The 57,671-nt window shown below is 68.3% G+C and carries 43 protein-coding genes (1 of these 43 cut by a window edge); 10 read left to right on the top strand and 33 right to left on the bottom strand.

Annotated elements, in window-relative coordinates; genetic code table 11:
- The 6 genes from ACZ7KI_RS13055 to ACZ7KI_RS13030 form a co-directional block, all read right to left on the bottom strand.
- Positions 1 to 1,780 carry the 5' portion of a cation-translocating P-type ATPase gene (locus ACZ7KI_RS13055; protein WP_470273348.1) on the bottom strand. The gene continues 767 nt to the left of window position 1, outside the view, so 1,780 of the gene's 2,547 nt are visible here — the first part of the coding sequence; it begins with the start codon at positions 1,778 to 1,780; its stop codon lies off the left edge, out of view.
- 94 nt (positions 1,781 to 1,874) lie between these two features.
- Entirely contained in the window at positions 1,875 to 2,828 is a 954-nt protein-coding gene (locus ACZ7KI_RS13050; protein ID WP_470273347.1) for an Acg family FMN-binding oxidoreductase, read from the bottom strand.
- A 709-nt stretch (positions 2,829 to 3,537) separates the two neighbouring features.
- Complete coding sequence (locus ACZ7KI_RS13045) at positions 3,538 to 4,629, bottom strand: acetate/propionate family kinase (RefSeq protein WP_470273346.1); 1,092 nt, start codon at positions 4,627 to 4,629, stop codon at positions 3,538 to 3,540.
- Positions 4,626 to 7,016 (bottom strand): phosphoketolase family protein, encoded by a 2,391-nt coding sequence (locus tag ACZ7KI_RS13040; protein ID WP_470273345.1) that lies wholly within the window; start codon positions 7,014 to 7,016, stop codon positions 4,626 to 4,628. Before ACZ7KI_RS13040 ends, ACZ7KI_RS13045 begins: the two co-directional genes overlap by 4 nt.
- Positions 7,013 to 7,912: a universal stress protein gene (locus ACZ7KI_RS13035; protein ID WP_470273344.1), complete on the bottom strand. Its 900-nt coding sequence runs from the start codon at positions 7,910 to 7,912 to the stop codon at positions 7,013 to 7,015. The genes ACZ7KI_RS13040 and ACZ7KI_RS13035 overlap by 4 nt, the downstream gene beginning before the upstream one ends.
- A 44-nt stretch (positions 7,913 to 7,956) precedes the next feature.
- Complete coding sequence (locus tag ACZ7KI_RS13030; protein WP_470273343.1) at positions 7,957 to 8,949, bottom strand: Acg family FMN-binding oxidoreductase; 993 nt, start codon at positions 8,947 to 8,949, stop codon at positions 7,957 to 7,959.
- Positions 8,950 to 9,188: 239 nt separating this feature from the next.
- Here ACZ7KI_RS13030 and ACZ7KI_RS13025 point away from each other — a divergent pair, with 239 nt between their 5' ends.
- Both ACZ7KI_RS13025 and ACZ7KI_RS13020 read left to right on the top strand, forming a co-directional pair.
- Positions 9,189 to 9,767 (top strand): hypothetical protein, encoded by a 579-nt coding sequence (locus ACZ7KI_RS13025; RefSeq protein ID WP_470273342.1) that lies wholly within the window; start codon positions 9,189 to 9,191, stop codon positions 9,765 to 9,767.
- A gap of 99 nt (positions 9,768 to 9,866) precedes the next feature.
- Positions 9,867 to 10,529, top strand: coding sequence for a response regulator transcription factor (locus ACZ7KI_RS13020; protein WP_470273341.1), 663 nt, complete (start codon positions 9,867 to 9,869; stop codon positions 10,527 to 10,529).
- Positions 10,530 to 10,670: 141 nt separating this feature from the next.
- Here ACZ7KI_RS13020 and ACZ7KI_RS13015 read toward each other — a convergent pair whose 3' ends face one another.
- The 6 genes from ACZ7KI_RS13015 to ACZ7KI_RS12990 form a co-directional block, all read right to left on the bottom strand.
- Entirely contained in the window at positions 10,671 to 11,048 is a 378-nt protein-coding gene (locus ACZ7KI_RS13015; protein ID WP_470273340.1) for a hypothetical protein, read from the bottom strand.
- A gap of 308 nt (positions 11,049 to 11,356) precedes the next feature.
- The gene (locus tag ACZ7KI_RS13010; RefSeq protein WP_470273339.1) at positions 11,357 to 12,214 is read right to left on the bottom strand and encodes an LLM class flavin-dependent oxidoreductase; all 858 of its coding nucleotides are present in this window, start codon (positions 12,212 to 12,214) and stop codon (positions 11,357 to 11,359) included.
- 106 nt (positions 12,215 to 12,320) lie between these two features.
- Positions 12,321 to 14,117, bottom strand: coding sequence for an ABC transporter ATP-binding protein (locus tag ACZ7KI_RS13005; RefSeq protein WP_470273338.1), 1,797 nt, complete (start codon positions 14,115 to 14,117; stop codon positions 12,321 to 12,323).
- Positions 14,107 to 15,651 carry an aromatic amino acid lyase gene (locus ACZ7KI_RS13000; protein ID WP_470273337.1) on the bottom strand — a complete coding sequence of 515 codons (1,545 nt, stop codon included), beginning with the start codon at positions 15,649 to 15,651 and terminating at the stop codon, positions 14,107 to 14,109. The genes ACZ7KI_RS13005 and ACZ7KI_RS13000 overlap by 11 nt, the downstream gene beginning before the upstream one ends.
- The gene (locus tag ACZ7KI_RS12995) at positions 15,648 to 16,781 is read right to left on the bottom strand and encodes a class I adenylate-forming enzyme family protein (RefSeq protein ID WP_470273336.1); all 1,134 of its coding nucleotides are present in this window, start codon (positions 16,779 to 16,781) and stop codon (positions 15,648 to 15,650) included. Before ACZ7KI_RS12995 ends, ACZ7KI_RS13000 begins: the two co-directional genes overlap by 4 nt.
- Before the next feature lie 153 nt (positions 16,782 to 16,934).
- Entirely contained in the window at positions 16,935 to 17,465 is a 531-nt protein-coding gene (locus ACZ7KI_RS12990; protein ID WP_470273335.1) for a hypothetical protein, read from the bottom strand.
- Positions 17,466 to 17,576: 111 nt separating this feature from the next.
- Here ACZ7KI_RS12990 and ACZ7KI_RS12985 point away from each other — a divergent pair, with 111 nt between their 5' ends.
- Positions 17,577 to 18,074 carry a PH domain-containing protein gene (locus ACZ7KI_RS12985; RefSeq protein ID WP_470273334.1) on the top strand — a complete coding sequence of 166 codons (498 nt, stop codon included), beginning with the start codon at positions 17,577 to 17,579 and terminating at the stop codon, positions 18,072 to 18,074.
- Here ACZ7KI_RS12985 and rfbA read toward each other — a convergent pair.
- The 4 genes from rfbA to ACZ7KI_RS12965 all read right to left on the bottom strand — a co-directional run bounded on the left by rfbA (position 18,059) and on the right by ACZ7KI_RS12965 (position 22,772).
- Complete coding sequence (gene rfbA, locus ACZ7KI_RS12980; protein ID WP_470273333.1) at positions 18,059 to 18,931, bottom strand: glucose-1-phosphate thymidylyltransferase RfbA; 873 nt, start codon at positions 18,929 to 18,931, stop codon at positions 18,059 to 18,061. The genes ACZ7KI_RS12985 and rfbA overlap by 16 nt on opposite strands.
- 10 nt (positions 18,932 to 18,941) lie before the next feature.
- A complete protein-coding gene (locus ACZ7KI_RS12975) occupies positions 18,942 to 20,459 on the bottom strand; it encodes a tryptophan halogenase family protein (protein WP_470273437.1) in 1,518 nt (505 codons plus the stop codon).
- 113 nt (positions 20,460 to 20,572) lie between these two features.
- Positions 20,573 to 21,802 (bottom strand): methyltransferase domain-containing protein, encoded by a 1,230-nt coding sequence (locus ACZ7KI_RS12970; protein WP_470273332.1) that lies wholly within the window; start codon positions 21,800 to 21,802, stop codon positions 20,573 to 20,575.
- Between the two features lie 94 nt (positions 21,803 to 21,896).
- Positions 21,897 to 22,772, bottom strand: a complete 876-nt coding sequence (locus tag ACZ7KI_RS12965) for a dTDP-4-dehydrorhamnose 3,5-epimerase family protein (RefSeq protein WP_470273331.1) — start codon at positions 22,770 to 22,772, stop codon at positions 21,897 to 21,899.
- A gap of 286 nt (positions 22,773 to 23,058) precedes the next feature.
- Between ACZ7KI_RS12965 and ACZ7KI_RS12960 the strand changes: the two genes are divergently transcribed.
- Positions 23,059 to 24,657, top strand: a complete 1,599-nt coding sequence (locus ACZ7KI_RS12960) for a PH domain-containing protein (RefSeq protein ID WP_470273330.1) — start codon at positions 23,059 to 23,061, stop codon at positions 24,655 to 24,657.
- On the opposite strand, the gene ACZ7KI_RS12955 is transcribed toward ACZ7KI_RS12960, so the two are convergent.
- Positions 24,634 to 25,731 (bottom strand): nucleotide disphospho-sugar-binding domain-containing protein, encoded by a 1,098-nt coding sequence (locus ACZ7KI_RS12955; protein ID WP_470273329.1) that lies wholly within the window; start codon positions 25,729 to 25,731, stop codon positions 24,634 to 24,636. The two genes, ACZ7KI_RS12960 and ACZ7KI_RS12955, sit on opposite strands and share 24 nt — an antisense overlap.
- Before the next feature lie 1,024 nt (positions 25,732 to 26,755).
- On the opposite strand from ACZ7KI_RS12955, the gene ACZ7KI_RS12950 reads away from it, so the two are divergent.
- Positions 26,756 to 27,397, top strand: a complete 642-nt coding sequence (locus tag ACZ7KI_RS12950) for an LmbU family transcriptional regulator (RefSeq protein WP_470273328.1) — start codon at positions 26,756 to 26,758, stop codon at positions 27,395 to 27,397.
- A 65-nt stretch (positions 27,398 to 27,462) separates the two neighbouring features.
- On the opposite strand, the gene ACZ7KI_RS12945 is transcribed toward ACZ7KI_RS12950, so the two are convergent.
- Positions 27,463 to 28,140, bottom strand: coding sequence for a response regulator (locus ACZ7KI_RS12945; RefSeq protein ID WP_470273327.1), 678 nt, complete (start codon positions 28,138 to 28,140; stop codon positions 27,463 to 27,465).
- Positions 28,137 to 29,291 (bottom strand): sensor histidine kinase, encoded by a 1,155-nt coding sequence (locus ACZ7KI_RS12940; RefSeq protein WP_470273326.1) that lies wholly within the window; start codon positions 29,289 to 29,291, stop codon positions 28,137 to 28,139. The genes ACZ7KI_RS12945 and ACZ7KI_RS12940 overlap by 4 nt, the downstream gene beginning before the upstream one ends.
- 160 nt (positions 29,292 to 29,451) lie before the next feature.
- Here ACZ7KI_RS12940 and ACZ7KI_RS12935 point away from each other — a divergent pair, with 160 nt between their 5' ends.
- A complete protein-coding gene (locus tag ACZ7KI_RS12935; protein ID WP_470273325.1) occupies positions 29,452 to 29,652 on the top strand; it encodes a hypothetical protein in 201 nt (66 codons plus the stop codon).
- Positions 29,653 to 29,733: 81 nt separating this feature from the next.
- Here ACZ7KI_RS12935 and ACZ7KI_RS12930 read toward each other — a convergent pair whose 3' ends face one another.
- The 4 genes from ACZ7KI_RS12930 to ACZ7KI_RS12915 are packed head-to-tail and all read right to left on the bottom strand — an operon-like array spanning position 29,734 to position 34,120.
- Complete coding sequence (locus tag ACZ7KI_RS12930) at positions 29,734 to 30,738, bottom strand: methyltransferase domain-containing protein (RefSeq protein WP_470273324.1); 1,005 nt, start codon at positions 30,736 to 30,738, stop codon at positions 29,734 to 29,736.
- Positions 30,739 to 30,760: 22 nt separating this feature from the next.
- A complete protein-coding gene (locus ACZ7KI_RS12925) occupies positions 30,761 to 31,957 on the bottom strand; it encodes a pyridoxal phosphate-dependent aminotransferase (protein ID WP_470273323.1) in 1,197 nt (398 codons plus the stop codon).
- A gap of 31 nt (positions 31,958 to 31,988) precedes the next feature.
- Positions 31,989 to 32,561 (bottom strand): flavin reductase family protein, encoded by a 573-nt coding sequence (locus tag ACZ7KI_RS12920; RefSeq protein WP_470273322.1) that lies wholly within the window; start codon positions 32,559 to 32,561, stop codon positions 31,989 to 31,991.
- A gap of 41 nt (positions 32,562 to 32,602) precedes the next feature.
- The gene (locus tag ACZ7KI_RS12915; protein ID WP_470273437.1) at positions 32,603 to 34,120 is read right to left on the bottom strand and encodes a tryptophan halogenase family protein; all 1,518 of its coding nucleotides are present in this window, start codon (positions 34,118 to 34,120) and stop codon (positions 32,603 to 32,605) included.
- Positions 34,121 to 34,529: 409 nt separating this feature from the next.
- On the opposite strand from ACZ7KI_RS12915, the gene ACZ7KI_RS12910 reads away from it, so the two are divergent.
- Positions 34,530 to 35,606, top strand: a complete 1,077-nt coding sequence (locus ACZ7KI_RS12910; protein WP_470273321.1) for a pyridoxal phosphate-dependent aminotransferase — start codon at positions 34,530 to 34,532, stop codon at positions 35,604 to 35,606.
- A gap of 51 nt (positions 35,607 to 35,657) precedes the next feature.
- On the opposite strand, the gene ACZ7KI_RS12905 is transcribed toward ACZ7KI_RS12910, so the two are convergent.
- Together ACZ7KI_RS12905 and ACZ7KI_RS12900 are read right to left on the bottom strand one after the other, a co-directional pair.
- Positions 35,658 to 36,662: an NAD-dependent epimerase/dehydratase family protein gene (locus tag ACZ7KI_RS12905; protein WP_470273320.1), complete on the bottom strand. Its 1,005-nt coding sequence runs from the start codon at positions 36,660 to 36,662 to the stop codon at positions 35,658 to 35,660.
- 77 nt (positions 36,663 to 36,739) lie between these two features.
- On the bottom strand, positions 36,740 to 37,723 hold the full coding sequence (locus tag ACZ7KI_RS12900) for an aldo/keto reductase (RefSeq protein ID WP_470273436.1): 984 nt from the start codon (positions 37,721 to 37,723) through the stop codon (positions 36,740 to 36,742).
- 250 nt (positions 37,724 to 37,973) lie between these two features.
- Between ACZ7KI_RS12900 and ACZ7KI_RS12895 the strand changes: the two genes are divergently transcribed.
- Both ACZ7KI_RS12895 and ACZ7KI_RS12890 read left to right on the top strand, forming a co-directional pair.
- Complete coding sequence (locus ACZ7KI_RS12895) at positions 37,974 to 39,269, top strand: activator-dependent family glycosyltransferase (RefSeq protein ID WP_470273319.1); 1,296 nt, start codon at positions 37,974 to 37,976, stop codon at positions 39,267 to 39,269.
- A gap of 2 nt (positions 39,270 to 39,271) precedes the next feature.
- Complete coding sequence (locus ACZ7KI_RS12890; RefSeq protein WP_470273318.1) at positions 39,272 to 40,519, top strand: activator-dependent family glycosyltransferase; 1,248 nt, start codon at positions 39,272 to 39,274, stop codon at positions 40,517 to 40,519.
- A gap of 13 nt (positions 40,520 to 40,532) precedes the next feature.
- Here the strand turns inward: ACZ7KI_RS12890 and ACZ7KI_RS12885 are convergent, their stop codons facing one another.
- On the bottom strand, positions 40,533 to 41,249 hold the full coding sequence (locus tag ACZ7KI_RS12885; RefSeq protein ID WP_470273317.1) for a class I SAM-dependent DNA methyltransferase: 717 nt from the start codon (positions 41,247 to 41,249) through the stop codon (positions 40,533 to 40,535).
- 76 nt (positions 41,250 to 41,325) lie between these two features.
- On the opposite strand from ACZ7KI_RS12885, the gene ACZ7KI_RS12880 reads away from it, so the two are divergent.
- Positions 41,326 to 41,574: a hypothetical protein gene (locus ACZ7KI_RS12880; protein ID WP_470273316.1), complete on the top strand. Its 249-nt coding sequence runs from the start codon at positions 41,326 to 41,328 to the stop codon at positions 41,572 to 41,574.
- A 55-nt stretch (positions 41,575 to 41,629) separates the two neighbouring features.
- On the opposite strand, the gene ACZ7KI_RS12875 is transcribed toward ACZ7KI_RS12880, so the two are convergent.
- The 7 genes from ACZ7KI_RS12875 to ACZ7KI_RS12845 form a co-directional block, all read right to left on the bottom strand.
- Complete coding sequence (locus tag ACZ7KI_RS12875) at positions 41,630 to 42,547, bottom strand: ornithine carbamoyltransferase (RefSeq protein ID WP_470273315.1); 918 nt, start codon at positions 42,545 to 42,547, stop codon at positions 41,630 to 41,632.
- A 5-nt stretch (positions 42,548 to 42,552) separates the two neighbouring features.
- The gene (locus ACZ7KI_RS12870) at positions 42,553 to 49,788 is read right to left on the bottom strand and encodes an amino acid adenylation domain-containing protein (RefSeq protein ID WP_470273314.1); all 7,236 of its coding nucleotides are present in this window, start codon (positions 49,786 to 49,788) and stop codon (positions 42,553 to 42,555) included.
- 120 nt (positions 49,789 to 49,908) lie between these two features.
- The gene (locus ACZ7KI_RS12865; RefSeq protein WP_470273313.1) at positions 49,909 to 54,888 is read right to left on the bottom strand and encodes an amino acid adenylation domain-containing protein; all 4,980 of its coding nucleotides are present in this window, start codon (positions 54,886 to 54,888) and stop codon (positions 49,909 to 49,911) included.
- 25 nt (positions 54,889 to 54,913) lie between these two features.
- Positions 54,914 to 55,114, bottom strand: coding sequence for an MbtH family protein (locus ACZ7KI_RS12860; RefSeq protein WP_465506517.1), 201 nt, complete (start codon positions 55,112 to 55,114; stop codon positions 54,914 to 54,916).
- A gap of 10 nt (positions 55,115 to 55,124) precedes the next feature.
- The gene (sbnB, locus tag ACZ7KI_RS12855) at positions 55,125 to 56,123 is read right to left on the bottom strand and encodes a 2,3-diaminopropionate biosynthesis protein SbnB (RefSeq protein WP_470273312.1); all 999 of its coding nucleotides are present in this window, start codon (positions 56,121 to 56,123) and stop codon (positions 55,125 to 55,127) included.
- A complete protein-coding gene (sbnA, locus tag ACZ7KI_RS12850; RefSeq protein WP_470273435.1) occupies positions 56,117 to 57,124 on the bottom strand; it encodes a 2,3-diaminopropionate biosynthesis protein SbnA in 1,008 nt (335 codons plus the stop codon). The genes sbnB and sbnA overlap by 7 nt, the downstream gene beginning before the upstream one ends.
- Before the next feature lie 24 nt (positions 57,125 to 57,148).
- A complete protein-coding gene (locus tag ACZ7KI_RS12845) occupies positions 57,149 to 57,493 on the bottom strand; it encodes a hypothetical protein (RefSeq protein ID WP_470273311.1) in 345 nt (114 codons plus the stop codon).
- Between the last annotated feature and the right edge of the window lie 178 nt (positions 57,494 to 57,671).

The raw sequence follows: 57,671 nt of genomic DNA, 5'->3' as shown, positions 1-57,671 counted from the left end.
CGATGCCGATGTCCGCGGTGCGGAGCGCGGGTCCGTCGTTGACCCCGTCCCCGGTCATGGCCACGACGTGACCGCGGGCCTGCAAGACCTTGGCGATCCGCAGTTTCTCCTCCGGGGCGGCCCTCGCGACGACCACGCCGTCCACGTCGAGCAACTCGCCGAGCTCCGCGTCGTCGGCGGGCAGGTTCTTTCCCTCCACGACAAGCTTTTCGTTTCCCAGCAGGCCGACTTCGGCGGCGATGGCGGCGGCGGTGCCCGGGTGATCGCCGGTGATCATCGCCAGCTTGATCCCCGCCCGGCGGCAAGAGGCGATCGCGGCGCCGACGTCCGACCTCGGCGGATCCTGCAGCCCGACCAGGCCCAGCAGATCCAGATCGCGCTCACCATCCTTTGTGGACGTTTCGCCGCGGCGGCCGATGGCGAGCACCCGCAGGCCCTGCTCGCTCATCGCGGTGACCGCGGCCTGCGCTCCTTCCGGGACTTCCAGGCACAGCGGGAGAACGCTGTCCGGCGCCCCCGATACGTGCACTCCGTCCCGGTCCTTCACCGACGAACGCCGACGGCGAGGATCGAACGGATACCGTTCGATCGGCGGAGGCGGGGCCGGTGCGCCCGCGCGGGCGGCGAGGACGTGCAGAGCCACCTCCATCGGATCGCCGACCGGTTGCCAGTGGCCTGCCTGCTCGACCGCGTGGGCGTCCGGTGAGCATCGCGCCGCCGAGCCGGCGAGGACGGTCGCCGCCGCCAGCGCCTCCGGTGTTCCCGTCAGGTCACCGGAGGGCCGGTATCCCTCCCCGGTCACGGTGACGGTCCCAGCGGGCGTCCACACCCGCACGACCGACATCTCGTTCCTGGTCAGCGTCCCGGTCTTGTCGGTGCAGATGAAGGTCGTCGCGCCCAGGGTTTCGACGGCTTCGAGGCGGCGGACCAATGCCTTGCGTCCGGCCATCTTCTGCGCGGCGCGGGCAAGGGAAAGCGTGACGGTCGGCAGGAGCCCTTCCGGCACGAGCGCGACGGTCACGCCGATCGCGAACAGGAGACTCTCCGTGCCGGTGCGCCCCAACCCCAGCGCGGCGGCGAAGAAGACACAGCCGACCGCGACGGCGACGAGGGCGATGACCCGGACCACCCGGTGGAGCTGCGCGGCCAGCGGGCTCTTGGGGCGGACGGCGTTCGCCGTGACCGCGGAGATCCCGGCCAGTCGCGACCGGGCACCGGTGGCGGTCACCACCGCGGCGGCGTGGCCTTCGGTGACATAGGTCCCGGCGTGCACCGTCCCACCCGGTTCGAACCGGACGGGACGGCTCTCACCGGTCAGCATGGATTCGTCCACCGAAAGCCGCCCGGCCTCGATCAAGCTTCCGTCCGCACAGATCCGGTCCCCGGCTTCGAGCAGCACGACGTCACCTACGACCAGGTCCGCCGCCTCCACCACCTTCGCCCGTCCGTCGCGCCGCACCGTGGCCCGTACCGGCAGCAGGTCGCGCAGCCGTTCGGCCGCGCGGTCCGCGCGGTATTCCTGCGCGAAGGAGAACACCCCGTTCAGCACCACGACCACGGCGATCGCGATGGCGAGGGCGGGCATACCGGCGATCAGCGCCAGCGCCGCGGCCACCCACAGCATGAGTGCGAAGAAATGGACCAGCTGGCCGGCCAGTACGAGAGCCGGGTGCCGCCGTTTCGGAGCGGGCAGGACGTTGGGTCCGTCCCGCCGCAACGCCGTCGCCGCCTCGGCGTCGGTGAGTCCCGCTTTTTCCCGGAGGAGCCCGTTACCCGTCATCGTTTCCCGTCCTCTTGTGCGCGGGCGACGACCGTGGCCTCGTCCGAGTGTCCACGGTCTCGGCGGGTTCGGGTTCGCCGTGCGCGCCCCGTCGTCACGAGGTTTTCTGCCTGACGACCGTCTCGAGTGGACGGCGCGGGGTCGGGACGCCGGGAAAGCCGTGTCCCAGCCGGAAAAGGGTCTGCGGATAGCCTGTCCCGCCGAGCAGCGCGCGTAGTTCCGCACGGGTGGACGCGATTTCCATGGGCTGGGAATAGAACGAGGCGCTCAGTCCCGCGGTGGTCGCGGTGAGCAGCGCGCGTTGCATGGCCCGTCCCGCGCGAAGCTGCGCCGACGGATCGTCCTCGGCGGTCGTCAGTACCGCGACGACCGGATCCTGTTCGAAAGGCCGGGGCGCGTCGCTGTCGTGGAAGTGCCGGACCGGCAGGAGCCCGCCCGCCGAACGCGGGCCACCGGCGAACGCGGGCACCCCGTCGTCCCGGCCATGTCCACGAGTCCACGCCCGGAGCTCTTCGCGGAAGGCGTTGTCCTGGGTCTGCACGTGATCCGCGCGCCGGATCAGAGCCGCGGTCGCCTCCAGTTTGCCCACCTCGTCGACCAGGACCAGCCCCGCCCCGTCGGCGACGGCGGCTCGCCGTACCGCGGTCCGTACTCCCTCCGGCACGGCCTGCTCGGCGAACGGCCGGCGGTTGCTGTAGCGGCGCGGGATCGCGGCGGCGAGGCGCAGTTCCTCGGCGCCGGGCCGATGGCGGCCGACGATCTCGACCCTGGCCAGCAGCGAACGGCGGCCGCGGTCCGGCAGCAACTCGGTCTCCGCGAGCCGTCCGGCGGCCGCGATCGTGAGCTCGATGTTCAGCAACGCGGCACCGCAGGCCAGCCGCGCCTCGCGTCCGTCGGGATCGCACACCCCGAGCAGCCGGTCCCCGTCGAGATGTACCTCGATCACACCCGGCTCCAGCTCGAAGAACCAGGGCTGGGTGTTGTGCGGCGACGGTGCCCGCACCGCAGCCTCCAGCGCGGCGAGTGCCGGGAAGTCGGTGGGTGTCATGGTGCGGCTCCTAGCCGATCGGTGGACGCTTCCAGCCTGTCGCGGGACGGCGCCGGACGGCAGAGCCGTGAGCCCCGGTCATCCGGGACCTTCGGCACCCTCGTGGGGACGGGGAGGGTCCTCGATCCCGGCGAGAGCGGGCTCACGCAAGGGCCCTCACCCGGCTCTTGGCGATCCGAAGGTCGTGCGTGGCTGCCTGATTCCGGGCTGGTCGGCCGCACCCTGAGCGTCCACAAGGGACACCACCGCCGGACGCAATACCCGATGTGAGCACTTCACGTGGGGGTCGCGAGTGTAAATGAGGGTTAATGGGGGGTAAGGCAAAGGTGGCGTGTTGCTTGCGTTATCGGCTCGTGCCGCGGCCTGATGTCCCCAATGCGGCATTGGGGGCGCTGAGCGTCTCCAATGCCGCATTGGGGACATGTCCCGCTCCCGAAGTCTTCACCGAGATGTCGGCAGCGGTGGCTTCGGGAGAACGCGCAGTCGGGGGTGTCGGTCACGACAACTTTGCCTTACCTCTCAATAGAACGACCCAAATCACTCACGACCTCCTCGCGCAACCGCGCAAATGGCCCCAAACCGGGCGCTTTGGTCTCTAAATTGTCCCTTATGGACAGTCAAGAGCCGGGCTGAGTCGGCAGCTATGCGACTTTGCCGGGACCCTGACCCTCAAAGCAGGGAAGGAGGCCTTCACGCGCCTTTACCGGGCTCAGAGCCGCACGGTGGCCAGGACGTCCTCGGCGTCGCGCGCGAGCTCGACATCCTCTCCGGTGTCCAAGGCGAAAGCCGTGACCATCGCTCCTTCGGGACTGACGACCCGATCGCCCTCACCGAGACAGCGCGCGGCATCGACCGCGATCCCCAGCACACCGAGGGATTCCGCCAGCCGCCCGAGCAACTCGGGCTGATGAGCGGTGACCCCGCCGGTGAAGACGATCGCGTCCAGCCGGTCGAGTGCCACGGCCATCGCGCCGATCTCCCGGCGGATGCGATGCAGGTAGACCTCCAACGCCGTCACCGCGTCGGGATCCAGGGTGGCGGCCAGCGTGAGCACCGAACGCAGATCCCCGTCCGTACCGCTCATCCCGGCCAGCCCGGAGTGGCGATAGAGCGTGTCCTCCATCTCCTCGGCCGACATCGGCGCCGTCCGCATGACGTGCAGCAGCAGCCCTGGATCCACCGAACCGGACCTCGTGGCCATGGCCGGCCCTTCCAGCGGCGTGAAGCCCATACTCGTGTCGACACTCCGGCCGTCACGGATCGCGGTCACCGAGACGCCCGCGCCGAGGTGACAGCACACCAACCGGGGTGCGGTGACACCGAGGAGTTCGGCGGTGCGGCGGGCGGCGTGACGGCACGAGAGGCCGTGGAACCCGTACCGCCGCAACCGTCCTTGTCCGGTCCACGCCTTCGGCAACGGATACTTCGCAGCGGCCGCCGGCAACCCGGCGTGGAACGCGGTGTCGAAGGCCGCCACGATCGGAAGCGACGGCCTCAGCCGGATGACCGCCCGTGCCAGCCCGATCGCCCGTGGCTGGTGCAGCGGTGCCAGCGGGACGAGCCGCTCGAGTGCGTCGAGCGCCGAACCGTCGAGCCGTTCCGGGCCGGTCCTCGAGCCACCGTGCACGAAGCGGATGGCGACGGCGTCCACTGTGGACCATCGGTCGAGCGCCTGTGCCACCACCGTGGCGTCGTTTCCGGCGTCCGTCAGCGGCCACGCGGCCCAGCCGACGGGGTTACCGTCGTGCACCAGGGAAACCTTCAGGCTCGACGAGCCGGGATTCAGCGTCAGAACCCTCATCGGTCCTCCCACGCCCAATCGCGGATCTCCGGCAGGTCTTCGCCGTGCTCGACGATCCAGCGCCGGTGCCGTTCCTGTGCCTCGGCCATTCGCTGCCGCACCAGTCCCGAGCCGGTGACCGGGCCGGGCACCCGGTCGATCACGTCGATCACCAGCTGGAAACGGTCCATGCTGTTGAGGACCAGCATGTCGAACGGCGTCGTGGTGGTCCCCTGCTCGATGTAGCCACGCACATGGAGGTTGTGATGGTTCGTGCGCCGGTACGCCAGCCGGTGGATGAGCCACGGATAACCGTGATAGGCGAAGATGACCGGCCGGTCTGCGGTGAACAGGGCGTCGAACTCCCGGTCCCCCATTCCGTGCGGATGTTCCGTGGCAGGCTGGAGCCGCATCAGGTCCACCACGTTCACCACCCGGACCGCGAGCCCCGGCAAGTGCTCGCGGAGCAGTTTCACCGCGGCCAGCACCTCGACGGTCGGGGCGTCGCCGGCACAAGCGAGCACGACGTCCGGTTCCTGTTCCGGGTGCGTACTCGCCCAATCCCAGATCCCGGCACCCCTGGCACAGTGGATCGCGGCTTGTTCGTCGTCGAGCCAGACCGGGCTGTCGTTCTTCCCCGCCACGATGACGTTGACGTAATCACGGCTCCGGAGGCAGTGCTCGGCGACATGCAGCAGGGTGTTCGCGTCCGGCGGCAGGTACACGCGGACGACCTCCGCGCTCTTGTTCGCGACATGGTCGACGAATCCCGGGTCCTGATGGGAGAAACCGTTGTGGTCCTGGCGCCAGACGTGCGACGTCAGCAGGTAGGTCAGTGACGCGACCGGACGACGCCACGGGATGCCCCGATGCACCTTGAGCCATTTGACATGCTGGTTGACCATGGAGTCGACGATGTGCACGAACGCCTCGTAGCACGAGAAAAGCCCGTGCCTGCCCGACAACAGGTAGCCCTCGAGCCAGCCCTGGCACAGGTGTTCCGACAGCACCTCCATCACCCGGCCATCGGCGGCGAGGTTCTCGTCCACGGGTTCGACACCGGCGAGCCACGTCTTGGCGGTCTCCTCGAACACCGCGTCGAGCCGGTTGGACGCCGTCTCGTCGGGACCGAACAACCGGAAGTTCGCCGCACGGCGGTTCAGCGCGAACACGTCACGCAACCACCGGCCGAGTACCCGGGTCGGCTCGGCCACGGCCGCGCCCGGTCGCGCGACCGGCACCGCGTGCGCGGACACCGGCGGCAGGTTCAGCGGCCGCAACACCAGTCCCCCGTTGGCGTGCGGGCTCGAACCCATCCGGCGAGCACCCCGCGGAATGAGGGCGGTGACCTCGGGTGAGGGCCGCCCGTCTTCGTCGAAGAGGGTTTCCGGGCGGTAGGAACGAAGCCACTCCTCCAGCAGCCGCAGATGGTCCGGATTCCCTCTGGCGTTGGTGACCGGTACCTGGTGGGAACGCCAGGTGCCCTCGATCGGCTTTCCGTCCACAAAGGATGGACCCGTCCAGCCCTTGGGGCTGCGCAGGACGATCATCGGCCAGCGTGGCCGTTCCGCCGCCCTGCCCGAGGCACGGGCCCGCACCTGGATGCCTTCGATCTCGTCGAGCGCCCCGTCCAAGGCCGTCGCCATCGCCTGGTGCATGAGTTCCGGATCGGCGCCTTCGACGTAGCGCGGGGCGTATCCGTAGCCGCGCAGCAGTTCATCGAGTTCCGCCTGGGTGATCCTCGACAATACGGTGGGGTTGGCGATCTTGTACCCGTTCAGGTGCAGGATCGGCAGCACCGCACCATCGCGTGCCGGATTCAGGAACTTGCTCGACTGCCAGCTCGCGGCGAGCGGGCCGGTCTCGGCCTCACCGTCGCCGACCACGCAGGCGACGACGAGGTGCGGGTTGTCGAACGCCGCGCCGTACGCGTGGGCGAGGGAGTAACCCAGCTCGCCGCCTTCGTGGATCGACCCGGGCACCTCCGGGGCGACGTGGCTGGGAACCCCGCCGGGGAAGGAAAACTGCCGGAACAGTTTGTGGAGACCCGCCTCGTCGTAGGTGACCGCCGGCCACGCCTCCGAGTAGCTGCCTTCCAGCCAGGTGTGCGCGTACAGCGCGGGACCACCGTGTCCGGGCCCGGTGACGAACATGGCCTGGAGATCGCGGTGCACGATCGCGCGATTCAGGTGCGCGTACAGGAAGTTCAGCCCTGGTGAGGTCCCCCAGTGCCCGAGGAGCCGGGGCTTCACGTGCTCCGGTTTCAACGGCTCGGTCAGCAGGGGGTTGTCCATCAGGTAGATCTGACCGGCGGCGAGGTAGTTCGCCGCCCGCCACTGTGCGTCCACTTGGGACAGTTCCACCGGATTCAGTACGGCGGGACTGGCCGGGGCACCGAGCGCGGTCATCGGGTCTTCCTCGGCCGGACCACCAGCACGGGGCATTCGGCGTGCTGGGTCAGCGCCTGGCTGACCGAGCCGAGCAGCAGCCCGGTGAACCCACCGCGGCCGCGGCTGCCGACCACCACCAGTCGCGCCTTGGCGCTCCACTCCAGCAAGGTGTGGCGGGCCCGGTCGCGGACGAGTACGCGTTCCACGGTGACGTCAGGGTATTTCTCCTGCCAGCCCGCCAGGCGTTCCGCGAGCAGACGGCGTTCGTCGCCCTCGATGTCCTCCCACTGCGCGACCAGCCGTGCCATGCCGTACACGTCGTCGTAGGTGACGTCCGACCACGCGTGCACGGCCACCAGCGGCGCGCTACGCCGCGACGCCTCTTCGAAAGCGGTCTCCACGGCCTGTTCGCTCACCGGGCTCCCGTCGACCCCGACGACCACCGGTCCGACGGCGGGATAGTCCGTGCTGCCCTTCCTTCCCCGCAGCACCACCGTCGGACAGTGGGAATGGGCGATCACGCCCGACGCCGTCGAACCGATCACCATGCCCGAGAAGAAACCTTTGCCCGAGCCGCCGAGCACCACCATCGCCGCCGCCTTCGACGCCTCGATCAAGAACGGTGTCGGCGAGTCGAGGGGCATGGTGGTGTCCACCGGAACACCGGGAGCGGCCGTTTCGGCGTCCGCCACGGCCTCCTCCAGCAACCGCCGCCCTTGGCCGGCGAGATCGTCGAACCACGAAGCGGGCCCGGCGAGCCCGCCGCCGTAGGCCAGCTGCTCCGTTTGGAGAGCGTGCACGATCAACAGCCCCAACCCCCGCTCGGCGGCGAGAGAGGCCGCCCACCGGACGGCCGCCCGTCCGGGTTCGGATCCGTCGGTTCCGACGACGATCTTGTGTCCCGCGGTGTTCATCGGTCCTCCTCCTGATAAGTCACTGGCGTGAAAGCAGGCGCCGGTCAAAACCCGGTGCCGAGAAGTTCGTCGATCGAGCGTCGTGGGGAATGCGGGACGTCACCCGCGGGGTAGCCGAAGCGCATGAGTGCCTGGAGGGCACCGGGTAGTTCCAGGTCTTCGGACAGAGCGGCACGGACCTCCGGCAAATGCAGCGGCTGGGTCAGGACAGACCCGACGAGTCCGTGGTGGACCGCGTCGAGCCAGGTGAGCTGCAGCGCGCGTCCGGTCCGGAGATGGTCGTGCGGGGTATCGCCGTCGGTGGCCAAGGCCAGCAGGGTCTCTTCGGTGAGCCTGCGTTCGAGGACCTCGCGATCGGGCAAGGCCGTCGACTCACGGACCAGCCCCGCCCACGGCAGGGATCCGGCCGAACGCAGGTTCATGGCCAAGCCGGTTCCGTGCATATGTCCTTCGTCGCGAACCGTCCACAGAGCCAGTTCCCGCTGATAGCCGCGGTCATGCTGATAAGCCTCGGCGGCGAACTCCAGCAGGTCGGCGACCCTGGTGAGCTCGATCTCGTCGAGGATCGGCCTGGCTTCGACGCCGTTCGCGGCCGCGGTGTCGCGCAGATCCACGATCTGGTGCCTGGTCAGCGGCCGCCCCGAAAAGCGCCGGCGATGGCTGTGCCGCCGCGGGATCGCGGAGTAACGGTTCAGGTCGACCGCGGCCGGAACCACGGGCCCGCCGGGTTCGACGGCGGCGACGGCCTCGGGCCTGCCGGGCTCGGGAAACTCCACGGTGCGCGTCGCGTGGCCGAGCACCTTGATGGCGAGCTCGAGATTGGCCAGCGCGGCACCGCACGAGATGAGGCGGTCACGGCCGTGCGGGTCGTGCTCCGGAAGTTCCAGCTCCCGGCGTTCGACGAGGACGAGCTTGCCCTCCTCGAAGTTCAGCCGCCATGGCTGGATGTTGTGCACCGATGGCGCGCGCAGCACCGCCCCCGCCAGCACCTCCAGTTCCGCCGGCGACCAGTGCTCCGGAGGCCTTCGTCCGACCATTTCAGTCCTCTCCTGCTACTTCCGCGTTCTCCACGATGTGCCATGGCACCGCGTCGGCGGCAGATTCGGAGGGCTCGGATCACCAGGACCAAATACCCACGACGATGTGACGGCCACGCCGGGCCGGACGCACGGAAAGGACTCCGGTCCGGCCCATCCGGGCCTTTCGGCCCCAGAGCGGCGGCCCCGGTCGTAACAGACTCACCTCAACCGACGAAACGATGAACCGGGAGACGGCCATGGCGACGATCGAACGTGGACAGCGCGAAACCAGCGGTGTCCACCACCACAAGGAAGAAGCACGCCCGGGTCCGGTGAGCCTCGCGGTCCTCCGCATCGCCACCGGTCTGCTGTTCCTGTGGGCGTTCGCGGACAAGACCTTCGGCCTCGGTTACGCGACGACCTCCCGGAACGCCTGGCTCGACGGCGGCTCGCCGACCAAGGGCTTTTTGAGCCGCGTCGACGTCGGCCCGCTCGCCGAAACCCTGCGTTCCTGGGCGGGTACCTGGTGGGCCGATTGGCTGTTCATGGCAGGCCTGTTCGGCATCGGCGTCGCCGTGACCCTCGGCATCGGACTCCGGCTCTCGGCCATCGCCGGCACGCTCATGATGGCGCTCATGTGGGTGGCCGAATGGCCACTCGACCGCACGACCGCGGCAGGCGAGCCGACCATGTCGCCCAACCCGCTCATCGAGTACCACGTCATCTACGCGCTCGTCCTCATCGCGCTCGCCATGACAGCCGCGGGGAAGACCTTCGGCCTCGGTGAGCGCTGGGCACGATTGCCGTTGGTCGAGCACACCAAGTGGCTCCGCTGAGCCCGGTGCGGAAATCAAGTGCGGCGGACGGCACGGGGTGGAACGGACAGGTACCGTCGAAATCCGCGGGCGGGTACCACGAAGTGAGAGGAAGCGGCCATGACGACCAAGGTGTTTCTGGTCGACGACCACGAGATCGTCCGACGAGGACTCGCCGATCTCCTCGGCAGCGAAGCGGACATCACGGTGGCCGGTGAAGCGGCTTCCGTGTCCGAAGCCCTCGCTCGGATTCCGAAGAGCGACGCGGACGTCGCGGTGCTGGACGTCCGGCTCCCCGACGGCAACGGTATCGAACTCTGCCGGGAACTGCTGTCCACCCAACCGAACCTGCGGTGTCTGATGCTCACGTCCTACGCGGACGACGAAGCACTGTTCACCGCGATCATGGCCGGCGCCTCCGGCTTCGTCCTCAAACAGGTACTGGGCAACGACCTGGTATCCGCGATCCGCACCATCGCCTCCGGCGGGTCACTGCTCGACAGCCACACCACCGCCGCGCTGATGAACCGCATCCGCCGCGAACGCGACCGCGACGACCCCACCGCCGGGCTGTCGGAGCAGGAACGCACGGTCTTCGAACTGATCGGCGAAGGCCTCACCAACCGCGAAATCGGCGAACGCATGTTCCTCGCCGAGAAAACCGTGAAAAACTACGTCTCCCGGATTCTCGCCAAACTCGGCCTCCAACGCCGCACACAAGCCGCGGTCCTGGCCACCGAACTCAAGAAGGATTCCGGCCCGTCGCTGTTCGGCGATCGGTAGTGAGGGGAAGGCAAAGGTGGATGTGAGCGGGAATCGAGAGCCGGGCATGTCCCCAATGCGGCATTGGAGACATCAGACCGCCGTTGCCTTACCCCAAATAAGCACGTGTGCCCCTGTCTGAGCACGCGCGTTACACGTGAATCAGGCGAATCGGCTCTCCGCTTGGCTGATCGAGACGTGCCGCAGATCCGGGTCACTCGTGGTGATCCGGCCGCCGGGCGCGCAGTTCGGATAACTGATCGGGCTGGTGTCGATGCCGGCCGACCAGAGACGGCGGCACAGACGCAGGAGATCACCCGCGCTCAATTCGGGGACGCTGCCGCCCGAGTGAACGTTGACGTCGCCGTGTTCGAGCATGAACAGGGTGTCGCCATTGCGCAGCTGCACCCACCCGTGACCCGACCGGTGGGCTTCGCAGCCCACGGCGAGGTAGAACCGCACCGACCGCGGCAGGTGGCCGGTACGGAAACGCCGTATCTCCTGGGAAATCGACAAGTTCGCCAAGTGGGGACTAACCATGATGAGGCTCCTGATAGGACGGGTTCCTGAGGTAACCCGCCACGGTCTGGAGCGGTGAGACGGCCTGGACTTCGAGCCGGTCGGCTGTCGGCGCGAACTTTCGCACCGGTCGCGGAAGAACGCAACCAGCGGTCAGGGGACCACGCGGGGCCCTCTCATCGTCGATGAACAGGAGAATTTCCCCGCGTGTCAAAGTTTTTCTCGAAAGAGACGGGCCTGCGACGGAGCACATAGGACCGATCAGGTCAACCCGATCGTGTCAGCGTTACGCCACGAAACCGAACCCTTCACCAACGCGCGGGCGAAGCTCACCGACCAGGTGTGACGATTTCGGCAAGGCGGGCGATGTCGTCGAGCTCATCGGTGGCCGGATTGAAGATCAGCTCGTCGGCGCCGAGGTCGGCGTAGGCACGTACGGTTTCGCGGATCGCCTCGGGGGTGGTGTTCACCGCGGAGGTGACGACGTCGGCCATGCCCATGGTGCTGTAGTAGTCGTGGACCTTCGCCCGGCCGGTTTCGGGCTCGCCGAGGGCGAAGTACGCGATGGCGACGATCCGCGGCTCGCCCTCGCGACCGGCTTCCCGCCATGCGGCTCGGGCCTGCTCGAACGCCCCGGCGACCATCTCGTGCGGCATCGAGCCGCCGATGTAGCCCTCACCCCACTTCGCCATCCGCGCCAGTGCCGCGGGCGCGAACCCACCGAACAGAAGCGGGACTTCGCGGGTGCCGGGCGGCACGGCGGCGTTGTCCCCACCGCCGACGGGCTCGCCGTTCCACACACTCCGGTAGACGCCGAGGTCGGCATCGATCCGCTTGCCGAGCCCCTTCGGACCGAGTCCGTCGGCGACGAAGTCGTCCGGGCGGCCGCCGATGCCGACGCCGAGAGTGAGACGGCCGCCGGAGACGCCGTCGATCCCGGCGATCTCCTTCGCCAACAGCACGGGCGGCCATACAGTGCCGATCAGGACGTTGCTGAGCAGCCCGATCGTCCTGGTGGCGCCGGCCGCGGCGGCGAGCGCGACGGTGTCCATGACTCCGGGATAGGCGATCCTCCCGACGGTGCCGAGCGACGAGAACCCGGCTTCCTCGGCCTGGGCGGCCCAGGTCGGGAGGGCATCCGGACGCATGTCGCGGACCTGGTTGGGCAAGCCGACGCCGATCTTCATGCGAACCTCTCGAGGAATCGGGAACCTTGCTCCCAAGATCCCGCGAAAGACGGAACCGCGCCACCTTCTCGCCACGACGACGGAACCGTCGCGAGCCAGGCGGCTCTCAGCCGCCGGACAGGGTCGCGGTGGTGACCTCGTTCGTCTCCGGCAGCAGAAGCTGCGTCGCGGCCAGTTCCCGGTAGAGGTCGTCGCCTGCCACGAGTTCCTCGTGCGAACCGGTGGCCCGCACCCGGCCCGCGTCCATCACCACGATGCGATCGGCCCTGGTCACCGTGGACAGTCGATGCGCCACCACCAGCACGGTGAGCTCACCGGCCACCTCCACCACCACCTCGCGCAGCGCGGCCTCGTTCACCGCGTCCAGCTGCGAAGTGGCCTCGTCGAGCAGGAGCAGCCGCGGCTTGCGCAGCAGCGCACGGGAAATGGCGACCCGTTGCCGCTCCCCGCCGGAGAGCGAACTCCCCCGGTGCCCGACGACCGTGTCGATGCCGTCGGGCAAGCGGTCGACGAGCTCGGTCAGCCTGGTGCGCTCGAGCACGGCCCGGATCTCGCTGTCGGGGCACGGTGCCGCCATGCCCATGGTCAGGTTTTCCCGCAGTGTCCCGGCCAGGACCGGTGCGTCCTGCTCCACGTACCCGATGGCGGCACGCAGTTCCTCGAGCGACCATTCCCGGAGGTCCAGCCCGTCCATCGAGATGGTTCCGCCGGTGGGCTCGTAAAACCGTTCCACCAAGGAGAACAGGGTGGATTTGCCCGCCCCCGACGGGCCGACCACCGCGGTCAGCCCGCCGGGGCACACCTCGAACGTGACTCCGCGGTGGACCGGCGCGCTGTCCGGGTAGGCGAAGTCCACGTCCTGGAAGGCGAGCGTGGCGGGCTCGCGGCTCCCCGCGTCCGGTGCCCGATCCCGTTCCTCGGACACGGGTTCGACCTCGAGCCGCTGCACCTCACGGATGCGCCGCACCGCCGCCACCCCGGTGCTGAAGGTCGACGCCGCGGTGATCAGCCCGGCGACCGGCTCGATCAGCCAGAACAGGTAGAGCAGGAAGGCGATCAGCGTGCCGACCGGGATGGCACCGGACGCGACCCGCGCGCCGCCCACCCCCAGCACGACGAGGAACGAAACATGGATGGCCAGCAACGCGCCGGAGCTGACGACGGCACCGAGGCGGGCGAGCCTCAGGCCGAAGAACCACGCCTGGCCGGTGGCGGCGTCCAGCTTTTCGCTCTCGTTTCGTTCCGCGCCGAACGCCTTGACGGTGCGGAACGCGCCGAGCAGGCGTTCCAGCACCGAACTGACGTCCCCGATGGCCTCCTGCACCTTCGTGCTGTAGCGCTGGAAAAACGGTACCGCCAGCCCGATCAGCACCGCGGCCACCAGCAGCACGCCCAGGGTGGCCAGCAGCAGCACCGCGTCCAGCCACAGCATCGCCGCCAGGACGGCCACCAGCATCAGCAGGCCCTTGAGGGCGTCCACCAGTGTTTGGGTGACCGACTGCCGCAGCAGCGTGGTGTCCGCGGTGATCCTGGACATCAGATCGCCCGGCTGGATGCGGCTGGTCTCGGACAGTCGCATCCGCACGATCCGCGACACCATATCCCGGCGAGACTTCAGGACCACCGACTCGGCCACGCGGCCCAGCAGGTAGTAACCGACCGTGGCGAGTATCGCGCCGCCCACCACCGCGGCGGTGAGCATCAGCAGCGGCCCGGCCACGCCGCGGTCCTCGCCCAGCGCGTCGACGATCCACTTGGCCATCACCGGCTGGCTGAGCCCCACCAGCGAGCCGGACAGCGTCAGCAGCGCACCGACGATCACCACCTTCCGGTGGGGCGCCAGGTAAGCCAGCATGTCGCGCCAGGCCGAGGCCTGGAGCATCGTCGCGCGCTCAGATTCCACCAAGGGCCCCCGGGCGGCCACGGGTGGCGGAAGCCGACGTGGCGAGCAGCTTCTCCGCCTCCGCGCGGACCTCGTCCCTGGCCGCCCGTACCTCGGCGGCCATCGGCCGGTCCACCTCGAGCGGCGGCGAGATCTCGGCGAGCCGGTCCCAGAGGCCTGATCCGCTGACGCTCTTGCCGAGCCTGGAGGTCAGCTGGGCGATGGTCACGCCGAGTGAGCCGATCACCAGCCAGCCCAGCTCCAGCGCCTCGGCCACCGAGTTGGCCCCGTTCAGCGCCATCGGCACGTGGTCCTGGTTCCAGCCGTTGGTGGGCAGCGTGGTGAGCGAGGCCGGGTACACCAGCTGCCGGATCCGGGAAACGAAGGAGGTGGCGCTCAGCTGCACACCGGCGAGTCCGGCGCCCCGGCCCGGCCGCGGCGTCAGCATCGGCGGCAGATCGCCGTTGGTCACCGGGTTCACCAGCAGGCCGAGCTGACGTTCGGCCAGGTACACCGCGGAATGCAGGGCGAGGCCGGTCTGCTCGGCGGCGAACCCGACCGGCATGGCGTGGAAGTTGCCACCGTGCAGCACTTCGTCCTGGAACACGATCGGGTTGTCGGTGACCCCGTTGGCCTCCCGCCGCAACAGTTCACCGGCGTGGTCGAGCTGATCGAGCACAGCCCCGAGCACCTGCGGCCCGCACCGGAGGCTGTAGGGCTCCTGCAACGGACGGGACGGGTCGCGTTCGGCGTCCGCCGGGAGCTCGGCGCGAATCCACTCCGCCACCTCCAGCTGACCGGCCTGGCCGCGGGCGATCCCGATACCCGCCTGGTAATGCTCGGGATTCGAGCCGAGCAGGGCGTTGATCCGGCCGGTCAGCAACGCGGCGGCACGCACCAGGGTCAGCGCGGACTGCTGGTTCACGATCGCCATGGCCAGGCTCACCCCGGTGCCGTTGACGAAGGCGAGTGCCTCCCTGACCGGCCAGACGAACGGTTCGATCCCCAGGTCCGCCAGCGTCTCCGCGGCGGGCTTGTTTTCCCAGCCACCGCCTGCCTTGCGCACCCACGCCTCGCCCTCGCCGGTGTGGCTCAGCGCCGCGTGGGCGAGCGGCTGGAGGTCGCCGCTCGCGCTGACCGTGCCGTGCCGCGGGATCGCCGGGACGAACCCGGCGTTCCACGCCTGCGCCAGGCGGTGCCAGAAGTCCGGCGACACCGCGGAAAAGCCCTTCCGCATGCTGTTCAGGCGGAGCCAGACGACGAGGCTGCACACCTCGGGGGGCAGCGATTCGCCCTGGGCGGAGCCGAGATGGGAAATGAGGCTGTCGCCCTGTTCGAGTTCGGACTCGGCCTCGAACAACACCAGTGGGCCGAACCCCTGTGTCAGGCCGTAGATCGGCTTACCGGCGGCCAGCTCCTTGGCCACGGTGGCGGCACAGGTCTCCATCCTGGCGATGTCCTCTTCGCTCAGCGGCGGCAGGTGCGCCTCCCACGCCGCGTTGCGGAGGATGTCACCGAGGGAGAAGTCGTCCTGGAGATCGGCGGTGGTGGTCACGTTGTCGCTCCTGAATCACTCGGTTCGGATTTCTGTACTCGGCGGTACTTGCCGATTTCCGTGCGGTCGATCCTGGCCACGGCGCGGACCCGTCGCGGGCGCACGCCGAGGCGGTCGAACGCGGCGGTGAGGTCGAGGTCGGAAAGCTCGGTGCCGGGTTTGAGCACCACCACCAGCTCGATGTGCTCGCCGATCATCGGATCGGTCACCGGGCGGACGGCGTAGTCGGCGCAGTCGAGCACCGGGCTGAGCAGGTCCTCCAGCCGGTCGAGGTTGAATCGCCTGCCGTTGATGTTGACCAGCCTGGTCCGACGGCCGCTGAACCGGAAGCCGCGCTCGCCGAGCCGCTCCACGTAGTCGTCGAGCTCGCAGAACTCGGGCGCGACGCCGTCGCTGACGAGGGCCAGCCGGGGGCTGCGGACCTTCAGTGTCACCTCGCCCTCACCGGGTACCAGCGGATCGGCGAAGGAGACGTCGTCGATCAGCCGCCAGTCCGGTGGTGCGCCTTCGGACCACTGCCTGGTGCCCACCCCGCCCGACTCGGTCGCCCCGAACACCTCGATGATCCGTGCCCGTTCCTTGCCGGCCGCTTCGAGAAAGTCCATCGCGGCGTCGGGAACCATGCCGCTGGCGTGCAGCACCGTGACCTGGTCGATGGACCGGACCCACGACAGGTTCCGGTGCAGCAGCGAGAAGATCCAGGGAATGGCCATCACCGCCCAGCGACGGTGCTCGTCCACCGGCGGGAACTGCCCGGCGAACTGCGGGCGGTACCAGACGGGGAGCCCCAGCCGCGCCGGGACCAGCACGCTCGTCAAGGCACCGTAGAGATGCTTCGAGTGCACAAAGGACAGTACGGCTTCCGGCGACCGTGGGCGGAGGAGCCCGGCGAGCATGCCCGCCTCGGCCCAGATGTGTTTCTTCGTGCGGTACCAGGTCTGGCTCGCCCCGGTCGTCCCGGAGGTATGGAACTCCACCGTATCCGGCAACGCGCCGAGCACCAGTTCGGCGATGGCGTCGAGATCGCCGCCGAACCGGTCCCACCGCACGCACCACGGCCGGTCGGTGATCTTCGGCGAATCGAATCCCTCGGCCAGCAACTCCTCCGGTTTCAGCTCGGAGTAGGTCACAACACGCTCCCTCGCCCGCTTATGAGGCATTATCCAGCCCGAATACGTGAATAATGGAAAGAAATGATCACCGAGTAATTCCCCACGCCGATCGTATAGCAGCGAGTCCGCGGTTGACCAGCAATGGAGACCATTCTTTGGGGCGCGCCGAAATCAGTCGACGATCTCCTGCTCGTCATTGACCCATTCATGCCGATCCACCTGGAACCCGTACAGGTTCCAGTGGCGGCCGCGGAAGTACAGGTAGTCCGAGAGCACGCTGAGCACCCGCTCGTCGCCCGGCCGCATCCCGAACGAGCCGAGACTGGCCTCGGTGGTCTCGGTGATCACCCGGTCCACATTGAACATGCAGAAGGCGTAGTTGATGGTGAGGCCGATGGCTTCGCCACCGAGACCCAGCCGGTTCAGGGCGGGGTCCAGATAGGTACCGCAGCGGATGTGCCCGGCCTGGTCGAGGCCGAACAGCAGGCTGAAGCCGAGCAGTTCCCCGCGCGACCGGCTGAACACCTGGAACGCCGCGTTCGGTGGTGGTCCCGCCGCCCTCGGCCCACCGGTGTTCGGCCGCACGCTTTCGATTCCGGTGCGCAGCACCGTGCGAAAGAACTCCGCACGCGCCTCGGCGGTCGCCGGGCGCAGTTCGACCCGCCGCGTCGCGGTCTCCGGAAGAATGATTCTCTTGGTCACATCGAACCCCTTGCTCCACTCTGTCAGCCATTCACCTGGGCTCCTCACCGGCCGTTGCGGTGCCCTACACTCGGTACATCGTTTCGCGCACGATGGGGAGCCAGGAGAGCCATGGAGCAACCGGAGTCGCCACCCAGGAATCAATTCCACCGGGACGCGATCACCTGGTGGCGCATACGAGTCGCCCTGATCTTCGCGGCCGCGGTTGCGGTGCTGGTCCTGCTCGCTTCCGTGCCAGGGTTGTTCAAACCCGGCGGGCCCTGGCTGTTCTGGCCCGCCGGCGTGATCGCCGTTTCGGCGATCCCCGTGGTGATCGTGCTGCCGCGGTTCTGGTACCAGGTGAATCGGTGGGAAACCACCGATACCGCGGTCTACGTGCGTACCGGCTACTTCTGGCGGGAACTACGCGTGGCTCCGCGGTCCCGGATCCAGACGGTGGACACGGTTCGCGGCCCGCTGCAGACCCGGCTCGGCCTGGCCACCCTGACCGTGACCACCGCCTCGTCGAAGGGCGCGCTGAAGTTCGGAGGGCTGTCCAGCGACCACGCCGACGAACTCGCCCGCCTGCTCACCATCACCACCGGGGCGGAGCCTCATTCGAATTCCTGAGCCAGCTGTATCAGGTATTTGCCGTAGTCGGAGTTCTTCATCTCGGTGCCGAGTTCGAGGCACCTGTTCGCGTCGATGTAGCCCATGCGCAGGGCGATCTCCTCGAGACAGGCCACCTGTACGCCCTGGCGGTGCTGAATCGTCTGCACGTACTGGCTTGCCGCCAGCAACATGTCGTGCGTTCCCGCGTCGAGCCAGGTGTAGCCGCGGCCGAGGCGCACCAGTTTGGCCCGCCCCTGCTTGAGGTAGACCTGGTTGACGTCGGTGATCTCCAGTTCGCCCCGCGCCGACGGGGCCAGGCTCTTCGCGATCTCGACGACCTCGGAGTCGTAGAAGTACAGCCCCACGATCGCGTTGTCGGACCGCGGTTTCACCGGTTTCTCCTCCAGCGAGACCAGGTTGCCCGCGGCGTCGATCTCGCCGATGCCGAACCGCTCGGGATCCGACACGGGGTAGCTGAACAGCGTGCATCCGTCCAGGTTCTGGCGCGAGGACCGCAATAGCTGCGGGAAACCGGCGCCGTGCAGGAGATTGTCCCCCAGGATGAGCGCCGACGGTTCGCCGTTGATGTGCTTTTCGCCGATGACGAACGCCTCGGCGATACCGCGGGGCTCGTCCTGCTTGGCGTAGTCGATGTTCAGGCCCAGCCGGTTACCGTCACCGAGCAGGCCCTGCAGCAACGGCAGGCTGGCCTGGTCGGAGATCACCAGGATGTCCCTGATTCCGGCCAGCATCAGCACCGACAGCGGGTAGTACACCATCGGTTTGTCATAGATGGCGAGCAGCTGCTTCGAGGTGCCCCGGGTCAGTGGGTACATGCGCGTTCCACTGCCCCCGGCGAGCAAAATTCCCTTCATCGGATTCCGTTCAGTCGTTGATGCTGGCGAGGTATTCGTAGCAGCTGGGCAGTGCCGCGACCATTTCCTGTGCCTCGGCCTTGATCTTCGCGAACTCCGCCAACGCGTTCGACGGATCGAGATGAAGCAACGCCGGCGCCGGCGTCTTCGGCCGATGACCCAAACCCATCGTCATCGCCGTCCACGAATAACTCTCAAACCCATGATAATGAGGATAAATAGTCTCCTCATCAAGCAACCGGCTCTGCGCCAGCTCCATCCGCTCCAGCAACTCACCCGGAGCCGACCGGATCTTCGCCTCCTTCCAATACGGCGTGTCATCCCGCCCCGCCGCCTTGTAATGCAACACCAAAAACTCCTTCACCCCATCCACCGCACGCGCGATCCGATCGTTATAAGCCGCCACCACCACCGGATCGAACCCCGCACCAGGAAAATGCTTCACCAACTGCTCGACAGCATGCTGAATGAAAAAGATCCCCGTCGACTCCAACGGCTCCACAAACGCACTCGACAACCCCACCGCAACACAATTACCCACCCACGACCGCGCATGCCGACCAATCCGCATCCGGATATGATTCGCCTCCAGATCGTCCTGACCGGGAGCCACCGTCTCCCGCAACTCCCGCTCCGCCTCCTCCGGCGAAACAAACGCATCCGAATACACATAACCATGACCATTACGACGGAACAACGGAATCGTCCACATCCACCCCGCACTCGACGCCCGCGCCGTCGTATACGGATCCATCTCCCGAACATCATCCCGCGGCACCCGCAACGCCACCGCCCGATTATTCGGCAACACATCCTCAAAAGACTCGAACCGCTCCCCCAACGCCTGACCGATCAACAACGACCGGAACCCCGTGCAATCAACATACAAATCACCCGTGACCACACCATGCCCAGCCGTCCGCACCCCACCGATCCAGCCACGCTCGTCCCGCAACACCTCATCCACCGTATCCACCACATGACGCACACCCCGCGCCACCGCATACTCACACAAAAACTCCGCCACCCGATCCGCATCAAAATGATACGCATACGGAAACTGCTCCCGCTGCTCCGCCAACGTCGAACGCCCCAACCCCCCATCCAACCCCGACGCGAACAACGAACCATCCAACCGCCGCGGCGACCGCTTCGCCTCACTCAACGCCGTCGTCAAAAACACCTGACGATCCATCGGCACACCACGATCACCCACCGCCAGCCACCAATCAGCCAACGAAAACCCATCCACCACCCGCAACCGCTCAAACGGATGATAAAAATACTCACCCCCACCCTGCCAATTCTCAAAACGAATCCCCAACTTGTAACCACCCGCACACCGAGGCAACCACTCCGCCTCATCAACCCCCAAATAATCAAAAAAATGCCGAACCGTACTGAACGTCGCCTCCCCCACCCCAATCCGCGACACCCCAGCCGACTCCACCAACGTCACCCCGACACGACCCCCAAACGCCGCCTTCAAATAAGACGCCGTCATCCACCCAGCAGTACCCCCACCCACAACAACAACCGAACCAACCACCACAAAACTCCCTCAAATCTCGATGGAAACCCAGGCAGAAACCCGGTCGGACACGCCATGCGACGGCGTTTTATCCCGGAAAACGAACGCGGTCAGCCGAGCTGGACGTCGGGCACGTAAAGAATCCATTTCCCGCCCGCGTCACGGAACCCCTGCTCCTTGTCCATGATCTCGTCCGCGTGGTTCCAGGCGTACAGCAACGCGTAGTCGGGGTAAGGATCGGAAAAGGCCTCCGGCGCACGGACCGGTATGTGCGTCCCCGGGGTGAGTCGCCCCTGCTTGTCCGGAGTGCTGTCGGAGACGAACGAAACCAGCTCCGGCCCGATGCCGCAGAAGTTGTTCACCGTGGCGCTCTTGGCGGTCGCACCGTACCCGACGACGGTCTTGCCCTCGTCCCGCAGCCGCGACAAGAGCGCGACCAGATCACCGCGGATCTTCGTCACCTTGTCCCCGAACGCGCGCAGCGTGGCCAACTCGGCGATCTTGTTCGCCTTCTCCTCGGCGAGCAGGTCCGCCACCGCGGGCGACGGTTCGCGCGCATCCGCGTGCGCCAGGCTGTACCGCACCTCGCCGCCGTGCACGGTCAGCCGTTCGACGTCCACCAGCGCCAAGCCGTAGCGGGCCGCCATCGACTGCACCGACCGGGCGGAAAAGAAGAAGAAGTGCTCGTCGTAGATCTGGTCGAACGAGGTGCGCTGGAGGATGTCGCCGAGATACGGATCCTCGAAGACGAAGACCCCGGTCGGCGCGAGCAGCGCCTTCACCCCACGGAGAATGGATTCCATGTAAGGGATGTGGCACAGGGTGTTGGCCGCGTAGATCACGTCGGCGGGCCCGTCCTCGGCGAGGATCTCCCGCGCCGTCCGCTCCTCGAAGAACGACTTGCGCACCCGGACGCCCTTGGCCGCGGCCAGGTCGGCGACGCCGCCGGAGGGTTCCACTCCCAGATGCCGGATCCCGGCCTCGGCCAGCACCTTGAGCATGACGCCGTCATTGCAGCCCAGCTCCACGACCATCGGGTCGTCGCCGGTCAGTTCGGTGCCCAGCAGACGCTTCGCGGTCTCCTCGAAGTGCGTGCGCATGAACGACGACCCCGACGAGTGATACGGGTAGTCGACATGGAACATCCGCTCCCTCGGCACCTCCTCCATGAGCTGGACCATGGAGCAGCTCTGGCACACCCCGGTGGCCAGCCGGAAGAAGAACTCTTCGTTTTTGTCGGCCTCCGGCGGCAAGAAGCAATCCGAAAGCGGCTGGCGGCCGAAATCAAAGAACTCGATGACCACACCGCCACAGACGCGGCACACCCCATTGGTCGACATAGAAACTCCTGACTTGGCTTGACATCGATTTCAGACAACCACATTCCGGCCGGAATTACGACGGCGCCGGGTCCCGCCGGCGAGACAGCCTCGCTCAGGCCGCCGCGTTCGCGCGCAGCGACTCGTAATGGGCCAAGCATTCCTCGTAGGTCGGCAGCATTCCCCTGGCCGCCGCCGTATCCAGATTCGGCGCGCCGGCGTCCTTGTCGGACATGATCGGCGTACCGCTCAGTTCCCACGGGATACCGATCGCCGGGTCCAGCGGATTGATTTCGAGCATCGTGCCGGGTACGTACTTCTCCGAGCACAGGTAGTTCACGCAGGCGCTCTCGGTCAGCGCGACGAAGGCGTGGCCGAACCCGTCGGGCAGGTACACCGACACCCCGGTGTCCGCGTCCTGCCTGGTGAGCTCGTACTTTCCGAAGGTCGGCGAGCCGACTCGCAGGTCCACCGCCACGTCCAGGATCGACCCGCTGACACAGGTCACGAGCTTGGCCTGGCCCGGCGGCAGTGCGGTCCCGTGAATTCCGCGAATGGTGTTGCGCGCACTCATCGAAAAATTCGATTGCCGGACCGCGAATGTGTGTCCGGTGATTTCGAAGAGGACACTCGAGCGCACCAGCTCCGCGAAAAATCCGCGCTTGTCGTGATGCAGGGCCGGAACGATGCGGAACGCGTCAGGAATGGACAACTCGGTAATCTTCATCATGAACCCATTCACCGGGGTAATGGTCATCGAATCGGGTGGCACCCACCCCGCCGCGCACCGGCGGAAACGCGATGCACGCCCTCGATCGTCGCGGACCGCCAGGTGAGATCGCAACCCCTGAACCCTTGCCGATGGATCATCGGCGACCGGGAGCGAATCGGCGCGGCCGCCGCGTTCCACGTCCCGCTGGCGAGACCAGCCCACCTCGCCTCGGCCTTTTCCGGCCTGGCTTGGGACTTGCTCATAGATGCGCGAAAGCACCGTCCTGCAAGGAAAACTACGGATCCGACCGCGGTGTCGGGTGGTAAGGCGAAGTCGCCTGGTGTTCCGCAGGCATCGTCGCGCGGTGCCGCGCCTTGATCACGACCGGTAAACCGGCGACCGAGCGGGGAGGATTCCGGACGTCCAACGGCCGGAATCCTCCCCACCCGACCACACCTGCAACCCCGCACAAGCAGGGTTCGCCATCGACTCACCAGCCGACGTAAAAGGTCGCGGCTAACATGGCGGAATCCGGCCAGGATCGACCAGATACGGAGTAGGCAGCGTGACAACGCCATCAGCCCCGGACGAAACCGATCCCGAGGCGGCCTCCGCGGGTGAGAACTGGCAACGGCTGGACCCGCGCACGGTCGCGGTCACCGCGCTGCTGATCACCGGCGCGGCGGCCGGCGCCGCCATTCCCGCCACCATCGCGCTCGCCAAGGACAACGGCGTGCCCACGGCGTTGTCCTTGGTCGTGCCCATCCTCGCGGCGGTCATCCTGTTCAGCCCGCTCGTGGGCTGGGTGCACTGGCGGTCGACGCGTTACCGCGTCGGCGAAGAACTCATCGAGCTGCGTTTCGACCTCGTCATCCGGTCCCGCAGGACACTGCGGCGGGAACGTGTGCGTGCCGTGGATGTCACCGCGAACCCGCTGCACCGCCTGTTCGGGCTGTCGGAGCTCACCGCGGGCACCGGCCAGAGCGGCAAGAACGAAGATCGGGTGAAGCTCGCGCCCCTGCGCCGCGTGGAAGCCGACCGCCTCCGCCGGGTGCTGCTCCGCGAACCCGAGCCGGACGAGGGAACGCGGCGGGATCGCGGGACGCAGCTGGCCGCCTTGGACTGGAGTTGGTTGCGGTTCGCACCGGTCTCCTTCGCGGCGCCTGCCATCGCCGCGGCGGCGTTCGGTGTCGCGTGGAAGGTCACCGACTGGCTGGGCCTGGAGCGGTCGGTGTTCGACTACGTCGGCGGGCTGCTCACCGGTCACCGGTCACCGCTGGTGGTGGCCGTCCTGCTCGCCGCGGGCGCGGTGATCGGGGTGGTCGGCTCGCTGGCCTGGTTCACCGAACAGTGGTGGGGCTATCGGCTGGACCGGGACGGTTCCACGATGCGGGTGCGGCGCGGTCTGCTCACCACACGATCGATCTCCGTGGAGCAGGAGCGCCTGACCGGGGTGGATCTGGCCGAGCCGCTGGGCGGCCGCGCGTTCGGCGCCGCGCGGGTGGACGCGGTGGCCACCGGCATCCGCCGCACCGATGGCGACGAGAAGGTGGCCGGTTATGGCACCCTCCTGCCCGCCGCTCCGCGGACGACGGCGGACCGGGTGTGCGCCGAGGTGTTGCGAACGGACACCAGCCCCACCTCCGTCGAGCTTCGCCCGCATCCGCCCGCCGCCCGCCGCAAGCGGTTGGTCTGGGCCATTTCGGCGGTGCTGCTCCTGTGCGCCGGTACCGGGGTGGCGGGCCTGGTCCTGTCCCCGGTCCTGCGGTACGTCGCGGTGGTCGCGGCCGTGCCCTTCATCGTCGCGGCGGTGCTGCTGGCACTGGACGCGTACCGGAGCCTCGGGCACGGACTCACCCCCGATCATCTCGTCGTGCGGTCGGGCACCTTCACCCGGCACACCGTGGCGCTGCGACGGTCCGGGGTGCTCGGGTGGCGCCTGCGCCAGTCGATGTTCCAGCGCCGGGCCGGGCTGATCTCGGTCACCGCCATCACCGCCGCGGGTTCCGGGGGATACACCGTGCCGGACGCGGATGAAGGCGAGGGGATCATCTTCGCCGCCAGTGCGGTGCCCGGCTTGCTGGACCAGTTCACCGAACCAGTGGCCGAGCCGTCGCGGGAAGCGCGACCGGCCACGGGCTCAGGAACCGAACTTCGCCAGTAGCTCGACCACCTCGGAAAGGCACGGTTGCGCCGCCATCTCCTCGGCGACCTCGGCCGCGGCAGCACGGAACCGGTGGTCGACCAGCAGTTTCCGGCACCCGTCCGCCATCGCCTCTGCGGTGACCTCCTCGGGTACGAGCCGCAGTCCCGCCCCGGCGGCCGCCACCGCGGCCGCGTTCTCCCACTGTTCGTCGATCCGCGGCAGCACAAGCTGCGGACAGCCCGCCATGAGCGCGGTGAGCGAGGTGCCCTGGCCGCCGTGGTGCACGAGCGCGTCACAGCCCGGCAGCGCCTGCGCCAGCGGCAGCCTGCCGACGTACCGCACGGCGTCCGGCAGCGCGGGCCAGCCCTCGGCCAGCGCCGCATCGACCGCGACCACCAGCTCGACCCCGAGCCCGGCGAGTTCTTCCAGCCTCGGCACGAGCGTGCGGCCCGCCTCCTCGGGACCGAACCTCGGCACCAGGGTCCCGAGCGTCACGCAGATCCGCGGCCGGTCCCGTTCGGCCAGCATCCAGCCGGGGACGAACGCGTCGCCGTTGAACGGCACGTGCCGGACGCTTTGCTGGGTGACCGCGTTGGCGAGGCGCAGGCTGGGCGGCCACGGGCTGAGGATCATCTCCGGTTCGGGGAACGCCCCGTCCGGCAGCTCGGTGGCGGCCCCGGCCGAGAGTTCCGCGAGTGCCGCCACTCCCCATCGATATTCCACGTGGGGCAGGTCATTGCGGGCCGCGGCCAGCGGGCCGGCGAACTCGGCGCGCTCACTCACGACCAGGTCCGGCCGCCACGACTCGACCACGGCGCGGACGCCGGGCAGGCTCCGCGCCGCGATCCTGCCGAAGGCGCGGCCGTGGCGTCGCTCGGCGGCCTTCTCGCGATCGAAATGGTCGACGAGGTCGACAAAATCCGGCACCGGACCGCACGAAGCCACCGGCAAGCCGGACCGCAGGGCGTGCGGCACGAACTCGTCCGACGTGACAACGAGTACGTCGTGGCCGAACGAACGGAACGCCCATGCCAGCGGAACCAGTGGAAAGAAGTGACCGGACAGGGCCACCGTGGTGAAGAGCACTCGCACACGTATCTCCTCTCGTCAGGCACCGCGGGGAAATCGCCGGAGTCCGGGAAACCACCGAATAACGGAGCGTCAGTCGGCGCGGCCAAAGAATTCATCACCCGTAAACACGGTTCACTTCATCGACCACACGGAAATTTCACAGTGGCCTTGCCGGTCATCCGGCGACACCTGTTCGACCGGCCGCCGTCCTGTGGTCCGTTCGAACCACGTCCGACCGGCCGATGAAGGCTACCGCGCCGGGATTGTCCCGCCACGCGAGACACACGCCTGCTTAACGACAAATGCGACTCGCCGGTAGCCACGGCGGACAATGGATCGGCTTCCGCGACGCCTGCACCGGTCGCCGATAGGTCCGTTAGGTCCGTTCTTGTCATGATCCAAGGTCGCTGCTAGACTCGCCGTAGCTATAGTAAAGAAAACAGGCATAGCTTTAAGCAAACATCCATGTCTACTGGGGTGATGGGTGATGAATGCTTGAATAGATATACCTGGAAAAGTTTGATTTCATGAATCGGAGCCACAGTCCGGCAAACACCGAATGCCGCGGTGACCGATTGATCGACTGGGGATGAACCGGTAGGCCGCCAGGGAACGGCAGGTCGGCCGGTCGATGGTGTTCGACGCCGTCAGCGGATACCCGGCGGACGCTTGTCCATGGCGGACGGCCCCGCGCCGAAGGTGCCGAACGCGCCGAGAAACAGCTATCTGGGGGATGATCGCATCACACGTCTGCACAACGGCGTCGCTCCGGCATGCCGTCCCGCGACCGCGCCACCCATGGCCGATGCGGAATGTCTGGACCTCTTCCATAATGCGGCTCAACAATGCGGTGACGACAGACGATCGTCGCCGCGTTTTCCATTCACGAGCCGACCGGAATCCATTCCGTTCGACGGCTTGGGCAGCCAAGCTGATCCGCACCGCTCAGGACAGGTCTTTCAAGGATATTGATGGGGGGAACAACAAAATCATGAAGGACAAAGGAGTCGCCGAAAAAGGGCATAGAGTGGCGACAACGCCGTCTATGCCACCCCACCACGACGCCGAAAGCGCGAGACGCATTCTGACCAATCGGTCGGTCACCCGGCGGACCAGCCTCAACCTGCCGTCGAAGATCTCGCTCGACGACTGGCGGCGAATCGGAAGTGAAATCTTCGTCATTTCCGAATCTTCGATCTGGTGGCTGGGCGATTGGCTCATCTACGGCCAGGCGCAGTATCCGGACCTCTACATGCGCGCGATCGAGAAGACCTCGCTCGACTACCAGACCCTGCGCAACTACGCCTGGGTCGCGCGGAGGTACACCCCGGACCGGCGACGGCCGGGACTGAGTTTCCAGCACCACGCCGAGCTCACCAGCCTGCCGGAGAAGGACCAGGACGAGTGGCTCGACCGCGCGGAGCGGTTCAAGTGGTCACGCAACGAACTGCGCAACCGGGTACGAGCCAGCCGCAAGGCGCTCCGGCAGGACACGCGCGAAAACCTGGCGATCATGAACATCGAGCTCAAGGTGCCCACCGACCGCAAGGAACGGTGGCTGGAGGCCGCCTCCTCCACCCAGCAGGACCTGCTCAGCTGGATGGTCAGCATCCTGGACGACGCCGCGGCCGCGGTACAGGAACCGGCCGACGACACCGTCCTCGACTCGACATCGCCCAGTATCTGACCGGAAAGCCCGTCCGGCTCCCTTCCCATGCCCCCATGGGAAGGGAGCCGGACGGGCTTTCCCCGTCAGGGCTCGTCCCGCAGCAGGTTCGCGTCGCGGACGAGCAACGCGATCTGCACCCGGTTGTTCAGCTCCAGCTTCCTGAAGATGCGGGACACATGGGTTTTCACGGTCGCCACGCTCATATGCAGTTCGACACCGATCTCGGCGTTCGACTTACCCTGTCCGATGGCCATGGCCACCCCGTGCTCGCGCTCACTGAGCTTGTCGAGCCGGGCCCGAGCCGGACGGCAGGCGTCGGCGTCGGTGGATACCCGGGCGATGAGATGGCGCAGCACGGCGGGCGGCAGGATGGGCTCACCCGCGGCGACCTTGCGCACGGCGCCGACGATTTCGGCGGGCGGCATGTCCTTGAGCAAAAACCCGGACGCCCCGGCGCGAAGGGCCCGTAACACGTGCTCGTCGGTGTTGAACGTGGTGAGGATGACCACTTCGGGCGCGTCCGGCCTGCCCCTCAGCAGTTCCGTGGCCGCGAGGCCACTCATCTTCGGCATCTGGACATCCATCAGCACGACGTCCGGCGCGTGTTCGTCCACCATGGCCGCCACCTCGCACCCGTCAGCGGCTTCCGCGACGACACACAGATCCTCGGCACCACCCAGCATCAGGCAGAGGCCGGCGCGGACCAGCGGGTCGTCGTCCACGATCAGCAGCCGGATGGGCCCAGCGGGCGAAGCGGTCATGTCGCCCACGGAATCCACGCCCGCAGGCGGAACACACCGGTGCCGGTGGGTCCGTACTCCAGCGTGCCGCCCACCAGCGTGGCTCGTTCGGCCATCCCGATCAGTCCTCTCCCGGTTCCGGGTGCGGCGAGCAGGTCCGGCCCGCCGGCCAGCGGGTTGCGCAGTTCGAGGGTCAACCCCTCCCGTTCGCCACCGTCCACGGTCACCTTCACCGCCAGCCCCGGCGCGTGCTTCCTGGCATTGGTGAGCCCCTCCTGCACTATGCGGTAGGCGTTGCGGCCAGCCGGATCGGGCACCGCCGCGAGATCGGCCACCGAAGTGCGCAACGTGACGGCCATGCCCGCCTGCCTCGACTCCTCGATCAACTGCGGAAGCCGTTCCAGGGTGGCCTGCGGGCGGTTCTCCACCTGATCGCGGTCCTCGCCGTCCCCGGCCGGTGTGCGGAGCAGCCCGATGACCTCCCGCACCTCCTGCAACGCCTGATGGACGCTGTTCCGGATGACCCCGGCCGCGTTGGCGATCTCCGCGCTAGGCGCTTCCGGCCGGTACTCCAGCGCACCCGCGTAGACGCTGAGCAGGGACAGCCGGTGAGCGAGCACGTCGTGCATCTCCCTGGCGATCCGCTCGCGCTCCAGGCGCCGGGCGCGTTCGGCCCGCAGCACGGCCTCCGCCTCCGCCCGTTCCGCCCGGTCCTGGAGCGACAGGATCAGCTGTTTCCGGGACCGGACGAACATTCCCCAGCCGATCACCGTGACGCAGAACAGGCTGCCCAGCAGCACACCGATCCGGAACGGAACGTCGGGATCGGGCCGCAGGGAGAAGTAGACCGGATTGGTGACCAGGCACAGCAGCCCGACCGCGACGCTGACCCGGAAGGAGCAGCGGACCGCGACGGTGAACAAGGTGACCACGAGCGCGCCCTGTACCAGCAGCAAGAACGAGGCGAACGGAACCAAGGCCACCGTGAGGAGCACCGGCCACCGGCGGCGGAACACCAGTGCGGCGCAGGCGGCCACCCCGGTCAGCGTTTCGACCACGATCAGCGTCGGTGGCAACGAGGTGTCGTAAAGCGACAAAGACATCGCCACCCCGTAGCCCGCGGCAAGCAGGAAAGCCGCGGCATCGGCCGGCAATTCCCGCCGATTGTTCACGCTACCCACCTTCCCTCCCGAACGGCCGGCGAAATCCGGAGATCGGCGGTGCCGGCTACGACTTTGGGATGAACCACTCGCGGAAATCGCCGACTTTTGTCGTCCACATTTCGACCTTGGTCCGATTCACACAGCCGATAGCGGCGATTAACTTGGTGACATGAGGAATTCCACGACGTCTTCGGTGGCCGGTTCGCCGCTGTTCGGCGACGAAGAAGTCCACCTCGGATCGCAGCCCTATTTCGACGACACTTTCGCTCGATCCCTGACCGTGCGGGTGGATACCGTCGGCAGACTCACCACCGACATCCTGAACCAGATCCTGGACCCGGCGTTCAAGGTCCTGCCGCGCCAGAAGTGAACACGACCAGCGGGCCGGGGGTCTCCACAGCGGCACCTCGGGGCGCTCTCCCCCAGTAGCGCCCCGAGGTGCCGCCCCCATTCACTCCAGTTCGAACACGACCGTGCCCGCCAGGACGTCGCTGACGCACCTGCCGACACACTTCCAGCCGCTCTCGGCGAAAACCTCGAGCCACTCGTCCGCCGTCGGGATGTACTGGCCCATCAGCGTGTGCGCCACCTCGAACCCGAGCGTGAACACAGGAATCCTGTCGTCGGGCAGGCCAACGGTCCGCACCGTGTCACCCAGCAGGAACCGCCTGACCCCGGGAAACAGCTCGCGAAGCCGGCGCAGTGACGCGATCGCGTTGTCGCGCGGCCACAGGTCGTGGCCCATCATGAAGCAGGTGAGCAGGTCGATGTCGGCGAATTCGGGCCGTGGGCCCACCTTCCGGACATCGGCGGCGAGGAAGGAGATGCGGTCGGCGAACCCGCGCCGGCGGACCTCTTCGGTCGACATCTCGATGGTCGCCTCGGCGATGTCCAGCCCGAGCCCGCGCACCCCGGGATTACGCTCCACGATCTGGATCAACCGCTCACCACTGCCCGAGCCCAGGTCCGCCACCGCGGTGAGCCCGCCCTCCACCCTGGACATCGCCTCCCAGAAGACCGGGTCGAAGAAGGCCGTGTTGGCCGCGCGGCTGGCGTAACTCACCGCCTTGGCGTCCCGCCGGTAGAACCGCCCGACGCGGTGCGCGTTGCGCAGCATCGACGGCATGGTGGTGAGCAGGTCCCCCGACCCCTGGCACAGCCAGTAGAACATCGGCTTGGCCTCGTACACCTCGTCGAACGCCGGTCCGGGCCGGACCTTGCCGTTGTCCCGCACGACGATGCCCACCGAGGCGAGTGCCCGGAACATCGCCATGGTGGACGCGGGATCGAGGTCGCCTTCGGCGGCGAAGGCGTCGACGTCGAGCACCCCGTGGCGCCGCAGTTCGTCCAGCCCGCCCAGCTCCCACGCGGCACCGATCGCGGCGGCCGCCACGGCGGAGTTGAAGATTTCGGCGGCCGAAAGACCGGCTCGGTCAGTGTCTGTAGCGGTACTCAAGGTTCTGCCTCCCAGGCTGTGTTCAGTGGGCACGCGGCCAGAGCGACTGCCGCTTGATCCGCGACGCCGCTTCGGTGATCATCGCGTCCGACTTGTTGAAGGCGACGCGAACGTAGGGCTCGCCGTCACGAGGGTCGTTGAAAAGCACCGTGCTCGGCACCACCAGGACACCGGCGTGATCGAGCATCAGCTTGGCGAAGGCGCGGCAGTCGCCGCTGCCGACCGGACGCACGTCGGCCATGAAGTAGCAGCCGCCCTCCGAACGGCCGCATTCCAGGCCCAGCCCGGAGAAAACCTCGGTCAGCCGGTCACGCGCCCGCTGCAGTTCCCCGGCAGGCTGCCAGGCACCTGGCTCGAGCACCCCCGAATCCAGCACGGCTCGCTGGAGCGGCGCGGCGGTACCGCCGGTGATCGCGATATGGGCCTGACGCAGAACGTGGGTGTGCTGAGGCGCGGCTCGCAGATATCCCATGCGCCAGCCACTGAGCGCATGGCTTTTGGACAGGCTGCCCACCACGATCGCGCGCGGCGCCAGCTCGGGGATGTCCGCGACGGAAAGGTGCTCCCGGCCGTCGAAGACGTAGGTCGCGTAGACCTCGTCGCTGATCACCACCACGTTCCACTTCTCGCACAGCGCGGCGACGAAGTCCAGTTCCGCCCGCGTGAACACCCGGCCGGTCGGGTTGTGCGGTGTGTTGAGAATGACCGCCTTCGTCCGGCTGCCGAACGCGGCCGCGAGCTCGGCCTCGTCGAACCGCCAGTCCGGGCCGCGCAGCGGGACGAACCGCGGGCGTGCGCCTGCCAGCGCGATGGCGCCGAGGAAGTTGTCGTAGTAGGGCTCGAAGACCACCACCTCGTCGCCGGGGTCCACTGTGGACAACAAGGCGACCAGTAACGCCTCGGTGCCCCCGACGGTGACCGTCACCTCGGTGTCCGGATCCGCGGGCGTGGTGAACGAGGCGGCGATCCGGGCCCGCAGTTCGCGGTTGCCTGCCGGGTTCTCGTACTGGTGCACGCCCGACCGCAGTGCCTCACACGCCGCGTCGACCAGCCGGTCCGCCGGCCGCGGTGCCGCCGGGGTGCCGGTGGCCAGGTCCACCGCGTCGCGGGCCCGTCCCCCGCCCAGCAGGGTGACGAGCCCGCCGTCCGGCAGATCGCGCACTCGCCGCGCGTACAACTCCCGGACCGGGCCGGTGCCGTCAGTGCCGTTCTCAGTCATGCGATCCGCCTCCGCGCTGGGTTCGTCTCGATCATGCGAACATCGACTCCGAGCGGACACCGGCGAAGAAGTCGCGACGTCCGTAGAGCAACGGGTTGGCGTGGCTGCTCTCCACATGAGCCACGATGCCGAACACCATCGCGTGGTCGCCGACCTCGATCATCTCCGAGACGCGGCACTCGGCGATTCCGTAGGCGTCCTTGACCAGCCACGGCAGCGCGAGCACCGGCGAGCGTTCCCAGACGACCTGGTCGAACCGGTCGGGCTCGGCCGAGGCGAACAGTTCGGCCGTCCCCTTTCCGCCTTCGTGCAGCAGGTTGACCGCGAAGCCACCGGTTTCCCGCAGCGCCGCCAAGGTCCCGCTCCGAAGGTCGAGGCACACCTGGAGGGTGGGCGGCGACAGGGTCACGCTGATCAGCGAGTTGCACGTCAACCCGTGCGGCCGGCTCTCACCGTCCAGCGCGCTGACGATCGTCACGCCGGTGAAATAGGAACTCATGAACCCGCGGAACGCGGTGGGCACCACGGCGGATTCGGTATCCGTGCTCAGCGGCTCCTCGTCCGGCTCGCCGCCGTTCTTCGCTTCTACCGTGCTGGGTTCCATGTATCCGCTTTCTGGTCCGGAACAACCTGGTTCATGCCATTTCAGTCGTTGATGCTGGCGAGGTATTCGTAGCAGCTGGGCAGTGCCGCGACCATTTCCTGTGCCTCGGCCTTGATCTTCGCGAACTCCGCCAACGCGTTCGACGGATCGAGATGAAGCAACGCCGGCGCCGGCGTCTTCGGCCGATGACCCAAACCCATCGTCATCGCCGTCCACGAATAACTCTCAAACCCATGATAATGAGGATAAATAGTCTCCTCATCAAGCAACCGGCTCTGCGCCAGCTCCATCCGCTCCAGCAACTCACCCGGAGCCGACCGGATCTTCGCCTCCTTCCAATACGGCGTGTCATCCCGCCCCGCCGCCTTGTAATGCAACACCAAAAACTCCTTCACCCCATCCACCGCACGCGCGATCCGATCGTTATAAGCCGCCACCACCACCGGATCGAACCCCGCACCAGGAAAATGCTTCACCAACTGCTCGACAGCATGCTGAATGAAAAAGATCCCCGTCGACTCCAACGGCTCCACAAACGCACTCGACAACCCCACCGCAACACAATTACCCACCCACGACCGCGCATGCCGACCAATCCGCATCCGGATATGATTCGCCTCCAGATCGTCCTGACCGGGAGCCACCGTCTCCCGCAACTCCCGCTCCGCCTCCTCCGGCGAAACAAACGCATCCGAATACACATAACCATGACCATTACGACGGAACAACGGAATCGTCCACATCCACCCCGCACTCGACGCCCGCGCCGTCGTATACGGATCCATCTCCCGAACATCATCCCGCGGCACCCGCAACGCCACCGCCCGATTATTCGGCAACACATCCTCAAAAGACTCGAACCGCTCCCCCAACGCCTGACCGATCAACAACGACCGGAACCCCGTGCAATCAACATACAAATCACCCGTGACCACACCATGCCCAGCCGTCCGCACCCCACCGATCCAGCCACGCTCGTCCCGCAACACCTCATCCACCGTATCCACCACATGACGCACACCCCGCGCCACCGCATACTCACACAAAAACTCCGCCACCCGATCCGCATCAAAATGATACGCATACGGAAACTGCTCCCGCTGCTCCGCCAACGTCGAACGCCCCAACCCCCCATCCAACCCCGACGCGAACAACGAACCATCCAACCGCCGCGGCGACCGCTTCGCCTCACTCAACGCCGTCGTCAAAAACACCTGACGATCCATCGGCACACCACGATCACCCACCGCCAGCCACCAATCAGCCAACGAAAACCCATCCACCACCCGCAACCGCTCAAACGGATGATAAAAATACTCACCCCCACCCTGCCAATTCTCAAAACGAATCCCCAACTTGTAACCACCCGCACACCGAGGCAACCACTCCGCCTCATCAACCCCCAAATAATCAAAAAAATGCCGAACCGTACTGAACGTCGCCTCCCCCACCCCAATCCGCGACACCCCAGCCGACTCCACCAACGTCACCCCGACACGACCCCCAAACGCCGCCTTCAAATAAGACGCCGTCATCCACCCAGCAGTACCCCCACCCACAACAACAACCGAACCAACCACCACAAAACTCCCTCAAATCTCGATGGGAAACGGAATACGGGCGAGCGCGCGACCTGGTCGACGCGGACCGGCGGCCGATGTCCGGCCCGCCCGTTGGAAAAGGGCTCGCTCGCGAGTGTGCATCGCCGACGTCGGGAAGCCAAGCGCCAGTGGAAATCCGGCGATATCCGACCATTTTCGCGGACAATGCCGTCGTCCCGCTAGCGGGACAGGAACTCTGGAGCCCGCCACTTTTGCCGTAGGCTTGGCGCACTGGCCACCCCTGTCTTTTTCCGCCGGTGCCAGATCGCTCATCGCGGAGGCGCAAATCATGACCTTGATCGAAAGAGACGCGCGGCTTCGATTCCGCCCCGGCGAAACGGCGGCTCACGGAGGATCCTCGCCCCCGGTGTCCGGGGTCAGTGCCGACCTCAGCGGCGATGTGCCCGCGGCCCCGTTTGCCCCGGTACGGCTCATCGACGCGGTGTGCGGCGCACTGCGGGCCCGGGTCGACCCGGGCACCGATCCCGCCGGCGACTACGGGCTGCGACGGCTGCTGGCCCGATCCTTCGCCACTCCCGCGCACCCGGAACTCGAGCTCACCGTGACCGCGGGCGGAACAGCCGCCCTTCACGCCCTGCTGCTCTCCTGTACCGAGCCTGGTGACGAAGTCGTTGTGGTCGAGCCATTCCGGCAGCACACCGTGGCGCTGCTGGAGGGGACCGGGCTGCGACCCAAGTTCGTCCGGCTGACTCCGCCCGACTGGCGGATCGTGGCGGCCGACCTGTCCGCGGCCTTCGGCACGCGGACCCGCGCCGTCCTGCTCAGCACGCCCCACGAACCGACCGGCCGGGTTTTCGACCGTGCCGAACTGGCCGCCGTCGGCGAACTGTGCTCGCACTGGAACGTGCCGCTGATCAGCGATGAATCCCTTGCCCCATATGTGTTCGACGGAGCCGAGCATCTCTCCGCCGCCGATGTCACCGACCGCGCGGTGGTGCTCGGCGATCTTTCCGCGGCACTGGGCATTTACGACTGGCCGCTCGGCTACGTGCGCGCGAACCCCGGCCACACCAGTGCCTTCCGCGTGGTGCACGACACCGTCGCCACCAAGGCACCGGCGGCACTCCAGCGAGCCGTGGTTAACTCGCAGATCCTCGAATCCGGCAGATGGAACCCGGTCCCGGGCTTCCAGGAAGCCAGGGACCGGCTGATGCGGACCTTCGGCGGCCTCGGCCTGCACTGCTTCCGGCCGGCGGGCGGGCGTTCACTGCTGGCCGACATCACGCCCGTGACCGGTGAGCGCGGCCCCGCCTACCGCGATCGTGTGCTCGGCCGGACCGGTGTGCTGCTCTCACCGGCGACGAAGTTCTTCTCCACCGGAGGGGACCGTTATGTACGCGTCGCCCTCGACGTCCCGGCACACGTCGTCCATGAGGCCACGCGCCGCATCGCCAAAGCCGGCGACTGGACCGAGGCGAGATAGGGAGGAGCATCACCGGACGTCTGGCCAACAGGTGGTATGCCGTCCCTTTCCTCAGCCTTGACCGGTCTCCACCGCGATGGCTGCGGCCGCGCGGGCAACGGCTTCCTCCCACCGGACCTCCGGCCGCCACCCGCTGACTTCGCGGAAGGCCGTGGGGTCGAGTGTGAAATCCAGGAAGTCGGTGGGACTGGAGTGCTCGGGCGGATTCACCGTGACGATCGGCACCGTTGGCGCGGCGGTGACCTCGGCGACGGCCTCGGCGATCCGGGCGAACAACTCGCCGATGCCGGTCGCCCGTCCCGTGCCGACCAGCCAGTGCCGTCCGGCCAGCCGGTCCGCGTGGTCGATCGCGGCGACGAACGCCTTGGCCACGTCGTCACTGCAGACCAGATCCCTGGTCACGGTGCCGTCGTGCCACATGGTGAGCTCGCGGCCTGCCAGCGCACGCCGGATCATCACCGACACCAGACCCTTGTCGAGTGTGGTGGAATCGGTGCCCTGCGAGAACAAAGTGGCCAGGCGCAGGGTGATGCCGCGGAGCACCCCTTCGGCCGTGGCCGCCTTGATGGCCAGCTCGGCGTCCATCTTCTGCCGGTCGTAGGTGGTCAGCGGCTCGTCCGGCGACGACTCGGTGATCCGCTCGCTGACCATTTTTCCGCTCTGTGACATCGATCCGGCGAAAACCATGATCGGCGGCTGGCCGGTCCGCCGTCTGGCCCGCAGCGCGTCGATCACCTCGTGGACGAGGCCGAGGTTGACCCGCTCCGCGAACTCGTTGTTGGACGAGACCCGCCAGGTGGCCGAGCCCGCGATATGGGCCACCAGGTGCAGCACCACGTCCGCCCCCGCCACCGCTTCGGCCACCGCGCCCGGTTCGGTGAGATCCAGCCGTCGGACCTCGACCTCGGCGCGATGCCCCGCCGGTACCGCGGTGGCCCGGCGCCCAACCAGCCGAAGCCGCACGTTCCGGCTCGACAGTTCCCTTGCCACGGCCGTTCCCAGCAGGCCGGACGCGCCGAGCACGGTGACCAGGGGCTTCGCCTGACTGTTTGTCACGGGTTCTCCTTGTCCTGTCGAGGGGTGAGACAAAGACGGCGTGTCCGAATCCCGGCCGCGGCCCGCGTCGCGTCCGCTCACTGACCGGCGTGCGCCGCCGGTGCCGCGCTGTTCGACCGGGCGTAGTCCCAGCGCATCCGGCCGACGGCCTCCGGCAGCTCCGCCAGTTCCCGCAGATCCTCGGTGCTGAGCTTCAGGTCCGCGGCCGCCACGTTCTGCTCCAGCCAGCGCAACCGCCGGGTGGCGGGAATCGGCACGACCAGATCGCTCTGCGCCAGGATCCAGGCGATGGCGACCTGGGCGGCGGTGCAGTCCAGCCGATCGGCCACGCGGCGCAAACCGTCCACAATGGCCTGATTCGTCGCGAAGGCCTGCGCGGTGAACCGGGGGTCACGGTTTCGCGCGTCCTCACCGCACAGGTCGGAATGAGCCACCTGGCCGGTGAGGAAACCGCGTCCGAGCGGTGAGAAGGCGAGAAAGGGCGTGTCCGTGCGTTTGCACCACCCCAGCACGTCGTCCTTGGCGTACGGGGCCCAGATGGACAGTTCGTACTGCACCGCCGTGATCGGGAACAGCGCGTGCACCCGGTCCAGTTCCTCGACGCTGGCATGGGAAATGCCCAGCCCCCTGACCTTGCCCGCGTGCACGAGCTCCGCCATCGCGCCCCAGGTCTCCTCCAGCGGCACCTCGGGATCCACTCGGTGCAACTGATAGAGGTCGATGACGTCGGTCTGCAGTCGGGACAGCGAATTCTCGCAGGCCGCCCGGATGTGCCGGGGATGGCCGTTGCGCGCCAGCTTGCCGTCCGGCTGCGCCACCAGGCCGACCTTGGTGGCGATGGTCGCCTTGTCCCGCCGTCGTTTCAACCCGCGGCCCAGCAGCCGCTCGTTGGTGTAGGGACCGTAGATGTCCGCGGTGTCGAACAGCGAGACACCGAGCTCGATCGCCCGGTGGATCACGCGGATCGCCTCGGCCTGTTCGTCGGCGGAGGGGAGCCGACCATGCGACATCGACGTACAGCCAAACCCAATCCTGCTCAATCTCAGATATTCGCCTGTCATTTTCTGCCGCATGTTTTTCCATCCTGACCTTGACTGCTCAGGCGGGCATATGTGCACAGGTGAAACGCGCTACGGAAATTTCCGCGCCAACGTCGAAAAGATGATTTCGCCGGACTCGCGCTCCACGACTGGAATATGAGGAAGACTAACATGGTGGCCTCGGCGGCCACCACGAATCGAACCAGCGCACCGGTACGTCCCGCCGGCGGGACGTATCGCCTGCCGGGCCCCCATCGAACGCGGAGCGAGCATGCGCATCCTTTTCACCACCTACTCGGAGAAAACCCATTTCCAGGCGATGGTTCCGCTCGCCTGGGCACTGATCGGCGCGGGCCACGAGGTGCGGGTCGCCAGCCAACCCGCGCTCACCGAGGTGATCACCGGCAGCGGCCTGACCGCGGTGCCGGTCGGGCGGGACCACAACCTGTGGAAGATCGCCGACCGCTTCCTCAATCCCCGGGTGGCCAAGGCGAACCCGGAGCTGTACCGCCAGGTTCGCGCCGTCGACCTGCCCCCGTTCGACACCGCCGACGACCCGGTGGAGGACGTCTCGTGGGACCACCTGCGGTCCGGATACGAGACCGTGGTCCGCCGGTGGTACCGGGTCATCAACGACACCATGATCGACGACGTGGTCGGCTTCGCCCGCCAGTGGCGGCCGGACCTGGTGATCTGGGAGCAAGCCACCTACGCCGGTCCGATCGCGGCCAAGGCGATCGGCGTACCGCACGTGCGGATGCCTTGGTGCGTCGACATTTTCGGCAAGACCAGGCAGCATTTCCGGACCTTGGCCGCGCGGCAGCCCGCGGACCGGCGCACCGACCCGCTCGGCGACTGGCTCGCCGCCGCGGCCGCCGGACACGGGGCGGAGTTCTCCGAGGACATGGTCACCGGGAACGTCACCATCGACCAATACCCGACCCCGCTGCAACTCAAGGCCGACATCGACTACCTGCCGATGCGCTACGTTCCCTACAATGGGGTTTCGGTAATACCCGACTGGCTACGGGAACCACCGGAAAAGCCACGGGTATGTTTCACGCTCGGCATTTCTGCGGTCAACCGGTTCGGCGGTTATCCCGTCTCCGCCGGTGACCTGCTCCGCGGGCTGGCCGATTTGGACATCGAAATCGTGGCGACGGTATCGGAAAAGGTCCAGCAGGAGGTCGGCCCGCTGCCGGGCAACGTTCGCATGGCGTCCTTCGTCCCGCTCAACGCGCTGATGCCGACCTGCGTGGCGTCGGTCAACCACGGCGCGTTCGGCACTTTCAACACCACGGCGCTGGCCGGCGTGCCGCAGCTGACCATCACCGAGCAACACGACAACCCGCCGGTCTGCAACCGCCTCGCCGACTACGGTGCCGGACTCACCGAGTACTACACCGACGTGACCGAGGCCAAGGTCCACGACCACGTGGCCCGCCTGCTTGCCGAGCCCGGTTTCCGTGCCGCCGCGGCGAAACTGCGCGACGAGATGCTCGTCATGCCCAGCCCGGCGAAGGTCGTCGCCCAGTTGGAAGACCTCGTCCACCGTTCCGGGAGCTGACCTTGCGCGTTCTGTTCACCACCTACTCCGACCGCAGCCTGTTGCTGTCGATGGTTCCGCTGGCCTGGGCCCTGCGCGCCGCGGGGCACGAAGTACGGGTCGCCAGCACGCCGAACCTGACCGACGTGATCACCGGCGCCGGGCTGACCGCCGTACCGGTCGGCCGGGACGACGGGTTCTCCCGGATGCTCCGGCCGCAACCGGCCTCGCTGCTCACCGGCCTCCTGCCGCCGTACGACGTGGCCGCCTTCCCGGAACGCGCCGACGCGGAGTACTTGCGCGGCGGGTACGAATCGGTGGTGCGCTGGTGGCACAAGATGGCCAATTTCCCGATGGTCCCGGATCTGGTGGCCTTCGCCCGGCAGTGGCGGCCGGACCTGGTGCTGTGGGAGCCGAACACGTTCGCCGGTCCGCTCGCGGCCGAGGCCTGCGGTGCCGCACACGGCCGCCTGCTGTGGAGCGTCGACGTTTTCGGCGAGACCAGGGCCCACTTTCTGCGGCTCGCCGGGTCCGGCGGCCCCGACCCGCTCGGTGACTGGCTGGCGGCCTACGCCGAGCGGTACGGCTTCGCCTTCAGCGAGGAACTGGTCACCGGGCAGTTCACCGTCGACCAGCTGCCGGACTCGATCCGGATGGCGGCGCCGGGCCTGCGTTACCTGCCGATGCAGTACGTGCCCTACGGAGGCCGCGCCGTGGTACCGGACTGGCTGCGGACGCCGCCGTCGCGGCCCCGGGTGGCCATCACGCTCGGCATCACCAACATCGCCCGGTTCGGCAGCTACAACATCGAGGTGCAGACGATTCTCGACGCCGTCGCCGGGCTGGACGTCGAAGTGGTCATCACGCTGGCCGAATCGGCACAGGCCGGACTCGCCAACGTCCCGCCGAACGTCCGGGTGGTGCCGTACGTGCCGCTGCAGGCGCTGGCACCCACCTGCTCGGCGGTCATCCACCACGGCGGGCCCGGCACCCTGCTCACCACCGCGCGGCACGCGGTGCCGCAACTGGTGCTGCCGTGGGAGTTCGACGCCCCGGAACTGGCACGCCGGTTCACCCTCGGCGGCGCCGGCCTCGCCATGGAGCCGAGCACGATCGACGGGCCCGCCGTCCGGGACCACCTGCTGCGCCTGCTCGACGAGCCGGGCTTCGCCGAGTCGGCCGTCCGGCTGCGCCAGGAGATCCGGCGCGCTCCCTCGCCACTCGAACTGACCGGCGCCCTGGAGTCACTGGCCTCCGTCGGGGCGAGCTGAGCGCACGTGCCGATCAGCCAGGCCGCTGCGCCACCCAGACACCACGGGTGAAGCACGGACGCGCGACGAACTCCGCGGTACATCCTGCGGCGGCGAAGGCCGCTTCGTACTGGGCGTCGGTGAAAAGTGACATGTCGACCGTTTCGGTGAAATGCCGGATGCCACGCTCGGCGGCCGCGTCGGCGACGTGTACGGTCATCCGCATCCGGTCAGGAGCGGTCCGCACCGAATGCGAGATCCGGTGCACGACCCGGCCGTCGTGCTTCATCACGTCGCTGGCGATATAGCCGGCACGGAATTCTTCGGGAGTGAACCACGGTTCGATGACCAATACCCCGCCGGGTTCCAGATGGTTCACCATGGATTTCACAGCCTGTTCGAGTTCCGTCGCCGATTCCAGGTGCGGAATGGCGAACATGCACGTTATCGCGTGGAATCGGGCCGTGAGGTCGAGGCTGCGCATGTCGCCCTGGGACAGGCGTATTCCCGGAATAATCTCCTTGGTCACCGCGAGCATGTCCGCGGACAGGTCGACGCCTTCCACTCGCTCGAAGCAGTCCACCAGGTGTCGCAGATGCAAGCCGGTTCCGCAGGCCACATCCAGCAGCGAGTCCGCCGCCGGGGCGCGCGCCAGAATCAAGCTGCGAACCTCGGCGGATTCACTTTCGTAATCCTTGCCCCGGTTACGCATCATCAGGTCATAGACCTCGACGTAGTCCCGTTCGTACACAATCAATTCCCTGGTTCTCGTTTGGTCACGATCTGATACCGTGACTCCGTAGCCGACTGAAGGGGAAGGAATCGCAATGGCGAAAGGCTCGGGGCAGAGCAATAAGAAGACCCACGAGGTGGTGCAGACCGTCGCCGTACTGGCCGCGATCCCGCTCGGGGTGATCCCGCTCGTGCAATACCTCGCCAGCGACGACCACGGGGGCCTGTTCACCACTGTCTTCGGCAAGCAGACGGGCACCATGGCCGTGCTGCTTCCCGCGCTGGTCATCGTGGCGGCCTTGGTGGTCGTCGGGGTGGTCGAGCTGTCCAAGAAGAAGCGGTAGGGACCCGCGCCGAGCTCCGTGGATCCGCCGGTCCCCACCTGGTCCACGGAGCCGTTTACCGGCCAAGGCACCACTCGAGCGCCGCCATCGCGCTGTGCAGTTTGTGCTGGGCCTGATCGAAAGCCAGGCTGACCGCCCCGTCCAGCACGTCAGCGGTGACCTCCTCACCCCGGTGGGCTGGCAGGTCGTGCATGAACCGGGCATCCGGGTACCTCGCCATCACCGGGGCGTCGACGCGGAACGGCTCGAAGTCCTGGCGCCAGTTCGGATCCGGCTTGCTGGTCCCGGTGGTCTGCCAGCGCGTGGTGTACACGACGTCCACCGAAGCGGGCAGCGATTCCATGTCGTGGTGTTCGGCGACCGTGCTGCCGTGCGCGGCCGCCAGCGCACGTGCGTCGGCGAGCACCTCCGCGGACAGTCCGTACCCCTTCGGTGTGCGGAATTCCAGTTCCACCCCGGGGAACCGGGGCAGCGCCAGCGCCAGCGCGGCGGCGGTGTTGTTCCCCTCGCCGACGTAGAGCAGTTTCAGCCCGGCGATCCGGCCGAACCACGTCCGCAGCGTGACCAGGTCGGCCAGCGCCTGGGTGGGGTGCTCGTCCTCGCTCATCGCGTTGACCACCGTGGGGCAGTGTTCGGCGAACGTGCGCATCTCCGAGACCGGGCCGGCGGTCCGGATGACGAGGCCGTCGAGCATTCCGCCGAGCACCCGCGCGGTGTCCTCCAGCGACTCGCCGGTGTTGAGCTGCAGATCGCCGGGACCGTAGGCCACCACCTTGGCACCGAGCCGCAGCGCACCGGTGGTGAACGCGGTACGCGTGCGGGTGGAGGTCTTGCTGAAGTAGACGCCGATTACCTTGCCTCGCAAGGATTCTCCCCAGAAAGATCGATCACTGGCGAGCTGCGCGCCGCGCCGGACGATCCACTCGATATCGGCATCGGTCAGATCACGCAACGAGATGACGTGTCCGGACATGTCGTTCACCCTTCGGGGTCGTCGGAACGATCGATGATGGCGGCGAGCCGGTCGGCCAGGGTGGTGACGTGCGGCGGGAACAACGCGTTGCGGTGGTCCCCCGGGATGCGGCCGACCCGCACCCGGCCGCGGACCAGCCCGCGCCACTGGTCGAGATAACCGTCGAACGACTGGCCGACGATGTCCTGGTAACCGCCCTCGGCGAGTTCGGCGCAGACCAGGATGTGCACCGGACCGGCGTACTCCGGGAACCGGTAATGCAGCCGGAGTTCGGCCATCTCGCGCCACGACCGCAGCCGGTCGGTCCAGCTGTGGACGAGATCCAGGTCCAGCTCGTCCGGCTCGAACACCGTGTCGCCGTCGTCGACGATGGCGCGGAGCACCTCGACCAGCTCGGCCCTCGCGGCGTCCCGCCCGGCACCTTCCGGCACGTCCCGCAGCGCCTGCAGCAACGACTCCGCCCGGCGCAGCACGGCGACGTTCTCGGCCAGCGGGTTCACCCCGGTGGAGGGGTACTCGATCGGGTCGATCAGGATCAGCTCGGGTTCGTGGCCGCCGTCCCGCAGCTGACGCGCCATCTCCCAGGCGATACCGCTCGAGCCGCACCAGCCGAGCACGTGGTGCGGGCCCACCGGCCGGACGGCCAGCAGATCCGCCACGTAGGTGGCCGCGACCTCGGCGAGGCTGTCCGGAGCCGGCGCCGAGCTGTGCAGGCCCGGCCATTCGAACGCGGCGAGCGGCCGGTCCGCTGCGTAGACCTCGGCCAGGTCGCGGTACCAGTGCGCACTGCCGCCACCAGGGTGCACGCAGAACAGCGGGGTGGCGTCACCGGTGCGCCCCAGCCAGATCAGCGACGACTGCTCGCCCGCCGCCGAAACGGTGCCCGCCAGCTCCCGCACGGTGCGGTGCCGCAGGAAATCCCGGAAGGTCAGCTCGATGTCGTGTTTCCTGGACAACCGCGTGATGATCCGCATGGTCAGCAGCGAATGGCCGCCCAGCGCGTAGAAGTCGTCGTCACGACCGACCCGCTCGACGCCGAGCACCTCCGCCCATACCTCGGCGATCCGTTGCTCCAGCGGCCCTTCCGGGGGTTCGTAGGTGTTCACCGCGGCCTGGCGGAGATCTCCCGGATCGGGCAGCGCCTGGCGGTTCACCTTGCCGTTGGCCAGCCGCGGGAACTCCGTCATCGACACGAAGTAGGTGGGCACCATGTAGCCCGGCAGGGTCCTGGCGACGAAAGCGGCGAGTTCCGCCGGTCGGACCTCCTCCCCCTCCGGGATCACATAGGCGGCCAGCTGTTTGGCGCCGTCGTGATCCTCGACCGAGTGAACCACCGCGACCCGCACCCCGGGATGGGTGGCCAGGGCGGCCTCGATCTCGCCCAGCTCGACCCGGAAACCCCGGATCTTGAGCTGGTGGTCGCGGCGGCCGAGGATCTCGATCCGGCCGTCGGCGAGCCTGCGCCCGATGTCGCCGGTGGCGTACATCCGGCCGCCAGGGGTCCCCGCGAACGGATCGGGAAGGAAGGCGTCCGCGGTGGCGCCCGGCTGGCCGAGGTAACCACGGGCCAGGCCGGCCCCGCCGACGAAGATCTCGCCGGGCACCCCGACCGGCACCGGTTCGAGATCGTCGCCGAGCAGATAGGAGGCGGTGTTGGTGGCAGGCACCCAGACCGCTCCCCCGGCCGCGGTGTACCGGCTGCCGAAGCAGAAGAGGGTCGCCTCGGCCGGGCCGTACATGTCCCAGACACCCGCTTCGGTGGCCCCGAACCGCTCGATCAGCTCCGCGCCCAGCGAGTCACCACCGGAGATCCGATGGAAGCCGGGAGGCGGGGTCCAGCCCGATTCGTCCAGCATCCGCCACGTGGTGGGCGAAGCCTGCATCAGCGTGCCGCCGCGGGCCCGAAGCAAAGCGGCCAGGGAGAACGGATCCCGCGCCGCGTCGGCGTCCCCGAGCACCAGGCGGCTTCCGGCGGCCAGCGACACGAACACGTCGGTCTGCCAGACGTCGGTCATCGTGGGCACCACGCTGACCACCACGTCGTCCGGCCCCAGGTCCACGTCCAGGCTCATCGAGCGCACCCGCTCGGCCAACGCCAGGTGCCGCACCATGACGCCCTTCGGCCGCCCGCTGGAACCCGACGTGTGCACCACGTAGACGAGTTCCTCCGGATCGGCGGGCCGTACGGGGGCATCGCGCACCCCGGTCACCGTCGCCGGAACGACGACCGGCGGCAGGCCGGCGACCTCTTCGTCGGCCACCACCGCCGTGACGCCGGCACCGGTCAGGATCGAGGTGATCCGGTCGACCGGATGCAGCGGATCCACCGGCACGTACGCCGCGCCGAGGTTCACCACGCCCAGTACCGCCGCGACGAAGTCGGCCCGCTTCGGCAGCCAGATCCCGACGAGATCACCCGGACCCACGCCGAGTGCGCGGAGCCGCTCGCCGAAGCCGGCCGCGCGCTCCCACAACTCCTGATAGGTCAGCCGCTCGTCACCGCGTTCGAGGGAGATCGCGCCGGGTGTCCTGGCCACCCGCGCGGCGATCAGCTGGTGCACGCCGAGCGCGGGCGGCTCCGCGTCGTTCGCGTTGCCCTGCGCCAGCAGGGCGGCCCTCTCGTCCGGTGGCAGCAGCGAAACCGCGGTGCTGCCTTCGGGATCGGCGGCCATCAGTTCCAGCACCCGCTCGTACATCTCGGCGAGCAGGCCCGTGTACCGCTCCCCGATCCGGTCGGACTTGGCCACCAGTACCAGGTCGCCGCTGTCGGTCAAGGCGCACAACGGGAACTCGTTGAGGCTGATGTCGGTGCTGCCCTCGGTGTCCACCGCACTCCGGTCCAGCACGTGGAAGTCGAGGTAGTTGAAGGCGACGTCGATCAGCCGGTCGCCACCACCGAACTCCACCTGCAGCTGCGGCATCGGGAACCGGCGGTGCGGCCAGAGCGCGACCTCCTCGGCGAACACCGCACTGACCAGTTCACGCCAGGTCCGCGCGCCTGCCGGGGCGACCAGCGGCACCGGGTTGAGGAACATGCCGCGGACCTGGTCCCCGCCCTCGACCTCACTGCGGCCGTTGCACAACAGGCCGGAGTGGAACCCGTCGCTCCCGGCGACGGTCCGCCACACCGCCACGTGCGCGGCGAGCAGCACGCTCTTCAGCGAGGCGCCGGCGAGCCCGGCCAGGTGCCGCAGCCGGTCTTCCCGATGCCGGTACGGCACACGCAGGTGGTAGTCACCCGGCCCGTCGGGATCGGCCCAGGCGGCCGGGATCATCAGCTTGGCCGATCCCTTCAGCCGCTCGGCCCAGAACGCGCGGTCCTCGGTCCCGTCCAGGCTTCGCTGCTCCTGTGCGATGAAGTCGGCGTAACGGATGGAGGTGGCGGGCGCGGCCGGTGGCGCGTCACCCGCGCGGAGGGCCCGGTACCCGGCGATCAGCTCGGAGACGATCGAGTTGTGGCTCCAGCCGTCGAGCACCGCGTGGTGTTCGGTGAGTGAGAGGAAGAAGCGGTCGTCGGCCACCCGGTGGGCGTGCAAGCGGATCAGCGGCGGTGTGGCCAGGTCGAACAGCCGCGCCCGCTCCCGCGCCCGGAAATCGTCCAAATAGGACTGTTGGGCGGCCGCGGCGAGGGACCGCAGGTCCTCGTGCGCGAACTCCGGCTCGGCCTCGGCGTGCACCAGCTGCAGCGAGGTGGCCAGATCGAACGAGGTTCGCAGCACCTCGTGGTTGGCGATCACGTGCTCGACCGCGCCCCTCAACGCCACCGGATCGAATTCGCCGTCGTCGCGGATCAGGTAGCTGGTGATGTTGTGGTAGAGGTTGCGGCCGGAATCGGCCAGCATCTCGTAGACCATGCCCGCCTGGACCCTGGCCAACGGGTAGGCGTCCACCACGTCCTCCGGCAGCTTCGCCCGGTCCTCGGCACCGATCAGGGAAAACGGCGGCGTGCCACCGTTTTCGTCCACACCGGAACCGGCACCCGACGCGGCGAGCTCGGCGATGCTCTGGTGACGGAACAGATCCTGCACGGAGTACTCGAAGCCCTCGGCCCGCAACCTGCCGACCAGCCGGACGGCATGGATGGAGTCACCACCGAAGGCGAAGAAATTGTCGTGCACCCCGACCTGGCGCACGTTCAGCACGTCGGCCCACACCGCCGCCATGGCGCGCTCGACCGGGTCCCGCGGGGCGACGAACGTCTCCTGCCGGTCCTGCCGCGACCGGTCCGGGCTCGGCAGCGCGCGGCGGTCGAGCTTGCCGTTGGCGGTGAGCGCCAGTTTCGGGACCACCATGATGATGCCGGGCACCATGTAGGCAGGCAGCCGCTCACCGAGATAGGCGCGCAGCTCCGGCACGGTCACCGTGGTGCCGTCCTTGGGCACCACATAGGCCACGAGCTCCCGGTTGCCGTCGGCGGGCTCGTGCACGGTGATCACCGCGGCCTTGAGCTCGGCGTGCTCGGCGAGGCAGGACTCGATCTCCCCCAGCTCGATCCGGAATCCGCGGATCTTCACCTGGTTGTCGAGACGGCCGAGGAAGCCGATGTCGCCGTTGGCCAGCACCCTGGCCTTGTCCCCGGAGCGGTACATGCGGGCACCTGGCGGACCGTATGGATCCGGCAGGAACCGCGAGGCGGTCAGCGCCGGCCGGTTCAGGTAGCCACGGGTGACGCCCGGCCCGCCGACGTAGATCTCCCCCGGCACGCCGATGGGCGCCGGGCGCAGGCGCTCGTCGAGCACGTAGAGGGTGAGGTCACGCATCGGCCGTCCGATGGGGCTGCGTTCCCCGTCGAGATCTGCGGGCTCGACCACGCGATAGGTCACGTGCACGGTGGTTTCGGTGATGCCGTACTTGTTGACCATCACCGGCGCGCGGTCGCCGAAGTGGTCCCACCACGGCTTGAGCATGCCCACGTCGAGCTTCTCCCCGGCGAAGATCACCACGCGCAACCGCAGCCGGTCGAGCATCGGCTCGTCGCGGCCGGTGAGCTCGACGAGATTGCGGAACGCCGACGGCGTCTGGTTGAGCACCGTGACGCCTTCGTCGGCCATGAGCTTGGCGAAGTCCCACGGGGACCTGGTGACGTCGTGCGACAGGACGACCAGCCTGCCGCCGTACAGGAACGTGCCCCAGATCTCCCAGACCGAGACGTCGAAGGCGTAGGAGTGGAACAGCGGCCACACGTCTTCCGGGCCGAACCTGTACTCCTCCTCGTTCGCCGTCAGCAGCCGGACCACGTTGGCGTGGGTGACCTGCACGCCCTTGGGGCGACCGGTCGAGCCCGAGGTGTAGATGACGTAGGCGAGATCGTCCGGTCCGGTGCCCGCCACCGGTGCCTCGTCGGGAAAGGAGGCCAGCAGGTCGCGCTCGGCCTGCTCGTCCAGCACGATCATCGGCGCCCGCGCGACCACCCGGTCGCGCAGTTCCTGTTGTGTCACCACCACCTTGGCCCCAGCGTCACCGACCATGAAGTCGATCCGCTCGGCGGGGTGCGCCGGGTCCAGCGGCAGGTAGGCCGCACCGCTCTTCAGCGTGGCGAGAAGGGTGACGATCATGTCGATGCCGCGGTTCAGGCAGATCCCCACCAGATCCGCACGCCCGACCCCGGCCGACCGCAGCCGGTGCGCCAGCCGGTTCGCGCGGGCGTCCAGTTCGGCATAGGACAGGTGTGTGCCCTCGAAGGTCAAGGCCACCGCGTCCGGGCGCTGCCTTGCCTGCTCGGCGAAACGGTCGTGCAGGCCGCGCCCGGATTCCGCGGTGCCGGCGGGCGGCCGGATCAGCGCGGCGGTTTCCGCGTCGCTCAGCAACGGCAGCTCACCGACCCGCGCGGCGGGATCCGCGACCGCGGCGGTGAGCAGGCGCGCGTAGTGGGCGCCCATCCGGCGGGCCGTGTCCCCGTCGAACAGGGCGTGGGCGTAGGTCACGAGGCCCAGCACCGAGCCGTCGGCCCGTTCCTCCAGTGTCCAGGTGAGGTCGAACTGGGCCTGGCGCTGCTCGACCGGGACCAGCTCGCCGGTGACCCCGGCCGCCTCGAACCGGAACGGCTCGTTGTTCTGCAGGATGAAGTTCACCCCGACCAGCGGATGGGTGGACAGGTCGCGGTCGACCACCAGAGCGTCCACCACGCGTTCGAACTGCACGTCCTGATGCGCGAAGGCGTCGATGGCGGTGTCCCTTGCCCGCCGGAGCAACTCGGTGAAGTCCGGGTCGCCGGACAGGTCCGCGCGCAGCACCAGGGTGTTGATGAACAGGCCGATCAGGTCGTGGGTGTCGGCCTGGGTCCGCCCGGCCACCGGGCTGCCGATGGCGAAGTCCATCTGCCCGCTGTAGCGGTGCAGCAAGGCCCAGAAGGCCGCCAGGTACACCATGAACTTCGTCGACTGGTGCTTCACCGCCAGCTCGGCCACGCCGGCCACCAGCTCCGCCGGGAGCTCGAACTCGACGGTGGCACCGGCTGGTTCCCAGACGGCGGGCCGTGGCCGATCCGTCGGCAGTTCCAGCTTCGGCAGGTCGCGCAGCCGCGTCACCCAGTAGTCCAGCTCACGGTCGAACCGCTCATCGGACGCGTGTGCCCGCTGCCAGGCGGCGAAGTCGGCGTACTGCAACTCGGGTTCCGGCAGTTCCGCACCGGCACAAAGCGCCGCCAGTTCCCGCGCGAGCAGGCTGCCTGACCACCCGTCCGCGGCGATGTGGTGGATCACCAGTGCGAGCACGTGCTCGTCCGGCCCCAGCCGGATCAGCCTCGCTCGCAGCACCGGGCCGGTGGCCAGGTCGAACGGGCGGCTGTTGTCGGCGTGCAGCAACGCGTCCAGCTCGTCCTCACCGGCTCCGGTCAGATCGCTGAAGGCCAGCTCGACCCCGCTCGGCTGGTCGATGACCTGCGCCGGATCCCCGTGCCCGTCGACCGGATACCGGGTACGCAGGACCTCCTGCCGTCGCACCAGCCGGTCCAGACCACCTTGGATGTCCAATGAGGACAGATCACCGCGCAGGCGGAAGACCATCGGCATCAGGTATTCGGTGCCACCGGGGCGAAGCTGATCGAGAACCCACAGCCTCTGCTGGGCGAACGACAACGGCAGCGAACCGTCACGCGGGGCCACCTGGATGACCGGCCGGGGCGTGGCCTGGCCGTCGGCACGCCGTCGCAGCCGGTCCCGCAGCAGCCGGGAACCACGGCCGGAGGCACGCCCGTCCGTTTCGGCCGTACCCTCGTTCCGGCGGGACTCGGATTCACTCACGACACACCACCGCGGTTCGTGGTCTCGCCATCGGCCGACCCGGCCGCGCTTGTGTTCCCGGTCGTCATCGCCAGGTCCCTCCCGTTTCCCCACCGGCGCTCAAAGCTCATCGTCGTTTCCCTACGATCGGCTGACTGCTGGCTGTTCCTCGGCCGAGTCGGCCTCGGCTTCGGCGAGCTGCTCGAGTGCCTTCGCCTGTGCGCTGACCGTGGTCGCCTCGAACAGCAGGCGGAGCGGGACCTCGATCCCGAAGACGGCCCGCAGCCGGGCGGCCAGCCGGGTGGCCAGCAGCGAATGCCCGCCCAGATCGAAGAACTCCTGCTCGACATCGATCCGCGCGACCCCCAGCACACTGGTCCACGCCTCGGCGATGGCCTCCTCGATCTCGTCCCGCGGTCCGACGAAGTCCTCCACCACCGCGTCCTGCCCCACCGCCGCCTCAGGCAGCGGGAGGGCCTTGCGGTTCACCTTCTGGCTGGCGAAGCGCGGCAACTCAGGCAGCGTGACGAAGAACGAAGGGACCATGTACTCGGGCAGGCGTGCCCGCAGGTAATCCCGGAGTTCGGCGCTCGACGGTTCGGCCGTCGCCGGCGGTGGCACCACATAACCCACCAGTCGACGGCCCGTGGCCGGGATGGTGTGCACCGCCACGGCGGACACGAGCACCTGGGGATGCCGGGTCAGCGCCGCCTCGATCTCGCCGAGTTCCACCCGGAAACCGCGGATCTTGACCTGCGAGTCGACCCGCCCGAGGAACTCCAGCACGCCGTCCGCACGGAACCGGCCCCGGTCCCCGGTGCGGTAGAGCCGGTCGCCGGGCTCGCCGCCGAACGGGTCCGGGACGAACCGGTCGGCCGTCTGCCGTGGTTGCCGCCAGAAGCCCCGGCCGAGCCGGACGCCGCCGACGTGGATCTCACCGGCCACCCCGACCGGCACCGGTTCCATCCGCTGGTCCAGCACGTAGGCGCGGGTGTTGATCACCGGACGCCCGAGCGGGATCGCCGTCTCCGGGGTGGTGGTGCGCAGGTCGTCCTCGTCCACCACGTGGGTGAACGCGGCGATGGTGGTCTCCGTCTGGCCGTAGAGCGTGGTGAACACGCCGTCCAAGCCGGTGTCGAACCAGCGGCGCGCGTCGTCGTGGGTGACGACGTCACCGGCGACCACCATGCCCCGCACCGCCACCATCCGCCGGTCGCGGTACCGCAGGGCGCTCACCACTTCGCGGAAGTAACTGGGCGCGATGGCGACCTGGGTCGCCCCGGACTCCGCGACGCGGTCCGGGAACTCTTCGGGCGGCACCAGTCCCGGCTCGCCCACCACCACGGTGGCGCCCAGCAACAGCGGCGCGAGCACCTGTTCCAGTGCCGGGTCGAAGTGGAGCGGCGCGGAGAGCAGCACCCGATCGTCCTGGCGGTAGCCCAAAGCCTCGGACATCACCCTCGTGTGATGGGTGAACGCCCGGTGCGTGATCATCACGCCCTTGGGGCGGCCGGTCGAGCCGGAGGTGTAGACCAGGTAGGCCAGCCGGTCGGGATCACCGGCCGGAAGCCGGACGCGGGACACGCCGACCGGCTCTCCCCGCACCACCAGCGGGGCACCCGACTCGCTGACCTTCGCAACCAGCCGCGGTTCCACGATCACCGCGGCCGGCGCGAGATCGGCCAGCATGCCAGCCAGCCGTTCGTCCGGCTGGGCCGGGTCGAGGGGCACGTACACCGCGCCCGCCCGCAGCACACCGAGCAGGACGTGGACCGCGTCCGCGGAGCGGTCGAGCAGCACCGCCACCGGGGCCTCCAGGCCCACTCCCAGGTCCACCAGCCGACTGGCCAGTGCCTCGGCACGCTCGGCGACGTCGGCGTAGGTGCGCTGTTCACCGCCGCTGACCACCGCGACCGCGTCCGGGGTGCGCGCCGCCTGTTCGGCGAACGCCTCGTACGCGGACTCGGGCGTCACCCGCGGTTGCGCCGGGATCCAGTCGCGCAGCTGCCGTTCCCGCTCCCGCTCGCCGAGCAACCGCAACCGGCTGACCGGCACGCCGGGACCGGCCGCCATGGCCGCGGCGAGAACCCGGAAGTGTCCGGCGAACCGGGTCATGGTCGGCTCGGAGAACAGGTCGGTGGCGTACTCGATCTCCATCCGGTACCCGCCGTCCGGCTCCGCCCGCAGGATCATCGTCAGGTCGAACTTGGCGACGGACTGATCCACGTCGACCGGCTCCACCTCGAGATCGGCCAGCCGCAGTGGTTCCCTGTGCTCTTCCCGGACACCGAAGGTCACGTCGGTCAGCGGCGCGTGCGCGAGGTCGCGATGGGGCGCGACCTCGTCCACCACCCGGTCGAAGGGCAGCTCGCCGTGCCCGAAGCCGTCCAAGGCACAACCCCGGACCCTGGCGATCAGCTCCTCGGCGGTCGGATCGTCACCGATGTCGGTACGCAGCACCACGGTGTTGACGAAGAATCCGACGACCTCCTCGAGCTTGGGATGGCCACGGCCGGACATCACCGTGCCGACCGCCAGGTCGGTGGCGCCGGTGTACCGGCCGAGCAGCGCGTAGAACACGCTCAGGAAGGTCATGAACGGCGTGGCGCCCTGACGGCGTCCCAGCGCCAGCAGCGGCTGGGCCACCTCGGCGGGCAGCGGGACACGCAGGGTGGCGGCCCGCCGGTCCCGTACGGCGGGCCGGGGCCAGTCGGTCGGGAACTCCAGCGTTTCGAGCCCGGCCAGCTGCCGCCGCCAGAAGTCCAGCTCCACCCGCGATACGGACTCGGAAAGGTGTCCGCGCTGCCATACCGCGTAATCCGCGTACTGCAGCGCGGGAGCAGCCAGTGCCAGCGGCAACCCGGTCACTCTGGCCGAGTACAGCTCGGAGAGCTCGTGCGACATCACCTCCTCCGACCAGGCGTCGGTGACGACGTGGTGCATCACCAGCAGCAGGAGATGTTCCTGGTGCCCCGCCCGGATCAGGTAGGGGCGCACCGGCGGGCTCGCGGACAGGTCGATCGGCCTGCTCGCCAGTTCCTGGAGCACCTCCCGCTCGTCACGGCCGTCCAGTTCGACGATCGGCAGTCCGACCTCGCCCGGCGGGTCGATCAGCTGGGCCGGGGTGCCGTCCGGTCGCCGGAGGTAGCGAGTCCGCAGGATCTCGTGCCGGGCGACCAGTTCGCCGACGGCCTCGGTCAGCGCGGCCACGTGCAGCGGGCCGGTCAGGCGCGAGGCCCAGCTCACCAGGTAACCCGCACTGTCGGGTTCGAGCTGGTCGAGGAACCACATCCGCTGCTGCGCGAAGGACAGGGGCAGCGGGCGGGCGCGTTCCTCGGGGTCGAGCACGCGGATTTCGTCCGGCCCCTCCCCGGTCAGCCCGGCCAGCCGCTCGGCAAGGCCCGCGACCGTGCGTGCCTCGAACACCGCCCGGACCGGTACCGCGAGGCTGAGCGCGGAGCGGAGCGCCCCGGCCACCCGGATGGCGAGCAGTGAATGCCCGCCCAGCTCGAAGAAGTCGTCGTCGAGACCGACCGCGTCGAGGCCGAGCACCTCGGCCATCACCGCGGCGACGGCCTTCTCCTCCGGGGTGCGTGGCTCGGCCCCCACCAGCTCGCGCGCGGTACTCGGCTCGGGCAACGCGGCCCGGTCGACCTTGCCGCTCGTGGTGACCGGAAGTTCCGCCAGGGTGACGAAAACCGACGGCACGTAGGGTTCCGGCAGCCGGGCCAGCAGGTACTCCCGCAGCTTCGACGGCACGGGCGCCTCGGCGCGCGGCAGCACGTAGCCGACCAGCCTGGGGGTACCGCCGGGGCCGGGCCGCGGCACCACCACGGCGGCGTCCACCTCGGCATGCTGTGCCAGCACAGCCTCCACCTCGCCGGGTTCGACACGGACCCCGCGGATCTTGACCTGGTGATCGGTCCGGCCGGCGAACTCCAGCGCGCCGTCGGCCCGGCGGCGCGCCAGGTCGCCGGTGCGGTAGGCGCGTGCGCCGGGAGGCCCGAACGGATCGGGCACGAACCGGTCCGCGGTCAGCCTCGGCTGTCCGACGTAACCGCGCGCCAGCCCGGCTCCGGCCGCGTGCAGTTCGCCGGAGTCGGTGCGGTGACCTTGGGCGTCGAGCAGCTCGACCCTGGTGTCGTCGATGGGGTGGCCGATGGGGACGGTCCCGCCGCCCGGTCCGTCGAACTCCCAGAAGGTGACGTCGATCGAGCATTCGGTCGGGCCGTAGGTGTTGACCACCGTCGCGGGCACCCGCGAGGCCAGCCGGGCCGCCAGCTCGTCCGGCAGCGGTTCGCCCGCGGAGAAGACCAGCCGCAGCGAGGCGCAGTCCGCGAGACCCGGCTCGTCGGCAAGGGTCCGCAGGAAGGTGGGCACACCCTGCACGACGGTGGTGCCGGTCGCGGCCATCACCTCGGCCATCGCGGCCGGATCCCGCTCGGTGCCGTCCGGCGGCAGTACCACCGTGCCGCCGGTGACCAGTGGCGCGAAGAACTCCCACACCGAGGCGTCGAAGGTGACCGACGTCTTCTGCAGCATCCGGTCGCCGGGGCCGAAGCCGTACCGGGCCACCGCCCAGTCGACCCGGTTGAGAATGCCGCGGTGCGGTACCGCCACCCCCTTCGGCCGTCCGGTGGACCCGGAGGTGAACATGACGTAGGCCAGTGCGTCGAGATCGGTCCGGATCGGGGCGCCGTCACCGGATTCGGCGTCGATGTCCGCTTGCTCGACCGCCAGCCGCAGCACCTCGACCTCCGGCACCTCGACCGGCGCCGCGTTGTCGGTCAGCAGCAGCGAAGCTCCGGAATCGCCCAGAATCCGGCTCAGCCGAGCGGGCGGATGACCGGCGTCCAGGGGCAGGAAGGCGGCACCCGCGCGCAGAATGCCCAGCACGGCCACGACCAGTCGCGGCCGTCGCGGCAGGCAGACGGCGACCACGTCGTCGCGGCGCACTCCACGGCGGCGCAGGTGACGCGCGAGCCGGTTCGCGGACCGGTCGAGCTCACGGTAGGTCAACCTGCCTTCGCCGGAGTCCACCGCGACCGCGTCCGGCGTCGCGGCGGCCTGCCTGGAGACGCGCTCCGGCAGACCGGCCACGCGGCACTGGGGTCCGTTCATTCTCACCTCGGCTCGCTCGCGAACGTCAACTGGTCTCGGTGGCCATCCGGCGACGCAGGCTCAGTGGCCGCATGTCCGTCCAGACGCGCTCGATGTGGTCCAGGCACTCGTCCCTGGTGCCCGCCGTGCCCTCGGCACGCCACCCCGCCGGGATCTCCCGGTCGGCGGGCCAGACGGAATATTGCTCCTCGTGGTTGAACACCACGACGTATTCGTCGGCGATCATGTCGGTCCTTTCAGTACAGGAAGTCCGGGAGGTCCACCCCGAGCCCGAGGCTCGCCGCCTTGTCGAAGACGCACGCGGCCAGCGCGGCGTCGAGGCAGCCGAGCCCGAACGGCGAGAACACCGTCACGGAGTCACCGTCGTAGGGCAGCCGCGCCGAGCCGTCGAGCAGGTCGCCGATCTCGGCGTGCACGAAGTCACGGTTTCCCGTGACCTGCTGGGCCAGGTCCAGCGAAGTGGCCGCGCGGCACACGTGATCGGTGTCGTCGACGACGTTTCTCGCCGCCAGGATCGACTCCGCCGTCAGGTCCCGCAGCGAAACGTGCAGCACCACCGTGCCGGGCTTGCAGGCGTCAGTGGTCAGATACGGCTCACCCGCGGTGGTGGCCAGCGAAACCAGGCGATGGGCCGACATCACGGCGTCCTGGTCCGGGCAGACCTCGACGGTCAGCTCCGGCCACGACGCCCGCACCTTGTCCGAAAAGGACTCGGCCCGTGCGGGATCCTTGTCGTACACGGCGACTTGCCGCAGTCGCGGCAGCCGCTCACGAAGAAACCGCAGTATCTCGAAGTTGATCAGGCCACAACCGATCAGGCCGGCGCCCGACCGTGCCTCGTCCCCGGCACCCGACAGCAGCTCACCGGCGGCCACCGCGGCACTCGCCGCCGTCCGGCGCGCGGAGATCACCGAGCCCTCCAGCACGGCCAGTGGCGTGCCGTCGGCCACGGAGCTGAGCACGATGACCGCCGACGCGCGCTCCGCGCCTTTTTGGATATTGGCTGGGAAAGAGGCGATCCACTTCACCGCGGCGACCGGCCGCGAACCGCCGACGAACGCGGGAAGGGTGATGATCCGGTCACTGGGATTACCGGGGAACCGGAGGAACACCGAGTGCGGTACCACGGTCTGCCCGCGTGCGTGCGCGACGTAGGCGTCACGCACGGTCCCGAGCACCGCGCCGAGGTCCTCGTCGAGCACGGTCTTGACGTCCGCGCGGCGCAAGATCAGCACGCTGCCTTCTCCTTCCACAGATGCTTGATGTCACCGAACTTCTCCTCGACCCACGAGTCGGAGTAGATGGTGTCCAGGTAACGCTCACCACGGTCGGGCAGCAGCAACACGCAGTTGGCGCCGGCGGGCAGCTCGGCGAGCCGCTGCTCCACCGCGCTGACCACCGCGCCGGACGAACCGCCGCTGAGAATGGCTTCGGCACCCACCAGCCGACGGCAGCCGACCACGCAGTCCTGATCGGTCATTCGGAGCACCGAATGCGCTATCCCGTCGAAGTGCAGCGCGGGCCGGACCGCGGCACCGTGCCCGGGAATCAGCCTGCGGCAGCTGACATCGCCGAAGATGGCGCTGCCCTCGGCGTCGACCGCCACGAGCCGCGTGGACAGTTGGTGCCGCGCGACGAAATCGGCGCAACCGCGGACCGTGCCGCAGGTTCCGGTGGCCACGAAGAGGTAGTCGACCTTTCCTTCGAGCTGCTCGTGCAGCTCCCGCATGATCGACTCCTGCGCCTTCGCGTTGCGCGGGTTGGCGTACTGGTTCGGCCACAGCACGTCGGGAATGTCGCGGACCAGGTTCCGCACCCGCTGGATGCGCGCGGACAGGAAGTCGTTCATCTCGTTGTCGGCCTCGGTGACCATGCTCAGCTCGGCCCCGTAGGCGCGCAGGATCGCCAGATTCTGCGTCGTGGTCTTCGGGTCGACCACGCAGATGAACCGGATGTTGTACAGACGGCACACCTGCGCCAGGCCGATGCCGAGGTTGCCCGAACTGGATTCGACCACAGTGGACAGTCCGGGGACGAGTTCACCGCTCTCGATGGCACTGACCACCATGCCGATGGCGGCGCGGTCCTTGACGCTGCCACCCGGGTTCAGTGCTTCCATCTTGGCGTAGAACCGGGCCGGGGAATCCGGGAAAAGCCGGTCGAGGCGGACCAGTGGGGTCCCCCCGACCGCCGACAGCACCCCGTCCAGCGCAGCGTTATGCGAGGTCACACTCATCGTCACGCGACCGCTCGTCTCTCCTCAGGCCGAGGTCGGCTGGTCCGGGTACGCGGCTAGCTGCTCCCGCACCCTGGCCAGCAGCCCGTCCAGCCGGTTTTGGCCGTTCGCGATGTCCATCATGGACGCCGCCAGTTCCTCGAAGGTGTTTCCAGTGAAGGAATCCAGCTCTTCCAGCAGCATCAGCTCGGTCGACTTCTCCAGTTCCAGCAGCACCTGGACCACGGAGAAGGAATCGAGGTCGATGAGCTGCTCCGGCCGCGGTACGCCCGGCTGCTCGCCGCAGATCTGGTACGCGGTCCGGCGCACCAGCTCGGTGAGCGCATCGGTCGTCGCCAGATCGATCTCCCCGGTCGCGTTGTCCGACATGTTCTCGCCCCACACTCCTTGTTCGACATGACCGCCGGAGCAGAAAGAATTCCGGCTGCGAAAGAGACTTCGAGATGATCGGCCTGCCCGGGATGTCAGCGCATTCAGCTGCGAGCGGCTATTTCCAGAACCCCAGCCGACATTAACCGCGAACACCGGAAACGGGCAAGTGCCGTAC

This window comes from Amycolatopsis sp. NPDC039088 (genome assembly GCF_055598845.1).
This window is presented reverse-complemented; position numbering and strand designations above follow the sequence as displayed.

What these genes read in the sequence shown, in the direction of transcription:
- ACZ7KI_RS13050 (WP_470273347.1), bottom strand. Translation starts at nt 2,828, where the DNA reads ATGACACCCACCGACTTCCCGGCACTCGCCGCGCTGGAGGCTGCGGTG.
- ACZ7KI_RS13045 (WP_470273346.1), bottom strand. Translation starts at nt 4,629, where the DNA reads ATGAGGGTTCTGACGCTGAATCCCGGCTCGTCGAGCCTGAAGGTTTCC.
- ACZ7KI_RS13040 (WP_470273345.1), bottom strand. Translation starts at nt 7,016, where the DNA reads ATGACCGCGCTCGGTGCCCCGGCCAGTCCCGCCGTACTGAATCCGGTG.
- ACZ7KI_RS13035 (WP_470273344.1), bottom strand. Translation starts at nt 7,912, where the DNA reads ATGAACACCGCGGGACACAAGATCGTCGTCGGAACCGACGGATCCGAA.
- ACZ7KI_RS13030 (WP_470273343.1), bottom strand. Translation starts at nt 8,949, where the DNA reads ATGGTCGGACGAAGGCCTCCGGAGCACTGGTCGCCGGCGGAACTGGAG.
- ACZ7KI_RS13025 (WP_470273342.1), top strand. Translation starts at nt 9,189, where the DNA reads ATGGCGACGATCGAACGTGGACAGCGCGAAACCAGCGGTGTCCACCAC.
- ACZ7KI_RS13020 (WP_470273341.1), top strand. Translation starts at nt 9,867, where the DNA reads ATGACGACCAAGGTGTTTCTGGTCGACGACCACGAGATCGTCCGACGA.
- ACZ7KI_RS13015 (WP_470273340.1), bottom strand. Translation starts at nt 11,048, where the DNA reads ATGGTTAGTCCCCACTTGGCGAACTTGTCGATTTCCCAGGAGATACGG.
- ACZ7KI_RS13010 (WP_470273339.1), bottom strand. Translation starts at nt 12,214, where the DNA reads ATGAAGATCGGCGTCGGCTTGCCCAACCAGGTCCGCGACATGCGTCCG.
- ACZ7KI_RS12985 (WP_470273334.1), top strand. Translation starts at nt 17,577, where the DNA reads ATGGAGCAACCGGAGTCGCCACCCAGGAATCAATTCCACCGGGACGCG.
- rfbA (WP_470273333.1), bottom strand. Translation starts at nt 18,931, where the DNA reads ATGAAGGGAATTTTGCTCGCCGGGGGCAGTGGAACGCGCATGTACCCA.
- ACZ7KI_RS12970 (WP_470273332.1), bottom strand. Translation starts at nt 21,802, where the DNA reads ATGTCGACCAATGGGGTGTGCCGCGTCTGTGGCGGTGTGGTCATCGAG.
- ACZ7KI_RS12950 (WP_470273328.1), top strand. Translation starts at nt 26,756, where the DNA reads ATGCCACCCCACCACGACGCCGAAAGCGCGAGACGCATTCTGACCAAT.
- ACZ7KI_RS12945 (WP_470273327.1), bottom strand. Translation starts at nt 28,140, where the DNA reads ATGACCGCTTCGCCCGCTGGGCCCATCCGGCTGCTGATCGTGGACGAC.
- ACZ7KI_RS12935 (WP_470273325.1), top strand. Translation starts at nt 29,452, where the DNA reads ATGAGGAATTCCACGACGTCTTCGGTGGCCGGTTCGCCGCTGTTCGGC.
- ACZ7KI_RS12925 (WP_470273323.1), bottom strand. Translation starts at nt 31,957, where the DNA reads ATGACTGAGAACGGCACTGACGGCACCGGCCCGGTCCGGGAGTTGTAC.
- ACZ7KI_RS12920 (WP_470273322.1), bottom strand. Translation starts at nt 32,561, where the DNA reads ATGGAACCCAGCACGGTAGAAGCGAAGAACGGCGGCGAGCCGGACGAG.
- ACZ7KI_RS12900 (WP_470273436.1), bottom strand. Translation starts at nt 37,723, where the DNA reads ATGACAGGCGAATATCTGAGATTGAGCAGGATTGGGTTTGGCTGTACG.
- ACZ7KI_RS12895 (WP_470273319.1), top strand. Translation starts at nt 37,974, where the DNA reads ATGCGCATCCTTTTCACCACCTACTCGGAGAAAACCCATTTCCAGGCG.
- ACZ7KI_RS12880 (WP_470273316.1), top strand. Translation starts at nt 41,326, where the DNA reads ATGGCGAAAGGCTCGGGGCAGAGCAATAAGAAGACCCACGAGGTGGTG.
- ACZ7KI_RS12875 (WP_470273315.1), bottom strand. Translation starts at nt 42,547, where the DNA reads ATGTCCGGACACGTCATCTCGTTGCGTGATCTGACCGATGCCGATATC.
- ACZ7KI_RS12865 (WP_470273313.1), bottom strand. Translation starts at nt 54,888, where the DNA reads ATGAACGGACCCCAGTGCCGCGTGGCCGGTCTGCCGGAGCGCGTCTCC.
- ACZ7KI_RS12860 (WP_465506517.1), bottom strand. Translation starts at nt 55,114, where the DNA reads ATGATCGCCGACGAATACGTCGTGGTGTTCAACCACGAGGAGCAATAT.
- sbnA (WP_470273435.1), bottom strand. Translation starts at nt 57,124, where the DNA reads ATGAGTGTGACCTCGCATAACGCTGCGCTGGACGGGGTGCTGTCGGCG.
- ACZ7KI_RS12845 (WP_470273311.1), bottom strand. Translation starts at nt 57,493, where the DNA reads ATGTCGGACAACGCGACCGGGGAGATCGATCTGGCGACGACCGATGCG.